This window comes from Streptosporangium fragile, from assembly GCF_039534445.1.
GTDB classification, from domain to species: domain Bacteria; phylum Actinomycetota; class Actinomycetes; order Streptosporangiales; family Streptosporangiaceae; genus Streptosporangium; species Streptosporangium fragile.
In genome coordinates this window covers 1-46,370 of sequence record NZ_BAAAVI010000068.1, presented here as the reverse complement: position 1 = coordinate 46,370, position 46,370 = coordinate 1, and the positions used below count along the sequence as shown (strand labels likewise).

General features: G+C 73.8%; 40 protein-coding genes and 2 pseudogenes. 11 read left to right on the top strand and 31 right to left on the bottom strand.

Annotated features, from left to right (window positions below; genetic code table 11):
• The 8 genes and pseudogenes from ABD841_RS32590 to ABD841_RS32555 form a co-directional block, all read right to left on the bottom strand.
• Positions 1-528, bottom strand: a pseudogene (locus ABD841_RS32590) (hypothetical protein); the annotation flags it as partial.
• The gene (locus tag ABD841_RS32585) at positions 525-1,205 is read right to left on the bottom strand and encodes an SDR family oxidoreductase (RefSeq protein ID WP_344979806.1); all 681 of its coding nucleotides are present in this window, start codon (positions 1,203-1,205) and stop codon (positions 525-527) included. The pseudogene ABD841_RS32590 and the gene ABD841_RS32585, both read right to left, overlap by 4 nt.
• A gap of 17 nt (positions 1,206-1,222) precedes the next feature.
• Positions 1,223-2,584 (bottom strand): D-glycero-beta-D-manno-heptose 1-phosphate adenylyltransferase, encoded by a 1,362-nt coding sequence (rfaE2, locus tag ABD841_RS32580; RefSeq protein ID WP_344979804.1) that lies wholly within the window; start codon positions 2,582-2,584, stop codon positions 1,223-1,225.
• Positions 2,581-3,132, bottom strand: a complete 552-nt coding sequence (locus tag ABD841_RS32575; protein ID WP_344979802.1) for a D-sedoheptulose-7-phosphate isomerase — start codon at positions 3,130-3,132, stop codon at positions 2,581-2,583. The genes rfaE2 and ABD841_RS32575 overlap by 4 nt, the downstream gene beginning before the upstream one ends.
• Before the next feature lie 2 nt (positions 3,133-3,134).
• Positions 3,135-4,328, bottom strand: coding sequence for a glycosyltransferase (locus ABD841_RS32570; RefSeq protein ID WP_344979800.1), 1,194 nt, complete (start codon positions 4,326-4,328; stop codon positions 3,135-3,137).
• Positions 4,325-5,623 (bottom strand): glycosyltransferase family 9 protein, encoded by a 1,299-nt coding sequence (locus tag ABD841_RS32565; RefSeq protein ID WP_344979798.1) that lies wholly within the window; start codon positions 5,621-5,623, stop codon positions 4,325-4,327. The genes ABD841_RS32570 and ABD841_RS32565 overlap by 4 nt, the downstream gene beginning before the upstream one ends.
• A complete protein-coding gene (locus ABD841_RS32560) occupies positions 5,620-6,573 on the bottom strand; it encodes a glycosyltransferase family 2 protein (RefSeq protein ID WP_344979796.1) in 954 nt (317 codons plus the stop codon). Before ABD841_RS32560 ends, ABD841_RS32565 begins: the two co-directional genes overlap by 4 nt.
• A complete protein-coding gene (locus ABD841_RS32555) occupies positions 6,570-8,210 on the bottom strand; it encodes a carbamoyltransferase family protein (protein ID WP_344979794.1) in 1,641 nt (546 codons plus the stop codon). The genes ABD841_RS32560 and ABD841_RS32555 overlap by 4 nt, the downstream gene beginning before the upstream one ends.
• A 205-nt stretch (positions 8,211-8,415) precedes the next feature.
• On the opposite strand from ABD841_RS32555, the gene ABD841_RS32550 reads away from it, so the two are divergent.
• The 5 genes from ABD841_RS32550 to ABD841_RS32530 all read left to right on the top strand — a co-directional run bounded on the left by ABD841_RS32550 (position 8,416) and on the right by ABD841_RS32530 (position 11,739).
• The gene (locus ABD841_RS32550) at positions 8,416-9,042 is read left to right on the top strand and encodes a D-glycero-alpha-D-manno-heptose-1,7-bisphosphate 7-phosphatase (RefSeq protein ID WP_344979792.1); all 627 of its coding nucleotides are present in this window, start codon (positions 8,416-8,418) and stop codon (positions 9,040-9,042) included.
• Positions 9,039-10,037, top strand: a complete 999-nt coding sequence (locus ABD841_RS32545; protein ID WP_344979790.1) for a glycosyltransferase — start codon at positions 9,039-9,041, stop codon at positions 10,035-10,037. Before ABD841_RS32550 ends, ABD841_RS32545 begins: the two co-directional genes overlap by 4 nt.
• 24 nt (positions 10,038-10,061) lie before the next feature.
• Positions 10,062-10,457 carry a hypothetical protein gene (locus tag ABD841_RS32540; protein ID WP_344979788.1) on the top strand — a complete coding sequence of 132 codons (396 nt, stop codon included), beginning with the start codon at positions 10,062-10,064 and terminating at the stop codon, positions 10,455-10,457.
• A gap of 94 nt (positions 10,458-10,551) precedes the next feature.
• On the top strand, positions 10,552-11,226 hold the full coding sequence (locus ABD841_RS32535; protein ID WP_344979787.1) for a DUF6766 family protein: 675 nt from the start codon (positions 10,552-10,554) through the stop codon (positions 11,224-11,226).
• A gap of 96 nt (positions 11,227-11,322) precedes the next feature.
• Positions 11,323-11,739 (top strand): CBS domain-containing protein, encoded by a 417-nt coding sequence (locus ABD841_RS32530; protein ID WP_344979785.1) that lies wholly within the window; start codon positions 11,323-11,325, stop codon positions 11,737-11,739.
• An 83-nt stretch (positions 11,740-11,822) separates the two neighbouring features.
• On the opposite strand, the gene ABD841_RS32525 is transcribed toward ABD841_RS32530, so the two are convergent.
• From ABD841_RS32525 to ABD841_RS32510, 4 genes are all read right to left on the bottom strand, one after another.
• Positions 11,823-11,984 (bottom strand): hypothetical protein, encoded by a 162-nt coding sequence (locus ABD841_RS32525; RefSeq protein WP_344979783.1) that lies wholly within the window; start codon positions 11,982-11,984, stop codon positions 11,823-11,825.
• Between the two features lie 249 nt (positions 11,985-12,233).
• On the bottom strand, positions 12,234-13,319 hold the full coding sequence (locus ABD841_RS32520) for an RNA ligase (RefSeq protein WP_344979781.1): 1,086 nt from the start codon (positions 13,317-13,319) through the stop codon (positions 12,234-12,236).
• Positions 13,320-13,431: 112 nt separating this feature from the next.
• Positions 13,432-13,875 (bottom strand): cytidine/deoxycytidylate deaminase family protein, encoded by a 444-nt coding sequence (locus ABD841_RS32515; protein WP_344979779.1) that lies wholly within the window; start codon positions 13,873-13,875, stop codon positions 13,432-13,434.
• Positions 13,876-13,884: 9 nt separating this feature from the next.
• Entirely contained in the window at positions 13,885-14,559 is a 675-nt protein-coding gene (locus ABD841_RS32510; protein WP_344979777.1) for a RibD family protein, read from the bottom strand.
• Positions 14,560-14,758: 199 nt separating this feature from the next.
• On the opposite strand from ABD841_RS32510, the gene ABD841_RS32505 reads away from it, so the two are divergent.
• The 3 genes from ABD841_RS32505 to ABD841_RS32495 all read left to right on the top strand — a co-directional run bounded on the left by ABD841_RS32505 (position 14,759) and on the right by ABD841_RS32495 (position 18,250).
• Entirely contained in the window at positions 14,759-16,630 is a 1,872-nt protein-coding gene (locus ABD841_RS32505) for a glycoside hydrolase family 43 protein (RefSeq protein ID WP_344979775.1), read from the top strand.
• 130 nt (positions 16,631-16,760) lie between these two features.
• On the top strand, positions 16,761-17,429 hold the full coding sequence (locus tag ABD841_RS32500) for an AIM24 family protein (protein WP_344979810.1): 669 nt from the start codon (positions 16,761-16,763) through the stop codon (positions 17,427-17,429).
• Positions 17,430-17,620: 191 nt separating this feature from the next.
• The gene (locus tag ABD841_RS32495) at positions 17,621-18,250 is read left to right on the top strand and encodes a helix-turn-helix domain-containing protein (RefSeq protein WP_344979773.1); all 630 of its coding nucleotides are present in this window, start codon (positions 17,621-17,623) and stop codon (positions 18,248-18,250) included.
• A 101-nt stretch (positions 18,251-18,351) separates the two neighbouring features.
• On the opposite strand, the gene ABD841_RS32490 is transcribed toward ABD841_RS32495, so the two are convergent.
• The 15 genes from ABD841_RS32490 to ABD841_RS32420 form a co-directional block, all read right to left on the bottom strand.
• Positions 18,352-19,647, bottom strand: coding sequence for an FAD-dependent oxidoreductase (locus ABD841_RS32490; RefSeq protein WP_344979808.1), 1,296 nt, complete (start codon positions 19,645-19,647; stop codon positions 18,352-18,354).
• Complete coding sequence (kynU, locus tag ABD841_RS32485) at positions 19,602-21,008, bottom strand: kynureninase (protein WP_344979771.1); 1,407 nt, start codon at positions 21,006-21,008, stop codon at positions 19,602-19,604. Before kynU ends, ABD841_RS32490 begins: the two co-directional genes overlap by 46 nt.
• Before the next feature lie 152 nt (positions 21,009-21,160).
• Positions 21,161-22,186 carry an LLM class flavin-dependent oxidoreductase gene (locus ABD841_RS32480; protein ID WP_344979769.1) on the bottom strand — a complete coding sequence of 342 codons (1,026 nt, stop codon included), beginning with the start codon at positions 22,184-22,186 and terminating at the stop codon, positions 21,161-21,163.
• 11 nt (positions 22,187-22,197) lie between these two features.
• Positions 22,198-22,557 carry a TIGR04076 family protein gene (locus ABD841_RS32475; RefSeq protein WP_344979767.1) on the bottom strand — a complete coding sequence of 120 codons (360 nt, stop codon included), beginning with the start codon at positions 22,555-22,557 and terminating at the stop codon, positions 22,198-22,200.
• A 38-nt stretch (positions 22,558-22,595) separates the two neighbouring features.
• Positions 22,596-23,024, bottom strand: coding sequence for a nuclear transport factor 2 family protein (locus ABD841_RS32470; RefSeq protein WP_344979765.1), 429 nt, complete (start codon positions 23,022-23,024; stop codon positions 22,596-22,598).
• Positions 23,021-24,253, bottom strand: a complete 1,233-nt coding sequence (locus ABD841_RS32465) for an amidohydrolase family protein (RefSeq protein WP_344979763.1) — start codon at positions 24,251-24,253, stop codon at positions 23,021-23,023. Before ABD841_RS32465 ends, ABD841_RS32470 begins: the two co-directional genes overlap by 4 nt.
• On the bottom strand, positions 24,250-26,127 hold the full coding sequence (locus tag ABD841_RS32460; RefSeq protein ID WP_344979761.1) for a hydantoinase B/oxoprolinase family protein: 1,878 nt from the start codon (positions 26,125-26,127) through the stop codon (positions 24,250-24,252). Before ABD841_RS32460 ends, ABD841_RS32465 begins: the two co-directional genes overlap by 4 nt.
• A complete protein-coding gene (locus tag ABD841_RS32455; protein WP_344979760.1) occupies positions 26,120-27,919 on the bottom strand; it encodes a hydantoinase B/oxoprolinase family protein in 1,800 nt (599 codons plus the stop codon). The genes ABD841_RS32460 and ABD841_RS32455 overlap by 8 nt, the downstream gene beginning before the upstream one ends.
• Entirely contained in the window at positions 27,916-29,973 is a 2,058-nt protein-coding gene (locus ABD841_RS32450) for a hydantoinase/oxoprolinase family protein (RefSeq protein WP_344979758.1), read from the bottom strand. Before ABD841_RS32450 ends, ABD841_RS32455 begins: the two co-directional genes overlap by 4 nt.
• A gap of 8 nt (positions 29,974-29,981) precedes the next feature.
• Positions 29,982-32,375, bottom strand: coding sequence for a dipeptide ABC transporter ATP-binding protein (locus ABD841_RS32445; protein ID WP_344979756.1), 2,394 nt, complete (start codon positions 32,373-32,375; stop codon positions 29,982-29,984).
• Positions 32,376-32,381: 6 nt separating this feature from the next.
• On the bottom strand, positions 32,382-33,236 hold the full coding sequence (locus ABD841_RS32440) for an ABC transporter permease (RefSeq protein WP_344979754.1): 855 nt from the start codon (positions 33,234-33,236) through the stop codon (positions 32,382-32,384).
• 143 nt (positions 33,237-33,379) lie between these two features.
• The gene (locus tag ABD841_RS32435) at positions 33,380-34,393 is read right to left on the bottom strand and encodes an ABC transporter permease (protein ID WP_344979752.1); all 1,014 of its coding nucleotides are present in this window, start codon (positions 34,391-34,393) and stop codon (positions 33,380-33,382) included.
• A gap of 3 nt (positions 34,394-34,396) precedes the next feature.
• Positions 34,397-36,070, bottom strand: a complete 1,674-nt coding sequence (locus ABD841_RS32430; protein ID WP_344979750.1) for an ABC transporter substrate-binding protein — start codon at positions 36,068-36,070, stop codon at positions 34,397-34,399.
• 240 nt (positions 36,071-36,310) lie between these two features.
• Positions 36,311-37,738 carry an FAD-dependent oxidoreductase gene (locus ABD841_RS32425; RefSeq protein ID WP_344979749.1) on the bottom strand — a complete coding sequence of 476 codons (1,428 nt, stop codon included), beginning with the start codon at positions 37,736-37,738 and terminating at the stop codon, positions 36,311-36,313.
• On the bottom strand, positions 37,735-38,064 hold the full coding sequence (locus ABD841_RS32420; protein ID WP_344979748.1) for a (2Fe-2S)-binding protein: 330 nt from the start codon (positions 38,062-38,064) through the stop codon (positions 37,735-37,737). The genes ABD841_RS32425 and ABD841_RS32420 overlap by 4 nt, the downstream gene beginning before the upstream one ends.
• Before the next feature lie 511 nt (positions 38,065-38,575).
• Between ABD841_RS32420 and ABD841_RS32415 the strand changes: the two genes are divergently transcribed.
• Together ABD841_RS32415 and ABD841_RS32410 are read left to right on the top strand one after the other, a co-directional pair.
• Positions 38,576-39,586 (top strand): LacI family DNA-binding transcriptional regulator, encoded by a 1,011-nt coding sequence (locus tag ABD841_RS32415; protein ID WP_344979747.1) that lies wholly within the window; start codon positions 38,576-38,578, stop codon positions 39,584-39,586.
• Positions 39,587-39,733: 147 nt separating this feature from the next.
• On the top strand, positions 39,734-40,864 hold the full coding sequence (locus ABD841_RS32410; RefSeq protein WP_344979746.1) for a transposase domain-containing protein: 1,131 nt from the start codon (positions 39,734-39,736) through the stop codon (positions 40,862-40,864).
• On the opposite strand, the gene ABD841_RS32405 is transcribed toward ABD841_RS32410, so the two are convergent.
• From ABD841_RS32405 to ABD841_RS32390, 4 genes are all read right to left on the bottom strand, one after another.
• Positions 40,854-41,534 (bottom strand): hypothetical protein, encoded by a 681-nt coding sequence (locus ABD841_RS32405; protein WP_344979745.1) that lies wholly within the window; start codon positions 41,532-41,534, stop codon positions 40,854-40,856. The two genes, ABD841_RS32410 and ABD841_RS32405, sit on opposite strands and share 11 nt — an antisense overlap.
• Positions 41,535-42,274: 740 nt before the next feature.
• Positions 42,275-43,045, bottom strand: coding sequence for a cupin domain-containing protein (locus ABD841_RS32400; protein ID WP_344979743.1), 771 nt, complete (start codon positions 43,043-43,045; stop codon positions 42,275-42,277).
• Positions 43,042-43,983, bottom strand: a complete 942-nt coding sequence (locus ABD841_RS32395) for a DUF6807 domain-containing protein (protein WP_344979741.1) — start codon at positions 43,981-43,983, stop codon at positions 43,042-43,044. The genes ABD841_RS32400 and ABD841_RS32395 overlap by 4 nt, the downstream gene beginning before the upstream one ends.
• A complete protein-coding gene (locus ABD841_RS32390; protein WP_344979739.1) occupies positions 43,980-45,080 on the bottom strand; it encodes a Gfo/Idh/MocA family protein in 1,101 nt (366 codons plus the stop codon). The genes ABD841_RS32395 and ABD841_RS32390 overlap by 4 nt, the downstream gene beginning before the upstream one ends.
• 793 nt (positions 45,081-45,873) lie before the next feature.
• On the opposite strand from ABD841_RS32390, the pseudogene ABD841_RS40965 reads away from it, so the two are divergent.
• A pseudogene (locus ABD841_RS40965) lies at positions 45,874-46,370 on the top strand (beta-galactosidase); the annotation flags it as partial.

Below are 46,370 nucleotides of genomic sequence, written 5' to 3'. Positions count from 1 at the left end.
GGCGGGTCCGGCGGGCGGCGGGGCGGGCGGCGCGGGCGGCAGGTCCGCGGGGTCGGCGGGGCCGCCGTACCAGGCGAGCAGGTCGCACCATCGGCGGACCTCGTGCGTATCGCGCCGCCAGGCCGGGCCGCGCACGTCCGGGACGTCGGGGTGGGCGTGGGTGAGCAACCGTCCCGGGCGGGTGCCGAGGAGCGCGGCGACGCTCTGCGGCCCGCTGCCGTGCAGGTTGACCGCGACGTCGGGGGACGGGCCCGGCGGGAGGGGCCCCGGCCCCGACACGTCGCGCAGCTCGTCCACCGCGCCGATCAGCGGGAGCAGGGGCGCCAGCGGCGCCGGGGCGGCCAGCACGATCCGGTGCCCCGGGTGGGCCCGCCGCAGCCCGCGCAGCGCGGGGACCGCGGTGAGCAGGTCGCCCAGGCCGAGTCCGCGCAGCACCAGCACGACCGGCGCGTCCGGTCCCGGCCGCTCCGGACCCGGCGTCCCCGCGGCCGGGACGTCTCCGGGCGGGCCGGGCACGGGCGCGCTCACGGCCACGACGTCTCCGTGGCCGGGCAGACGACGAGTTCCCTGATCTCGCAGCCCTCCGGCTGGCCCAGGGCGAAGACGACGGTCGCGGCGACGTCCTCGGGCTGGTTGAGGCGGGCGTCGGGGCCGGGCTTGTACTGCTCGGCGCGGTCGTCGAAGAAGTGGGTGCGCATGCCGCCCGGGACGAGCAGCGTCACCCCGACCTGCCCGGCGAGCTCGGCGGCCAGGGCGCGGGTGAAGCCGACCACCCCGAACTTGGACGCGCAGTAGGCCGTCGCGTCGCTCACGGCGCGCACGCCGAGCGTGGAGGCGCAGGTGACGATCCTGCCCCGGGAGGCGGTCAGATACGGCAGGGCTGCCCGGACGACCGAGGCGGTGCCGAGCAGGTTGACCTGGACCACCCGTTCCCACGTGTCGGCGGGGACGTCCTCGAGCCGCCCGCAGGCGTCGATGCCCGCCGCGGTCACGACGCCGTCGAGGCCGCCCGCCCGCTCGGCCAGCTCGACCACCGCCCGCTCGGCGTCCGCCCGGTCGGCGAGGTCGGCGATCACGTGGTCGATCCCGTCGTCGGGCGGGTTGACGTCGACGACCAGCGGACGGCCTCCCTCCTTGGCGACCGCGAGGGCGCAGGCGCGGCCGAGACCCGACGCGCCACCGGTGATCAGGATGTTTCCGAGCATGAATGCCTCTCCTCGCGTCAGCTGGCCGCCCGCACGGCGGCGATCAGGTTGGTCGTGGACCGTCCGGACACCTGGGGCAGGATCACGACCTCTCCCCCGCCCCGCCGGACGGTCTCGGCCTCCGGCAGGGCGCGGGCGTCGTAGTCGCCGCCCTTGACCCAGACGGCGGGCCGGAGCCGTTCGATCAGCGCTTCGGGGGTGTCCTCGCCGAAGACCGCCACCGCGTCCACGCACTCCAGCGCGCGCAGCACCTCGGCCCGGTCCTGCTCGCCCACCACGGGGCGGCCGGGCCCCTTCAGCCGCCGGACCGACTCGTCGGAGTTGACGCAGACGATCAGCGCGTCGCCCAGCGCCCTGGCGCGGCGCAGCAGGCTGACGTGCCCGGCGTGCAGCAGGTCGAAGCAGCCGCCGGTGGCGATCAGCCTGCCCCCGGTGGCGCGGACGAGGTCGGCGACCTCCAGGGCCGTGCGGGGACGGTCGCCGGGGGTGGCGGGGGGCGGTACGCGCACGGACGCGGCCCCGCCCCCGGCCACGAAGCAGGCGGCCTCCCGGACACCCGCCGCGACGGCGTCCTCGGCGGTCGCGCCCGCGCCCAGCGCCAGCGCGGCGGCGCCCGCGAACCGGTCGCCCGCGCCGCAGGGGTCGGAGCCGGGCGGGCACTCCGGGGCCGGTATCCGCGTGAACCGGCCGTCCGGCCCGGACACCACGGCCCCCCGCTCGCCCAGGGTGACCGCCACCGCGTGAGCGTGCAGCAGGCGGGCGAGGTGACGCGCGGTCTGGCCCGGCGAGGCGTACGGCCGGGCGCTGAGCAGCCTCGCCTCGGACTCGCTCGGCGTGACCAGCGCGCACCCCGGCACCGGTGCCGGACCGCGCGGATGCGGGTCCCAGACCAACGGGGCGGGCAGGTCACGCAGGGAGGGCGCGAGCACCTCGGCGACGCCGAGGCCGTAGTCGGACACGAGCACCGCGCTCGCGTCCCGCAGGAGCCGGGCGATCCGGCGGGCCGAGGCGGCGTCCGGGGCACCGTCCGCCCGCCCGTCGCCGGTGTCGATCCGCAGCAGGGTCTGGCCGCGGGCGCGCACCCTCGTCTTGGTGACCGTGGTGCCGCGCAGCGGCAGCCGCACCACCTCCACCCGCTCGGAGAGCATGCCGCGCAGGCTCCGCCCGGCGGGGTCGTCGCCGGCCGCGGTGATCAGCGTCACCTCGGCCCCGCCCGCGGCCGCGAGCATCGCCGCGAGGCCGGCCCCGCCGGGGCGGCGGAACTCCTGGCCGGCCGCCACGACCGGGACGGGGGCGTCGGGGCACAGGCGGTCGGCGTCCCCCTCGACGTCCGCGTCCAGCAGCGTGTCGCCGATGACGACGATCGGACCGGCGCTCATTCCAGAACCTCCTCGACCGACTCGCAGAGCATGTGGATCACGGCGAGATGCACCTCCTGGACGGTGCAGGTGTCCTCGGCGGGGACCGCCAGGACGTCGTCGCACATCCCGGCGAGCGGGTTGGGCGCCGGGCCGGTCAGCGCCCAGGTCGTCACGCCGCACTCGCGGGCGGCGAGCGCGGCGGCCAGGACGTTCGGGCTGGACCCGCTGGTGGACAGGCACAGCAGGACGTCGCCGGGGCGCCCGTGGGCCCGTACCTGGCGGGCGTAGACCTCCTCCGCGCCGTAGTCGTTGGCGATCGCGGTGACGGAGGAGGTGTCGCCGTGCAGCGGGATGGCCGCGTACGGGCGCCGGTCGTCGCGGTAGCGGCCGACCAGCTCGGCGGTCAGGTGCTGGGCCTCGGCGGCGGACCCGCCGTTGCCGCAGACGAGCAGCCGGCCGCCGCCGCTCAGCACGGCGGCGAGCTTGCGTCCCCAGATGGAGATCGTCGGAGTGCTGGCGTCCACGGCGGAGAGCGCGCTGGTCAGGCGGGAGAGATGAGGATGCATGGTCAGCCTCCCGCCACGGCGATCGTCATGCGGCGACCGGCGAGCACGTCGAGGTAGACGGCCTCCGTGCGTTCGGCCACCCGGGGCCAGCCGTACCGGGACCGGGCGCGCCGCAGCCCCGCCGCCGCGAGGGAGGCCCGCAGCCCGGAACGGCCCAGCACGTCGCGCAGGGCCCGGGTCAGGGCGCGCGGCCGGCGCGGCGGCACCAGGATCCCGCACCCGGCGACCGTGTCGAGGTGGCCGCCGACGGCGGAGGCGATCACGGGCACCCCGCAGGCCATGGCCTCCAGCGGGACCATGCCGAACGGCTCGTACCAGGGCACGGTCACCACGACGTCGGCCGAGCGCATCAGCGCCGGAACCTCGTCCCGTGCCACGCTGCCGACCAGGTGGACCCGGTCCGACAGGCCGTACGCGGCGGCCGTCGCGGCCAGCCGCGCCGCCTCCTCGTCCCCGGGCTCGCCGCCCGCGACGATCAGCTCGGCGTCCGGCAGGTGGCGCATGGCCTGCACGACGGTGTCCACGCCCTTGCGGGGGACCATCCGGCCGATGCTGAGGACGCGCCGGAGCGCCCCGCGGGGGGCGGCGGGCCCGTCCGGGTGGAAGAGCCCGAGGTCCACCCCGCACGGCACCACGGCGACCCGGTCGCCGGGCACGCCCATCCGCAGCAGTTCCTTCACCTCGTCGGTGCAGGTGGCGATGACCGCGTGGACCCTGCGCCCGATGTCGGCCTCGGCGGCGATCCGCCCGGCCGGGCTGGTGTCCGCGGCGCCCTGCCAGCGCCGCTTGACCGTGCCCAGCGCGTGGAAGGTCTGCAGGACCGGCACCCCCACCTCCCCGGCGGCGGCCAGCGCGGCCAGGCCGCTCATCCAGAAGTGGGCGTGGACCACGTCGGGCGGGTTCGCGGCCCACCGCCGCGCGAGGTACTCGGCGAAGTCCGGCATGTACGGCAGCAACTCGTCCTTGGGAAGGGCGACGGCGGGGCCCGCCGGGACGTGCTCCACGGTCACGTCCGGGCCGAGGGACACCCGGTCCGGCTCGTCCCCGGCCGTGCGCCGGGTGTAGACGGTGACCTCGTGCCCTCGCCCGGCGAGCGCCGTGGCCAGCGCGGCGACGTGGACGTTCTGTCCTCCCGCGTCGACACCGCCGATGGTCGCGAGGGGGTTGGCGTGCTCCGATAACAGGGCGATCCTCATGTGACGGTCTCCTTCACGCACGTCAGGCGGTTCACCGCCTCGACGACCTGAGCGCTTGGCACGGACGAGAGGCAGGGGTGGTCGGGAACCGGGCACACCCTGGCCCTGGTCCCGCGGCAGGGAGCCTGCTGGTCGCCGAGCAGCACGACCGGCACGCCGTACGGCGCCCAGCGCCCGGCGGGCACCACGGGGGCGAAGAGGCTGACCACGGGGGTGCCGACGGCCGCCGCCAGATGGGCCGGGCCGGTGTTGGCCACGACCACCGCGGCGGCCCCGGCGAGCACCGCGGCCAGCTCGGCGAAGTTCGTCCGCCCGCCCAGGTCGACGACGGACCTCCCGGCGGGTCCTGCCGCGCCGTCGAGCACACCGGCCAGTTTCCGCGCGGGCGCTTCCGGCCCCACGGGTACCGCGGCCGGCGCCCCCGCGGGCGCTTCCGGCCCCGGGGGGGCCGCGACCGGCGCCTCGGCGGCCCCTCCCGCGCCCCCGAGCGCCTCGATCGGCGCCCAGCAGCGCAGGTGGGCCGGGCCACCGGCCATCCAGCCGCCCGCGAAGGCGGGGCCGGGGGAGAGCCCGTGCAGCCCGGCGCCGCCGGCGACCCGGGCGGTGAGGGCCCGCTCGCCGGGGCCGCCGGTGACCACGACGCGGCGACCCGCGCGGACGAGGTCGTGAACCGCGCGGGCCCAGCTCTCCCCGGGCCAGGACCTGGCGGGGGCCGAGACACCGGGGTGCACGACCACGTAGCCGGGCGGGCCGGTGAGGTGGCCCACCTCGGGCAGTGGGTGCCGTACGGCGAGCCTCCCGGCGTCCCCGGGCGGCAGGTCGAACCCGGCCGCCCTGGCCAGGCCGAGCATGCGCTCGGCCTCCGGCACGTCCAGGCCCTCGTCGACGACGTGCCGCACGTCCAGCAGCGAGCCGGGATAGTCGGCGGAGATCGCGGCGATCCGCGGCGTGCCCGCCAGGCGCAGCAGCAGGGCCAGCGGCAACGGTGACTGGTGGAACGAGGTGAGGATCAGTGCCTGCTCCGGGGCCACCTCCCGGACGATCCGGAGCAGCCGCAGGGCGTGCGGGCCGGTCATCGGCGGCGCGGCGGGGTCGATCCACGGGGTCCGCCACTCCACCACCCTCGACACGCCCGGCAGCAGCTCGCCCGCGGCCCGGCCGTGCGGCCCCGCGAGCAGCACGACCTCGCGCGCGCCCGCGGCCACCGCCCGGATCGCGGGCCCGGCGAGCAGGACGTCGCCCGCGTTGTCCAGGCGGGCGACGAGGACGGTGCCCGCCTCGGCGGTGCCGGTCATCGCCTGACCCTCAGCTCGCCGCGGAGGCGGTGCGCGCACGCCACCGGGGGGATGACCGCCGACGTGACCGCCATCCGCCCGATCTCCCGTCCGGTACGGGGACCGGGGGCGATCCGGGCCCAGGCGAACTCGGCGGTGAGCAGCGCCCAGACCGCCCCCGCCAGGACGGCCACCCGGCCCGACCGCAGCGCCGCGGCCCCGAGCGCGACCGCGCCGAGCCCGGTGACGAGAGCGTGCCGGCGCAGCCGCCCCGGCGCGCCGATGGCGGCCCGCCAGTCCCGGCCGTGGAGGCGGCGCATCAGCGCGTCGTCGGCGTTGCCGCGCTGGAGGCGGACGCTGTGCCACAGGCCGCCGTCGCGCACCGGGTGAACCGTCACGCGCTCGCCCCTGACCAGCCGGTACCCGGCCTCGATCATCCGCAGCGCCAGGTCGGCGTCCTCCCGGTAGGCGCGCGGGAAGCGCTCGTCGAAGCCGCCGGTGCGCTCCAGCGCGGACCGCCGGTAGGCCATGTCCGCGGTGATCCAGTCGGCGGTGGCGAGACCGGCCGTGTTGCGCTCGGCGTCGGTGGGGCGCCGGTCGTGCGGGAGCGGAACCTCGATCCGCCCCTGACTGCCGGCGACCTCGTCCGGCAGCCCGGCGAGGTCTGCGCGGAGCGCGTCCGCCCAGCCGGGCCGGGGCACCACGTCGTCGTCCAGGAAGACGATCCAGGGGGTGCGCGCCGCCCGCCACCCGACGTTGCGGGCCGCGGCCGGTCCCCCGCCCCCGGAGCGCAGCACCCGGACCCGGCCCGCGGCGGGGGCGGGACGTTCCAGGAGGCCGACACCCGGCTCGCCGGTCGCGGACGGCGGCGGCCGGTCGTCGACCACGATGACGTCGAGGTCCGGGTCCAGGGCCGCGAGCGTCGCGGCGAGGCTGGGCCGGCCGATCGTGGGAACCACCACGGTGATCATGAGGCGAATGTCTCCCCCCTGCGGATCAGGAAGGGGCCGAGCACCAGCAGGTCCACCGGCGAGGAGCCGAAGCACTCCAGCGCGTCCCGGGGATCGTCGACCATGGGCCGCCCCGCCGTGTTGAGGCTGGTGTTGACCACCACGGGCAGGCCGGTGCGCAGCTCGAACTCCTCCAGCGTCCGGGCGAGCAGCGGGTCGTCGGCCCGGTCCACGGTCTGGATCCTGGCGGTGCCGTCGACGTGCACGACCGCCGGGATCCGGTCCCGCCACTCGGGGCGCACGTCGTGCACGAAGAGCATGTAGGGGCTGGGCAGCGGGCCCCGCTCGAAGATCTCGCGGGCGCGCTCGGCCAGCACCATCGGGGCGACCGGGCGGAACTGCTCGCGGCCCTTGACGTCGTTCAGCCGCTCGGTGTTGGCGGCGTACCCGGGGTGGGCCAGGAGCGAGCGGCGGCCCAGCGCCCGGGGGCCGTACTCGCTGCGTCCCTGGAACCAGGCGACGATCCCGTTGGCGGCGAGCTCCGCCGCGACCGCGGCGGGCAGGTCGGCGGGGCGCTCGTACGGCACCCGGGCCACCCGCAGCCAGGCGGCCAGCTCCTCCTCGGTCCATCCGCGGCCGAGGTCGGCGCCCGGCATCGGCGCGGCCGGCTCGCCGAAGACGCGGGCCAGGTGCAGCGCCCCGCCCAGCGCGGTGCCGGCGTCCCCGGCGGCCGGCTGCACCCACAGGTGCTCGAAGGGCCCTTCGGCCAGCAGCCGGGTGTTGGCCACGCAGTTGAGCGCCACGCCCCCGGCCATGGTCAGGCACCGGTCGCCGGTCCTGCCATGCAGCCACCGCGCGAGGTCGAGCAGCACCTCCTCCAGGCGCCGCTGCACGCTCGCCGCGAGATCGGCGTGCTCCTCGGTCCAGGGCTCGCCCTTGCTCAGCGCCTTGGCGTACCCGCCCCAGTCGATGGGTTCGACCCGGAACCCGCCCTCGCCGTCGGAGCGGATCAGCTCGCGCAGCTCCCCCAGGTGGCGTGGTTCGCCGTAGGAGGCCATGGCCATGACCTTGTACTCGTCGCTGGAGCGCAGGAAGCCGAGATGCTCGGTGACCTCCTCGTACATCAGGCCCAGCGAGTGCGGGAGCTCCTGGGTGGCCAGGATCGTCAGTTCCCCGTCGCGGTAGTGCCCGGCCAGGTGCGAGACCGCCTCGCCGCGTCCGTCGCAGACCAGCACCGCCGAGTCCCGGTACGGCGCCGCGAGGCCGGCCGAGGCCGCGTGCGCGACGTGGTGGGGCACGTAGCGGACCTGGGCGGCGTCCAGGCCCGGCAGGGCGGTGGCCAGGAAGGCCGGCGCGCGCCGCGCGTAGGTGGTGCGCAGGTCCTCCCAGCGCTCGTCGAGGCCCGGCCCGCCCGGCCGCACGAGACCGGGGTCATAGGAGTAGGCGACGGCGTCCAGGTCCTCCGGCCGCAGGCCCGCCTGCTTCAGGCACCAGGCGGCGGCCTGTTCCGGTAGTTCCCAGGCCGAGAAAGGGACAGGGCGTTTGCCGTGTTTGCGGCGGCTGAAACGCTCCTCCTCGGCCGCGGCGACCACCTCTCCGTCGACGACGAGAGCGGCCGCTGGATCGTGGAAGATCGCGTTGATCCCGAGAAATCTCATGAATTGACCTCTCCTCCGATACCTAGTGACTACCGAGAGAAGCGCTTCTCAAACAAAGAAATCGGATATAACCCCAGCTAGAGGCCATTTAAGCTGGACTTTGTCACTCTCAGTAGTTATTTCTGGGTTTGTTGGCCCACTTCGCCGGGTATCGCGGACGCCTGTCAGAGGTCAGGGATGGAGAGCAGGCAGGAGGTACTCGCCGATGCGCTGTGAACGACCGGCCGCCGTCCTTTTCGACCGCGACGGAACCCTCATTGCGGACGTCCCGTACAACGGCGACCCGGCCCGGGTGGAGCCGGTCCCCGGCGCGCTGCCCGCGCTGGAGCGGCTGCGCCGGGCGGGCGTGCCGACCGGCGTGGTCACCAACCAGTCGGGGGTAGCCAGGGGACTCATCAGCGCCGAGGACGTGGACGCGGTCAACGCCAGGGTGGAGGAGCTTCTGGGGCCGTTCGGCGTCTGGGCGGTGTGCCCGCACGGCGAGGACGACGGGTGCGGGTGCCGCAAGCCCGCCCCCGGGCTGGTGCTCGCGGCGGCGGAGAAGCTGGGGGTGGACGTCCGCGACTGCGTGGTGATCGGGGACATCGGCCGTGACGTCGAGGCCGCACGCGCCGCCGGGGCCCGCGGCATCCTCGTCCCCACCCCGGTGACCCTCGCCTGCGAGGTCGCGGCCGCCGCCGAGGTGGCCCGCGACCTGGAGGCCGCCGTCGACCTGGTCCTGGCCGGTCCGGTCCGCGGCCCCGCCGGCGCCCCCGCCGGCGGGCGCGCCGACGGCCCGACCGCCGGACGGGATCCGGCCCTGGACGGCACCGTCACCGGGAGAACGGCATGAGGATTCTGCTCTGGCACGTGCACGGATCGTGGACGACGGCGTTCGTCCGGGGCGGCCACGACTACCTGGTGCCGCTGGTGCCGGACCGGGGGCCCGACGGGCGGGGCCGCGCCCTGACCTACCCGTGGCCCGGCACCGTGCGCGAGGTGCCGTGGGACCGGCTCGCGGACGAGGACGTCGACGTGGTCGTCCTGCAACGCCCGCACGAGGTGGAGCTGGCCCGCGCGTGGCTGGGACGCGCCCCGGGACGGGACGTGCCCGCCGTCTACGTCGAGCACAACACCCCGGCCGGGGAGGTCCCCCGTACCCGGCACCCGCTGGCCGACCGCGCCGACATCCCGCTGGTGCACGTCACCCACTTCAACGCGCTGTTCTGGGACTCGGGCAGGGCGCCCGCCCACGTCATCGAGCACGGCGTCGTCGACCCCGGGCACCGCTACACCGGCGAGCTGCCCCGGGCGGGCGTCGTCGTCAACGAGCCCGTCCGGCGCGAGCGCGTCGCCGGGACGGACCTGCTGCCCGCCTTCGCCGCCGAGGTCCCGCTCGACGTCTTCGGCATGAAGGTCACCGGCCTGCCGGAACACCTCGGGGTCCCCGTCGGGACCTTCGAGGACCTGCCGCAGGCGGCGATGCACGCCGAGCTCGCCCGCCGCCGCGTCTACCTGCACCCCTACCGCTGGACCTCGCTCGGCCTGTCGCTGATCGAGGCCATGCTGCTCGGCATGCCGGTCGTCGCGCTGGCCACCACCGAGGCCGTGGAGGCGGTGCCGCCGGAGGCCGGGGTGGTCTCGACCCGCGTCGGCACCCTCGCCGCCGCGCTGGAGGCCTTCGTCACCGACCCCGCCGCGGCCCGGCAGGCGGGCAAGGCCGCCCGGGTCGCCGCGCTCGAACGCTACGGGCTGGAACGCTTCCTGTCCGACTGGGACCGCCTGCTCGGTCGCGTCACGGGCACGACCCCCGGCCCACGCCGCGCATCCGGCCCCGCCGGGACGTGAGATCGGCACCGGGAGGGGTAGGGGATGTCAATGAAGATCAAGAGCATGCTGGTGGCCGCTGCGGCGCTGACGGCGTGCCTGACCGGTTGCGCCTCCGCGGAGGACGCCCCCGCGGAGGACGCCGCCCGGCAGTTCTACGCGGCGGTGCAAGGACGCGACGGGGAGCGCGCCTGCGCGCTGCTCGCGCCGGAGGCGGCCGAGAGCCTGCGGACCGGGAGCGAGACCTGCGCCGCCGCGGTCGTCGGGCTCGACCTGCCCGGCGGCGACATCCTGGGCGTCCAGGTCTGGGGGGACGAGGCCCAGGTGCGGATGACCCGCGACACCGTCTTCCTGCACCGGTTCCCCAAGGGCTGGCTGGTGCGCGGCGCGGGTTGCGAACCTCGCGGTGACCTGCCGTACGACTGCGAGGTGAAAACCTGAGATGCGCGTCATGTTCGTCACGACCGTCACGATCATCACGGTCGGCCTGGTCTACTTCTTCGCCATCGGCCTGCTGCACCGCTAGGAGGGCACGATGAGACGTTTCGTCAAGGACAACGCGCTCAGCCTGTTCTTTCTGACCGCGTTCGTGCTCTCCCTGGTCGGCCAGTCCTTCGCGGGGCACGCCGCGGCCAACGAGCGGCAGATCGCCGAGGGCGGGACGGCGGTCTCGTGGGTGGAGTACGTCACCTCCGCCGAGTTCACCGTCGACGTCGCGGAGAACTGGCAGTCGGAGTACCTGCAGTTCCTGCTGTTCATCCTGGCCACGGTCTATCTGGTGCAGCGCGGCTCCCCGGAGTCGAAGGAACCCGGCAAGGAGGGCGGGGAGAGCGACGCCGACCAGCAGGTCGGCCGGCACGCCGAGCCGGACAGCCCGCCCTGGGCCCGGAACGGAGGACTGCGGCAGGGCCTGTACGGCAACTCGCTGGGCCTGGCCATGGGCGGGATCTTCCTGCTCTCCTGGCTGGCCCAGTCGGTGACGGGCACGGCGAGCTACAACGCCGACCAGCTCGCGCAGCTGCAGGACCCGGTGAGCTGGGGCGAGTACGTCGTCTCCGCCGACTTCTGGAACCGCACCCTGCAGAACTGGCAGTCGGAGTTCCTCGCCGTGCTGTCGATGGTCGCCCTCTCCATCTACCTGCGCCAGCGCGGGTCACCCGAGTCCAAGCCCGTCGGCGCCCCGCACCACGCGACCGGTGTCGAGGGCTGAGCCGGCGACGGACGCGCGAACCGGTTTCGGCTCCCCGCACGGGGGCAGCGGAACGGCTTCGCGTCCCTCGATCCACACCCGTCGAAAGGAGCGAGCATGACAACCGCGCGCGAGATCATGACCCCGAATCCCGAGTGCGTGAGGGCGAACGAGACGGTGCTCGACGCCGCCGAGAAGATGGCCCGCCTGGACGTCGGCGCCCTGCCCATCTGCGGCGAGGACGACCGGCTCAAGGGCGTGCTCACCGACCGGGACATCGTGGTGAAGGTGCTGGCCAAGGGCCAGGACCCCAAGGCGGCCCACGCCGGGGACCTCGCCCAGGGTGAGGCCGTCACCATCGGCGCCGACGACGACGCCAGGGAGATCCTGCGGACGATGTCCTCGCACAAGGTACGCCGCCTCCCGGTGATCGACGGCCACCGCCTGGTCGGGATGGTGGCCCTGGCCGACGTGGCCAAGGCCCTTCCGGACGCCCCGGTCGGTGACCTGCTGGAGGCCGTGACCTCCGACTGACCCACCACACCGGAGGGCCGGGGCCGCCGCACGGCGGCCCCGGCCCTCACGTTTCCCGCGCGCCCGGACCGGAATCCGGCGGATCACTGGTTCCCGGAGCCGGGAGCGCTCTTGCGGTCGTCGGGAACCTGCGCCGGAGGGCCCTCGAGGTCCGTCCCGCTCGGTGTGGTGTCGCCCCCGGCGTTCTCCCTGTCGTCCGGCACCTGGGCCGGCGGGTTGTCCATCTCCGGATTGGTCTCGGTCATCATGCTCTCCCATCCCTCGGCGGATCTTCTCGTCCCGGACCGTCGCGCTTCCCGGGCCTCCCGGCCGGAGCCTCCGGAAAGCGGACAGGGGTCCGTCTATCCGGTGAGCGCCCTCTTATCGGGCCCGGACGTAAAAACTCTCCGCCGGTCCGGTACCGGAGCCGGAACCCCGGGACCGGTACCGGGGGTCGCGGGCGTCCGCCCGGCCCCGCCAGGCCGGGCGGACGCCCGGCCGGGGACCGCGCGGATCTACCCGGCGTCCCCGCCGAGGTGGACGGGACGGTCGTCACCCGAAGGGCGCAGGGAGCGCCAGACGGCCGGGCGCGGGTCCTTGCCGTCCAGGAGCATGAACAGCCACGGCCGGAACTCGGAGCGGGCCGCCAGGGCGGCGTAGTCGCCGCGGCCCCAGCCGCCCGGCAGTCCGGCCAGGATCCGCCGGTGTGCCTCCTCCGCCCCCCTGACGATCTCGTCGGTCTCGCGGACGAGCCGCTCGGCGAGATCGGCGACCCACCCGTGGAACTCGTCCGGCAGGTCCTCGCAGACGTCCGCCGCGGTCCGGCCCGCGTCGAGCGCCTCCCAGACCACGCGGGCGTTGAGACCGGCGAGGACCCGGTGCAGGGCCAGGTAGTCGGCCTGCTTGATCTTGACCATCCGGCCGGTCCCGACCAGCCGCACGACCACTCCCTCCGCGCCCGGCCGGGGCGGCATGGCGAGCGCCTCCGCCAGCGACGGGACGGCGAAGACCCGCGCCGACGGGCCGGGCCAGCCGGGGACCTCGAAAGGCGCCAGCACCTTGCCGGTGGCCGTCTCGACCGCGCCGATGAGGAACAGGTCGTCGACGTCGCCGTAGTCGCAGACGAGCCGGTTGCCCGGGTAGACGATCTCGAACAGGACCGTCAGGCCCTCCGGCGGGAGGAAACCGCCGTAGCGGGCGCGGAGCACGTCCGTGGCGTGGACCGCCTGGTCGCTGGTGAAGGACCCCCTGGTCGCGACGGCCGGCCCCGCCGAGGTCGGATGGAGGATGCCGAGCGAGCCGTCGAGTTTGTCGACCACCACGACCTCGGCGGACAGGTCCAGCTCTCCCGCCAGCGGGTCGCCGTGGTTGAAGAACTTGCGGAACGGCCGCGCCACCACCCGGCCGCGGTCGTCGAGGATCAGCCCCCGGCAGGCCAGCGTGACCGCGTGCCAGGCCCGGTCGACCTGGGCCTTCTCGGTGTAGTTGAGGATCTGCAGCGGCTCGGACGGATGGAGCTGCCTGCGAACGTGCCCGGAGGCGATCGCGGCGTCCAGGTCCCGCGGGTCGAACAGGTCGGTGACGTGGGGGAGGTCGCTCATCGGGGGTGTCGTCCTGTCCTTCTACGTGGTCGTCCTGCCTCGTCGGCGCCGGGGGGCGCATCCTGTCAGATGGCGGCGGGGACCCGATGGTTCGCGTCCGGCGGAGGAAGGCTCAGCGGGCGAGGAGGTGGGCGTTGGGCTCGCGGGCCAGGCCGGCCAGTTCGGGGAGCTCCACCACGGTCACCCCGGCCGCCGCGAGTTCCTCGGCCCCGTGGCAGTCGACGAAGACCGGGGGCTCGCGCCAGGCCAGGACCACACGGCGGACGCCGCTGTCGATGATCAGCCGGGTGCAGGTGCGCGGGCGGGAACTGCGCCTGCTGCACGGTTCGAGGCTGCTGTAGACGGTGGCGCCGGGCAGCCGGGGGTCTCCCGGAGAGATCTTGCCGAGCGCCGACTCCTCGGCGTGGACGTGCGGGTCGCCCTCGCGTGAGTGTCCGCGGGAGATCTCCCGCCCGTCGGCGTCGACCACCACGGCCCCCACGGAGAAGGCGGTCTCCGAGGGCGGGCAGCACCGTGCCAGGTCGCATGCCAGGCGGAGCCAGTCGTGGTCGTTCATACGGGCCTCTCAGGTGAGCAGGTAGCGCAGCAGGACGACGCCGCCCATCGGACGGACCTCCGCCAGGCGCATGGGTCGCCGCCGGTCACGGGGGAAGCCGCCGCCGGCGACGAAGCGGGGGGCGGCGGGGTCGCCCACGAAGAACGGGGCGACGACCAGGTGGAGTTCGTCCACCAGGTCCTCCCGGAGGAAGCGGGTGTGCACCGAGGTGCCGCCCTCGACCATGAGGCGGCGCACCCCGCGCCCGGACAGGTCGTCCAGGACACGGCCGAGGTCGACCGGGTCACCCGCGTCGACCACCGCGGCGGTCCTGCCGAGCCGGGCGCGGAGCGCGGCGGCGACCCCCGAGGCCGCGTAGACGATCCTGTCCGCGTCTCCGGCGGCGAAGAAGGCGGCGGCCGGGTCGAGGTCACCGGACGCGGTCAGGGTCGCCTTCGCCGGGGACGGCGGCAGGCCCCGCGCCACCCGCTCCCGGCTGCGCTCGGGCGACCGGACCAGCAGCCGGGGGTCGTCACGGCGGATCGTGCCCGCCCCGACCAGGATCGCGTCGCAGCTCGCGCGGACCTCGTCGACCCGGTCGAAGTCCTCGTCGTTGGAGAGCAGCAGCCGCTCAGGCGTGTCGTCGTCGATGTATCCGTCGACGGACATCGCGCAACTCAGCAGCACGTAAGGGCGTCCGCTCACGCTCCGCCTCCCGGTTGGGGCACCGGCCGATCGTAACAACCGGCCGGGAACGGCCGTCCCCGGCCACCCGCGGAGCGCGGCGGCGGCTATTTACAACGTTGAATTCAACGTTGTACAAACGGCGGGTAACGAGATCACCGGGGTGGCGCTCCCGATGTGAGCCCCGGCGAGACGCGAGCCCCCAGCGAGAGGGATCCGAATGCGCGACAGAATCGTCCAGCGCCTGATCGCGCTGTGCGCGGGGTTGACCTGCCTTCTCACGGCCGTCCCGGCCGCGGCCGCGCCGCGGGAACCCGTCGCGGACGCCGGCCCGGCCGCACCACGAGGGCCCGTCGCGGACGCCGGCCCGGCCGTACCACGAGGGCCCGTCACGGACGTCACCGCGGCGGCGCTCGGGAGCGGAGGCGGCCCGGGCACCTACACCAACCCGGTCAGCCGCGGCTTCGCCGACACCTTCGCCGACCCGGCGGTCATCCGGGGTGAGGACGGCTGGTGGTACGCCTTCGGCACCACCGACCCGCTGCGCGAGGGCGAGAGGACCCCCCACTACCTGCCCATCTCCCGCTCACGCGACCTGGTCACGTGGAGCCACGTCGGGGACGCCTTCACCCCCGCGACGCTGCCCGGCTGGGCCGACACGGCGGCGGGCGCGAGCCTGTGGGCACCCGACATCCGCTACGTGGACGGCCGCTACCGGCTGTACTACGTCGTCACCCAGACCACCGTCACCCCGGAGCGCAACGACAACGCGATCGGGATGGCCACCGCCCCCACTCCCGCCGGTCCCTGGACCGACTCGGGCGCTCCGGTCGTCGGCCCGCGCCGGGGCGGCAGCGGCAACCCGGACGACTTCCAGTGGACGTACGACCCGGCCCACGCCGTCGACACCGACGGGACCGAGTATCTCGTCTACGGGTCCTACTACGGGGGGATCCACATCACCCGGCTCGACGCCACGGGCGGACGGGCGGTGGGCGAGCCCACCATGATCGCCATCGACAACCGCTTCGAGGGCGGGTACCTCCTGCGCCGGAACGGCCACTGGTACCTGTTCGCCTCCTCCGCCGACTGCTGCGCGGGCCCGACCACCGGTTACAGCGTCTACGTCGGCCGCTCCCGCGCCATCACCGGCCCCTACCTCGACCGCGAGGGCGTGCCGCTCAACACCTCCCGGGCCGGCGGCACGATCGTCATCGCGCCCAACGGCAACCGCTGGGTGGGGACCGGGCACAACGCCGTGGTGACCGACGGGGCGGGGCGGGACTGGCTGGTCTACCACGCCATCGACCGCGACGATCCGTACCTCGACGAGCCGTTCGGCGTCAACGAGCGGCCCATGCTCATCGACCGGCTCGACTGGATCGGCGGGTGGCCGACCGTCCGGGGCGGGGCGTGGGCGTCGGACGGCCCCCGGCGGGCACCCGGCGGGAACGCGCGGTCCCGGCCCGTGCCCCACCCGCGCCCGGGGCCGCTGGACCGGGCCCGCAGCGACGAGTTCGACGGTGACGCCCTGCGATCCGGGTGGAGCTGGGTCCGGACGCCGCAGGGATGGCTCGCCGGCGGGACGCTCCGCTGGCCGACGCAGGCGGCCGAGCTGAACCGGGCGGACAACACCGCCTCGGTGCTCCTGCGTGAGGCGCCCGAGGGCGACTGGACCGCCGAGACGAAGCTCCGCATCGACCTGGGCACCGACACCGTCCGCAACTACCAGCAGGCCGGCCTGATCGCGTACGGCGGGGACGACCTCTACACCAAGCTCGTACACGTCGCCATCTGGAACACCCGTCAGACCGAGTTCGGCAAGGAAATGCCCTACGCGGGCCGGATCGCCTACGGCGGCACGATCGTCGGGCCACCCGCCGACACGACGTGGCTGCGCCTCGTCCACCGCGTCGACCCGGACAACGGGGAGCACGAACTGCGCGCGGCCACCAGCCGGGACGGAAAATCATGGGTCTTCGGCGGCGTGTGGACGCTGCCCGCGGAGACCGATCTGCGTGTGGGCCTCATCTCCCTGGGCGGCGCCGGGGCCACGGCCGATTTCGACTACTTCCGCCTCTACCGCCGCTGACGGACGAGTCATCGCCGCCGACGGACGGACCCCGCCTCCCCGGACCGGGGAGGCGGTGCGGCGGGAACTACCCTGCCATGTGGTTCGTCGTGAACCGTACGACCACCTCGACACCGGGAGGCACACCAGCGTGCGCAGTTCCTTCTTCGGCAACCTCGACCAGGGCGCGACCCCCGGTCACTTCGCCCTGCAGAACTCCAAGATGCTGCGGGTGCAGCTGAACGGGGAGGTGCTCGCGCGGCAGGGCTCGATGGTCGCCTTCCAGGGCCAGATGGACTTCGACTACGAGGGCGCGGGCGGGGTCGGGCGGCTCCTGAAGAAGATGGTCACCGGCGAGGGCGCGCCGCTGATGCGGGTTCGCGGGCAGGGCCTGCTGTTCCTGGCCGACAAGGCCCAGGACGTCCACCTGTTCTACCTGGAGAACGAGGCGCTCACCGTCAACGGCGCGAACCTGCTGGCCTTCGACCCCCAGCTGACCTGGGACATCCAGCGGGTTCAGGGCGCCGGCGTCGCCGCCGGCGGCCTGTTCAACACCACGATCCGCGGGACCGGCTGGGTCGCGGTCACCGCGCACGGCTCGCCGGTGTTGCTCGACACCTCCCGCATGCCGACCTACGTCGACGGCCAGTCCGCGGTGTGCTGGAGCGCGAACCTCCACGTGGGCGTCAACCGGACCATGAAGGTCGGGGCGCTCATCGGGCGCGGCAGCGGGGAGGCCGCCCAGCTGGCCTTCCAGGGGCAGGGGTTCGTCCTGGTCCAGGCGAGCGAGGGCCCGGTCCTCCCCCCGTCGTCCGGCTGACCTTCTCCCCAGCCCCGACTGCCACCCGTGGGCGCCCGGCCGGCTCTCCGGCCGGGCGCCCACGGGCCGTCCGGGGCGCCGCGCACCTCACCGCCTCGGTTCCCGCTTTTGACGCGCGACGGCTCTTGCTGTGAAATATGTTTAGCGAGAGCGAACATGCGGCCACGCCGCTCGGCGGAGGAGGGGTACGGGTGGGCACATCGGAGCGTCACGGCGGCGAGGAGCCGGACCGCCGCGACGCCGTCGGAGCCCGGATGCGGCAGTTCCGCAAGGAGCGCGGCCTGACACTGCGCGGCCTCGCCACCCACTCCGGGCTGTCGATCGGGTTCCTGTCCCAGGTGGAGCGCGGCATCTCCTCCATCGGCCTGACCGCGCTCAACAGCGTGGCCGCGGCGCTCGACCGGAGCGTCGCCGACTTCTTCAGCGACGAGCCCGAGGCGGAGGAGCACCACGAGCGGCAGTCGCCGGCCTCCCCCGTACCGGGTCACTTCACGCTCACCCGCTCCGCGACGGCCACCACCGAGTACATCTCGGGCCGGCAGACCTACCGCATGCTCTCGGACCGGGGCCCGAACCTGGTGCTCGAACCGATGCTGGTGCACATCGCGCCGGGCGGCAGACGGGAGAACTCCTACGGCCACGCCGGGGAGGAGTTCGCCTTCGTGCTGGAAGGGGAACTCCTCTACGAGGTCGACGGCGTCGAGCACCGGCTGTATCCGGGCGACAGCGTGCACCTGCGATCCACCGCCCCGCACCGCATGTTCAACGACACCGACCGGGTCACCACGGTCGTGTCGGTGGTGACCCCCCGGCTGTTCTGACGTCCCGCCCGGCCGCTCCCGGGTCAGCGGCGGCGCAGGGCGCGGGCGGTCACGGCCGCCGCGGCCACCGCGCCGAGCGCCCCGGCGACCGCCGCCCAGCGCTAGCGGGCGATGCGCCGCTGCACGTCGGCGTACGGCACGGTGCTGAACGACACCAGCTCGTAGCGGGAGACGTAACGGCCCGGCAGCAGCCGCTCCAGCCCGTGCTCGACGCGCTTCTGCAGCAGGAACGACCGGGAGGCGACCTTGTCGCGCATCTCGACGAAGTTCGCCAGCGCCAGCTCGGCGATGGTGTCGGCGTGCTCCTTGCGGCGGGCGCCGTAGCGGGCCAGCGCCTCGGGGAAGTCGTCTCCGGTCTCCGCCAGGCAGCGGTCGAGCTCCACGCAGTCCTCGAACCCGCAGTTGGCGCCCTGACCGTAGAAGGGCACGATGGCGTGGGCCGCGTCGCCGAGCAGGCCGACCGCCGCGCGGGCCCCGCGCACCTGCCACGGGTCGGTCCGCATGGTGACCAGGTGCCCGATCGGGTTGTGGGCGTAGTCGTCGGCCAGGTCCGGCATGAGCGCGTGGGCGTCGGCGTAGTGGGCGGCGAAGAACTCCGCGAACCGCTCCGCGGTGTCCAGCTCCGCGAAACTGCCCGGCCCCGACTTGGGCCAGAACAGCGTGCAGGTGAAGGACCGGTCCGGGTTCGGCAGGGCGATCATCATGGCCTGACCGCGCGGCCAGATGTGCAGCGCGCCCGGGTCGAGGGCGAACTCGCCGTCGCGCGCCGGGATCGTCAGCTCCTTGTAGCCGTAGTCGAGGTAGTCCTGGCTGAAGTCGAATCCGGGGAGGGACTGCAGCCGGGCGCGGACCGCGCTGTAGGCGCCGTCGGCGCCGAGCACCACCGGGGCGGTCCGGCTGACGGCCCCGCCCGGGGTGGCGAAGTCCATCCGGCCGGAGTCGACGTCGAGCCCCGTCAGCCGGTGCTCGAAGAACGCCCGGACGCCGGGCATGCCGAGGGCCGCCTCCAGCAGGGTGCGGTTGAGCTCGGCGCGGCTGATGGAGTTGATCGCCCGCCGCCCGTCGGCGCTGTACGGCTGGAAGCTGAGCGTGCCGTCGGGGGCGTGCATCATCCGGCCGGGCATCGGCAGCGCGGCCTTCAGGACGGCCTCGTCCAGCCCCACCCGGCGCAGCGCGTCGATGCCCCGTTCGGAGATCGCCAGGTTGATCGAACGCCCCCGCTCCGCCGCGGCGTGCCGGGGGTCGGGCCTGCGCTCGTACAGGGTGACCTCGTACCCGCGGCGGGCCAGGTAGCAGGCCGCCAGGCAGCCGACCAGGCCGGCGCCGACCACCGCGACCTCACGGGGGGATCTCATGCCGGGCTCACCTCCCTGGCGAGGGCGTCGGCCGCCCGCCAGCAGTCGTGGAACGTGGAGTACATGGGGACCGGGGCCAGGCGGATGACGTCGGGCCGCCGCACGTCGGCGAGGACGCCGTGCGCCTCGTGCAGCCGGGTGGCGAGGTCCGCGGCGGTTCCGCGGGTCACCCGGAGGGAGAGCTGGGCCCCGCGCCGGGCGGGGTCGGCGGGGGTGACGATCTCCAGCGGGCGGTCGCGGACGACCTCGCCGAGCAGCCGCTCCAGGTAGCCGGTGAGCGCCATGCTCCGCTCCCGCAGGGCCGCCATCCCGGTCTCGGCGAACATCCGCAGCGAGATCCGGACCGGGGCCATGGCGAGGATCGGCGGGTTGGAGATCTGCCAGGCGTCGGCCGTGGGGACGGGGACGAGCTCGGGCCGCATCTCGAAGCGGGTGGCCTGCTCGGTGCTCCACCAGCCGGCCAGACGGGGCAGCGCGGGGTCGGTCACGTGGCGCCGGTGGACGAAGCAGCCGGCGACGGCTCCGGGACCGCCGTTGAGGTACTTGTACGAGCACCAGGCCGCGAAGTCGACGTCCCAGTCGTGCAGCGCGAGCGGCACGTTCCCCGCGGCGTGCGCGAGGTCCCAGCCGACGACGCACCCGGCCGCGCGGCCCGCGGCGGTGATGGCCGGGATGTCGAGGAACTCACCGGTCAGGTAGTTGACCCCGCCGAGGAGCACGAGTGCCGTCCGGTGCCCCTCGCGGGCCAGGTGGTCGACGACGTCCTCGGTGCGCAGGCAGTCCTCGCCGGGACGGGGGCGCAGACGCACCACCGTCTCGTCCGGGTCGAGTCCGTGGTGGACGGCCTGGCTGCGCACCGCGTAGCTGTCGGAGGAGAAGGCGTGGTCCTCGATGACGATGCGGGTGCGCTCGCCCGCCGGGCGGTAGAAGCTCGCCATCATCAGGTGCAGGTTGACCGTGAGGGAGTTCATCACCACGGTCTCCTCGGGGAGCGCGCCGACGAGGGCGGCGGCGTCCTCGCGCAGCTCGGCGTGGTAGGGCAGCCAGGGGTGGGCGGCCCGGTGGTGCCCCTCGACGGCGTGTACGGCCCAGTCGTCCAGCACGGCGGAGATCGCGTCGCGGGTGGCGCGGGGCTGGAGGCCGAGCGAGTTGCCCGCGAAGTAGGCGGTCTCGGGGTGGCGCGCGCCGGCGGGGGCGGGCGGCACGAGGAACTCCGCACGGCGGCAGGTCCGGTCCCCGGCGTCGGCGGCCAGCGCGGCCCGCTCGCCGTCCGCCCCGAGCCCGGCGAGCCCGGAAAGCTCGGGAATTCCAGGAAGCCCGGCGAGCCCGGGAAGTCCGGGGAGCCCGGGAAACCCGCCGGGCGCGTGGGACATCGCCGGGTCCCCGGCACGTGTGCTCGTCACGTCATCTCCTTCGTCCACCCATATGTTCACTCATACTGAACTGAGGTGAAATCAGGAGCGTGAGACGATTCAGCCGATGAACTTTCCGGACGGAAGGTTCTCGGCCGGTCCGGTTTCAGGATGACGGAACGTGACCACGGAGGCCCGGTCCGTCACCCGGCCGGCCTCCCGCGCGGCGAGCGGTCCAGCAGCGGCAGCACCGCGGTGCCCAGCAGGTCCACGCCCCGGTCGTCGGTGAGGCCGTGCGGCGTGCCGAACTCCACCCGGTGCGCGCCCGCGTCGATGAGAGCCTGCGCCTGGGCGGCGACCTGCTCGGGGGTGCCGGAGAAGGCGAACAGGTCGAGCAGGTCGTCGGGGATCAGCCGCCCGGCGGCCACGTCCTGCCCGGCGTCGACCAGCACCTTGACCCGGTCCAGCAGATCGCCGGGAACCTCCGCGGTCGGGTCGAGGTCGGCGACCACCGCGAGGTACATGGCGACCTCGCTGCGCGCCCTGGCACGGGCCGCGGCCCCGTCGGTGTCCACGACGGTCACGGCGCCGAGGACGATGCCGATCTCACCGGGTTCACGCCCGGCCTGGGCCGCCCCGGCCGCGACCCGCTCGCGGATCACCCCGACCATCGCGGGGTTCGCGCTGCCACCCACCTTGATCTCGTCGGCGATCCGCCCGGCCAGCGCGGCCCCCCGCGGACCCCACGCCCCGAGCAGCAGCGGCGGGCGCGGCCGGTGCACCGGATAGCGCAACCGGGCGCCCCGCGCGAGGCGGAACATCTTCCCCTGGAAGCCCTCGGTGTCGCCGGCGAGCAGGCGGTAGACCACCTCGACGGTCTCCTCCAGCGCGGTCAGCGGCCGGGGCTGGGCGATGCCCACGGCCCCGAGCCACGTGCCGCGCGCCAGGCCCAGGTAGGCGCGGCCGCGCGAGGCCAGGTCGAGGGAGGCGAGCTGCCCGGCGATCTCGTACGGCGCCAGCGAGTAGGGGTTGAGGCAGGCCGCGCCGAGCCGCACCTGCTCGGTCGCGGCGGCCATCTCCAGCAGCGGGAAGATCGGCGGCTGGTACATCAGGTCGCCGAAGACGCTCAGCACGTCGAAGCCGTGCTCCTCGGCGCGGCGGGCGAGCCGCGCGTAGTCACCGGCCCGCTTGTCGCTCTGCAGGCCGAGCCCGATCTCGGCAACGGTCATGGCGGATCCCCTCAGGTCAGGTCGGCGGAGTTCATCCGGCGGCGGCGGGTCCGCTCGACCCGCATCACCAGCCGTTCCTCCGGGTCGGGGCAGGCGAACAGGGAGTCCTGGGCCAACCAGTCGCCCGCGGTGAGGTCGCGCTGCTTGGCCGCGAGGAACGGCAGGACGGAGGCGAGCGCGTAGACGCAGAAGTGCTTGCCGTCGGGGAGCCGCAGGTGCGCGCTCCGCTCCAGCTCGAAGCAGTCGCCCACCTCCATCCCGCAGACGGACCTGCCCTCGATGCGGTCGACCACGACCCGCAGGTCGTAGAGCTCCATGTCGCCGCCGGCTGCGTCTTCCACGGCGCTGTCTTCCACGGCGCTGTCTTCCACGGGGTCTCCTTTCCCGGCCCGGCCGGACGTCCCGCCGGTCACTGGGCGAGCAGTTCGGAGTGGTGGTGGACGATGAGCCAGTCGCCGCCGACCCGGCGCAGCACGTCGGTGACCCGGCTGTGCTGGGCGGGCCCGCCGGGCGGTTCGGCGACGAGCACGTAGCGGGCGACCCCGACGTCGTCCCACACGTCGATCCGCTTGTCCTCGGCCGCCAGCCGGGCGAGGACGGGACGGGCGCCCGAGCCGTCCCGGGCGTCGCGGTAGGCGTCGAGCTCCGACCGGGTCCGCAGGGGCCCCGGCAGATGCGTCTCCCACGTGGTCACCTCGGCGTGCAGGTGCCGGTCGAACCGGGCACGGTCGGCCGCGAGGAAGGCGTCGTACATGTCGTCGATCCCGGCCGCGATCGCCGCGGCGTCCGCCCCGGACGCCGCGGGATCGATCGCGACGCCACCGGCCTGGTCGGTCACTGCCCCTCCCATCCGGCCCGGTCGTCGCGGACGACCCGGCCTCCCTTCATCACCCAGCGGATCCCCCGGAAGGCCGAGGTGGCGGCGAGCGGGTCGGCGTCCATCGCGACGAGGTCGGCGTACTTGCCGGCCTCGACGGTGCCGAGGTCGGCTTCGGCGCCGAGCCAGCGGATCGGGCCGAGGGTGCCCGCGTACAGGGCCCGTTCGGGACCCAGGCCACCCTCCGACATGTACTCCAGCTCGCGCACCGAGGCGCTGGTGCCCTCGAAGGCCCAGAACGGCGGCATGTCGCTGCCCAGCAGGACCTCGACCCCGGCCTCGACGGCCAGGGCGTAACTCTCCAGGTGCCGGGGCCCGGCGCCGAGGGAGCGGCACTGCATCCACTCGGGCACGCCGAGTTCGTCGAAGAACTCCTTGCACCGGGTGACGAGCAGCGTCGGCACCAGGGCCGTACCGCGCTCGGCCATCCTCCGGACGACCTCGGGGGTCAGCTGGTAGCCGTGCTCGACGCAGTCGAGACCGAGCTCGACGGCCTCGGCGATCACCGCGGCGGGCCCCGCGTGCGCGGTCACCTTGCGGCCCCACGCGTGCGCGGTGGCCAGCACCGCCGCCATCTCGTCGGCGAACAGCTGCGGGGTGTCGATCCGCTCGTGCTCCCCCGCGATCCCGCCGGAGATCATGACCTTGACGAGGTCGGCGCCCGCCTTGACCTGGCTGCGCACCCCGCGCCGGAACCCGTCGGGGCCGTCGCACTCCAGGGTGTCGGTGCCCTCGTGCCCGTGGCCACCGGTGCAGACGAGGGCGCGGCCCGCGGTGAAGATGCGCGGCCCGCTCGCCCGGCCCGCCTCGATGGCGCGGCGCAGCGCGAAGTCGGCGTGGTCCTTCTCGGCCACGCACCGCACCGTGGTGACGCCGCAGTGCAGGGTACGGCGGGCGCCGTCGGCCATGTAGAGCGCGAGCTCGTGCGGCGTCATGTTCTTGACGTCGTCGCCTCCCCGCCCGGGAAGTGACAGGGACAGGTGGGTGTGCATGTTGACCAGGCCGGGGGTGACGTACGCCCCGCCGAGGTCGACCACCCGCGCACCGCCGGCCTGGCCCAGGACCTCCGGGCGGGGGCCGGCGGCCGCGATCCGGTCACCCCGGACCCACACCGCCGCGTCGGCGATCCGGCCGCCGCCTCCCGGGCGGGCGTCGGTCACGGTGCAGTTGACGATGACGACCTCGCTCATCGGACGCTCCCGGTTCCCCGGACGCGGCCGGCGTCGCCGGTCACCGGGAGGTCCCGGGCGTCACCGGCCGCCGGGAGGTCGTCGAGGTCGTCGAGCCCGTAGATCTCGCGGGCGGCGGCGCGGGAGACGTACCCCTCGGCGACGTCGCGGCGGACCAGCTCGGGATCGCGCTCACGCGGGTCCCCGTGCCCGCCTCCCCCGGCGGTCAGCAGCGTGATCCGGTCGCCGATCTCCACCTTCGTCCGTTTCGTACTGACACGCTGCTCGCGCTCGGTGCCCGGGAAGACGACCACCTGGTTCGGCTCCGGCTCCAGCCCGCCCTGCAGCGCCCACGGGCGCGAACGAGTCTTCTTGATCACTGAAAGGAACTCTCCCGAGGTGACGAAGCGGATGTCCCTGCGCAGGCCCACGCCGCCGCGGAACCTGCCGGCCCCGCCGGAGTCCTCGCGCATCTCGACGCGTTCGAAGAACATCCCGGTCCTGGCCTCCAGCACCTCCACGGGGGTGGTGCGCGCCTGGGTCTGGCAGAGATGGTTGGCGGCGTTCATGCCGTCGTGGGATGGTGTGGCGCCCCAGCCGACCGGGTCGTTGTTGCTGACCGCGAACATCTGCCCGGTGTCGGGGTGGACGCCGACCATCATGAAGCCCGGCACGTCCCCCCCGGAGGAGGCGGGCAGCCGATCCGGCATGCCCTGCGCCAGCGCCTTGTAGATCAGTTCCAGGGCGACCGTCCCGGTCCACTGGGTGAAGGTCGCCGCCGGGTAGACCGCGTGGAAGAGCGTGCCGGGCTCGGCCCGCACCTCCAGCGGGACGAAGTGGCCGGCGTTCGTCTGCTCCCCCGGCGTGGTGACCGCCTTGAACGCGACCCGGCAGGTGGCGATGGTCGCGCCCAGCGGGAGGTTGACCGGTCCGGCGACCGCACCGGCCGAACCGGCGAAGTCCACGACGAACCTCCCGTCCCCGACGGTCACGGTGACCTGCATGCGGATCGGGTCGCCGGTGACGCCGTCGTCGTCGAGCCAGTCGACGGCCGTCCACGACCCCTGCGGCAGCCGGGCGACGGCCTCCGCGGCCGACCGGGCTGCGGCGCCGATCACGGTGTCGACGACGGCCCCGACGACGGCCCCGCCGTAGCGGGCGTACAGCTCGCCGACGCGCCGCTCGCCGGTGCGCAACGCGGCGACCTGGGCGTTCAGATCACCGATCACCAGATCCGGCATCCGCGAGTTGAACCGGATCAGCTCGATGATCTCCCGGTTGGGCTCCCCCCGCGAGAACACCTTCGTCCCCGGGAAGATGATCCCCTCCTGGTGCATGTCCGTGGAGTCCAGCACATACCCCGGATCCTTGGCCCCCAGATCCATCCAGTGCGCCCGCACACACAGGAACCCCACGAGGTCCCCTCCGTGGAAGACCGGGGAGAACAAGGTCGCGTCGTAGGCGTGGGCCGCGTTCCAGTACGGGTAGTTCAGCAGCACCACATCCCCCGGGTGCAGGTTCTCCCGGCCCACGTACTCCACGCCCTTGCGGATGGAGTAGTCGTTGGCGCCGAGGAACCGGCTCAGCCCGGTCGACTCGGCGACCAGCCGCAGGTCCGCGTCGTACACGGAGATGCCGAAGTCGCGAACCTCGTAGATCACCGGGTTGAACGCGGTGCGGACGAGCGTGGCCCGCATCTCCTCCGCGGCGGAGGTGAGGTGGCTGCGCACCACCTCGACCGTGGCACCGTCGATCGGGACGCCGCCGGCCGGGACGCGACCGCGGGCCGGGACACCGTTGCCGGCCGGGACGCCCCCGCCGGTCCGGACGTCGCCGGCGGCGGGACGTCCGGGCGGCGGGGAGCCGGGAGCCGGCCCGGGGAAGGGCTCAGACATCGTCGAGCCCGTAGACGTCGCGGGCGGCGGCGCGGGAGACGTACCCCTCGGCGACGTCGCGGCGGACCAGCTCGGGATCGCGCTCGCGCGGGTCCCCGTGCCCGCCTCCCCCGGCGGTCAGCAGCGTGATCCGGTCGCCGATCTCCACCTTTGTCCGTTTCGTACTGACACGCTGCTCGCGCTCGGTGCCCGGGAAGACGACCACCTGGTTCGGCTCCGGCTCCAGCCCGCCCTGCAGCGCCCACGGGCGCGAACGAGTCTTCTTGATCACTGAAAGGAACTCTCCCGGGGTGACGAAGCGGATGTCGCGCCGGAGCCCGACCCCGCCCCGGTGCCGCCCGGCCCCGCCGGAGTCCTCGCGCATCTCCATCCGCTCGAAGAACATCCCGGTCCTGGCCTCCAGCACCTCGATCGGGGTGATCCGCCCGGTGCTGCCCGAGACATGGGTGGCGGCGTTCATGCCGTCGTGGGACGGTGTGGCGCCCCAGCCGACCGGGTCGTTGTTGCTGACCGCGAACATCTGCCCGGTGTCGGGGTGGACGCCGACCATCATGAAGCCCGGCACGTCCCCCCCGGAGGAGGCGGGCAGCCGGTCCGGCATGCCCTGCGCCAGCGCCTTCAGGATGAGTTCGACGGCGACGATGCCGGTCCAGAGGGTGAACGTGGGCTGCGGGTAGACCGCGTGGAAGAGCGTGCCGGGCTCGGCCCGCACCTCCAGCGGAACGGTCGTGCCGAAGTTGGACGGCTCGTCGGGCGAGGTGAGGGACTTGAGAATGACCTTGCAGATCGCCTCGGTGGCGCCGAAGGGCATGTTGATCGGACCGGGCGTGGCGGGCGACGATCCGGCGAAGTCGACGGTGAACGTGCCGTCCGTGATGGTGACCGTGACCTGCATGCGGACCGGGTCGTCGGTGATGCCGTCGTCGTCGAGCCAGTCGACGGCCGTCCACGACCCCTGCGGCAGTTCGGCGAGGGCGGCCCGGGTACGGGCCTCGCCGTCCTCGATCATCCGCTGGACGGCGGCCTCCACGGTCGGGCGGCCGAACTTGGCGAGGATCTCCAGGAGCCGCCGCTCGCCGGTGCGCAACGCGGCGACCTGGGCGTTCAGATCACCGATCACCAGATCCGGCATCCGCGAGTTGAACCGGATCAGCTCGATGATCTCCCGGTTGGGCTCCCCCCGCGAGAACACCTTCGTCCCCGGGAAGATGATCCCCTCCTGGTGCATGTCCGTGGAGTCCAGCACATACCCCGGATCCTTGGCCCCCAGATCCATCCAGTGCGCCCGCACACACAGGAACCCCACGAGGTCCCCTCCGTGGAAGACCGGGGAGAACAAGGTCGCGTCGTAGGCGTGGGCCGCGTTCCAGTACGGGTAGTTCAGCAGCACCACATCCCCCGGGTGCAGGTTCTCCCGGCCCACGTACTCCACGCCCTTGCGCAGAGAGAAGTCGTTCGCGCCCAGGAAGAAGGTGAGGCCGGTGGCCTCGGCGACGAGCCGCAGGTCCGCGTCGTACATGGACATGCCGAAGTCGTGGACCTCGTAGATCACCGGGTTGAAGGAGGTGCGGATCAGGGTGGCCCGCATCTCCTCGGCCGCCGCGAGCAGGTAGCTGCGCACCACCTCGGCGGTGGCGCCGTCCAGCCGCCCGCCGTCGCGCGTCGCGCCGCGCGTCCGCCCGCCGTCGCGCGCCCCGGCGTCCGATCGGCCGTCGCCGTACGCCCCGGTGTCCGGCCCGCCGTCGCCGTACGCCCCGGTGTCCGGCCCGCCGTTGTCGTACCGCCCGCTCACGATGCCGCCTCCACAAGCTTGACCAGCAGGTAACCGTGCCCGTCCACCTCGGCCCGCTGCCCGGACGGGATGACCGTGGTCGAGGTGCCCTCGTCCACCAGGGCGGGCCCGTCGAACACGTCGCCGGGCTCCAGCAGGGCCCGGTCGTAGACGGCGAACGACGCCGTGGCGCGGGTGCCGAAGTCGTAGGCGTCCCTGCGGGCGAGCAGCGCCCGGCCCGGGTCGCCGTCGCCGCGGGGGCGGGTCACCAGCTCGGGCCGGTCGGTGCGGCCGATGCCGCGTACCCGCAGGTTGAGAATCTGCAGCCGGTTGTCCATGGCGTGGCCGTACCGCGCCACGTGGGTCTCCTCGAACGCCCGCCTGATCGCGTCCCGGTCGAGGTCGCGTCCGGCGGTGACGGTGAGCGAGTGCTCCTGGCCCAGGTAGCGCAGCTCGAACTGGCGCTCCAGGACCATCCGCCCGGCCGGCACCTGCTGCGCCTCCAGCGAGGCGACCGCCTCGGCCTCGACGTCCTTGAACACCGCCTCCAGCTCGTCGAGGTCGGCGTCGTCGAGCGTGGCCATCACCGTCCGGGAGAAGTCGTCGACGATGTCGGCGCTGAGCATGCCCCACGCGGAGAAGCCGGACGGCGCGAACGGCACGATGACCTCGCCGATGCCCATCTCCGCCGCGAGCAGCGGGGCGAGCAGCGGTCCGGCGCCGCCGAAGGCGAGCAGCGAGAAGCCCCGGGGGTCGTGCCCCCGCTCGACCGTGATCTGCCGGACCGCGCCGACGGTCTTGGCGAGCAGCACGTCGAAGACGCCCGCCGCCGCGGCCTCCGGGCTCAGCCCGAGGGGCCGGGCCACCTGCTCGTCGAGGGCGGCGCGGGCGGCGTCGGCCCGCAGGTCCATGGTCCCGGCCAGGAACCGGCCGGGGTCCATGTAGCCGAGGACGACGGCCGCGTCGGTGACGGTGGGGCGGGTGCCGCCCCGGCCGTAACACACCGGGCCGGGGTCGGCGCCCGCGCTCTGCGGGCCCACCTTGAGCAGTCCCCGCTCCAGCCACGCGATCGAGCCCCCTCCGGCCCCTATCGTGCGGATGTCGTAGGTGGGGATCAGCAGCGGGAAGTGCTCCAGCTGCGCCTCGTAGGCGGCGACCGGGGAGCCGTGCTCGATCACGCACGCGTCCAGCGAGGTGCCGCCGATGTCGAAGGTGAGCAGGTCCCGGCGGCCCAGGGCGGCGGCGATGTGCGCCGCGCCGACGATGCCGCCCGCCGGGCCCGACAGCACGGTGTGCGTCGGGGAGGTCTTGGCCACGGCCGACGTCATGGACCCGCCGCCGGAACGCATGATCAGGAACCGGCCGTCGAAGCCGCGCTCGGCCAGCCCCCGCTCCAGCCGGTCGACGTACCGTTCGAAGATCGGCCGGATGTAGGCGTCGAGGACGGTCGTGCTGGTCCGCTCGTACTCGCGGTACTCACGGACGATGTCGGTGGAGACCGAGACCGTCACGTCCGGGTACGCCTCGCGGATGATCCGGGCGGCCTCGCGCTCGTGGGAGGGGTCGAGGAAGGAGTGCAGGAAGCAGACGGCGATCGACACCACGCCCTGCTCCTCCACGAGGACGCGGGCGGCCTCCCTGACCCCGTCGGCGTCGAGCTCCTCGACGACGCGGCCCCGGTAGTCGAGCCGGCCGCGGACCCCGGCGGTGTGACGGCGCCGGACGAGGCTCTCCGGGCGCTCGTACTGGAAGTCGTACATGTGGTCCGCGGGCACGTTGCCCCGGCCGATGAGGAAGACGTCGCGGAAGCCGTCGTTGGTGATGATCCCCGTCGGCTCGCCGCGCCGCTCCAGGACCGCGTTGAGGCCGAGGGTGGTGCCGTGGATGAACAGCTCCACCCGCGACAGGTCGGTGCCGAGCGCGGTGACCGCGTCGAGCACACCCTCCCAGGGGCGGGCGGGGGTGGTCGAGGCCTTCCGGAAGCGCACCCGGTGGGTGCGCGTGTCCAGCTCCATCGCGTCGACGAAGGTGCCGCCGATGTCGACGGCCAGCCGGAGGTGCTTGGGGTCGGGCATTGCTGGTGTCACCTTTCGATCAGCGCGGGGATCTCGGCGGCGCGCCGGCAGGCGACACGGCTCGCGTCGTACGGGCGGAGCTCCTGCTCCCGCTCCCGGCATTCGTCGGTCGCGAAGGGGCAACGCGGCGCGAGGGCGCAGCCCACCGCGGCGTCCGCCTCCTCCAGGTCTCTGGTCAGCTCGACCCGGGGGCCGGTGAAACCGGCGCCCAGGCTGGGGGCGCTGGACAGCAGCGCCCGGGTGTAGGGGTGGCGGGGGTTGCCGAAGACCTCCTCGACCGGTCCCTCCTCGACGATCCGCCCCAGGTAGAGGACCACGACGCGGTCACAGAACCCGCGCACGGTGGCCAGGTCGTGGGAGATGAAGACCGAACCGCGCGAGCGGTCGCCGCTCACCTCGGCGATGACCTTGAGGATCTGTGCCTGCACGGTGACGTCGAGCGCCGAGGTCGGCTCGTCGAAGACGACGAGATCGGGCTCGCCCACCAGCGCGCGGGCGATGCCGACGCGCTGCGCCTGCCCGCCGGACAGCTCGTGCGGGCGGCGGCGCAGGATCGACGGGTCGAGTTCCATGCGCTCCAGCACGCGCGCCACGCGCGCCTCCCGCTCGGCCGCGGGCACCCCGGCGGCGCGCAACGGCTCGCCGATCGCGTCCGCCACCGTCCGCCGGGGGCTGAGCGACCCGACCGGGTCCTGGAAGACCAGCTGGGCACGGGTGCGCAGGCGGCGCAGCCGCCTGCCCCTGACCTCGGAGAACGGGTGCCCGGCCACCTCGACCCGGCCCCGCGAGGGCGGTACCAGGCCGAGCATCAGCCGGGCCAGGGTGCTCTTGCCGCAGCCGCTCTCCCCGACGACGCCCAGTGTCTCGCCCGCGGCGACGCTGAGGCTGACGCCGCGCAGGGCGTGGTGACCGCCGCCGCCGAAACGGGCCCCGTAGACGACGTGCGCGTCCTCGATCCGCAGGACCTCTCCGCCACCGGGGATCTCCCCGGCACCGGCGGGCCTCCCGGAGCCCGGGGTCCTCCCGGGACCTGGCCCCTTCCCTGCACCGGCGGGTTTCCGGGCACCGCCGGGCTTCCCGAGATCAGCGACATTCCCGGAACCGGCGACCTTCCCGGATTCGGCGGACTCCCCGGAGTCGGCGGGCGCCGGTCGCGCCGGGAGGGCGTGGGCGGCGGGCGGATCCGCCGTGGTGGCACCGGAAGGGCCCGTCTCCCCCGGCCTCTCCGGGGACGGCAGGCCCGCTCCCCCGGCCGCTCCCCCGGGCGCGGGCGGGGCCGCGGATCCGGTGGGCGGGGTCGTGCGGCCGGGGGGCGGGGGCTCGGCAGACCCGGCAGACCCGGCGGAGTCGGCGGGATCTGCGGGATCGGTGGACCGGGTGGACTCGGTGAACTCGGTGGACTCGGCAGGCCCGGCGGGGTCGGTGGACTCGGCCGGCTCGGTGAGGGGACCGGAACGGGGGTGGAAGCAGGCGACGCTCCAGCCGCCATCCACGGGCCCGGCGGCGGGCAGGTCCCGGGTGCACACCTCGGTGGCGTGCGCGCAGCGCGGCGCGAACGCGCACGAGGCCGGCGCCCGCGCCAGCAGCGGCATCGAGCCCGGGGTGGCGGTCACCGGCCGCCCGTCGATGTCGGGCACCGAGCGCAGCAGGGCCCGTGTGTAGGGGTGGGCGGGCTCCCGCAGCACCCGCTCGGCCGGTCCGGCCTCCACGACCGTCCCGGCGTACAGGACCACGACGCGGTCGCAGACCTCGGCGATCGAGGCGAGGTCGTGGGAGATCAGCAGGACGGCGCGCCGCTCGGTCTCGGCGGCCAGCCGGAAGCGGTGGAGGATCTCCCTGGTCAGCGTGACGTCCAGCCCGGTGGTGGGCTCGTCGGCGATCAGCAGGCCGGGCGCGCAGCCCGTGGCGAGCGAGATCATGACGCGCTGGGCCATGCCGCCGGAGAGCTCGTGCGGGTAGGCGTTCAGGCGCCGCCGCGGGCTGCGGATGCCGACCGACTCGAACAACTCGGCGGCGACCGTCCTGGCCGGTGCCGGGGCCAGCCCCCGGTGGGTGACGAGCCGGTCGACGAGCTGACGCCCGACGGTCCTGGTCGGGCTGAGCGCACCGCGCGGGTTCTGGAAGCAGATCGCGGCGCCGCGCCCGCGGAACGCTTCCAGCTCGGCGGCGCCCATCGCCAGTACGTCGGCGCCGTCGAACAGGACCCGTCCCGTCACCCGGGAGCCGCCGGGCAGCAGGCCCATGACGGAGCGGGCCACCATGCTCTTGCCGCCGCCGCTCTCGCCGACCAGGCCGACCACCTCACCGGGGTCGACGTGCAGGTTCACCCCGCTGAGCGCGGCCACCCGGCGCCCCGGCCGGTCGATCACGACGGAGAGGTCCTCGATCGAGAGCAGTGTCACCGCCCGTCACCTCCTCGTGGAGTCGGCGCGTTCCTGCAGGCCCTCGCCGAGGAGGCTGAAGCCCAGGACGCAGATCAGAAGGAAGAGGCCGGGCGGGACCGAGGTCCACCATCGCCCCGCGACGACGTCACCGGTGCCGACGCTGATCATCGCGCCCCACTCGGCGGTGGGCACCGGCACCCCGAGCCCCAGGAAGGAGAGCCCGGCCAGGGTGAGCATCGCCCAGCCGCAGTTCAGCGGCGCGATGACGCGCACGGGCGTGAGGCTGTTGGGCAGCACATGCCGCCAGAGCACGCCCCAGGAGGACGCCCCCGAGGTGCGGGACGCCTCCACGAACGGCAGTTCCCTGATGGAGCGCACCTCGGCGCGGACCAGCCGGGCGTAGGCGGGCGCGTTCACCAGGGCGACGACCGCGATCAGGTTGGCGGTCCCGCTGCCGAGGAGCGCGGCCACCGCCAGGGCCAGGATGAAGGTGGGGAAGGCCTGGAAGACGTCCAGCACCCGCATCAGCACGTCGTCGAGCCAGCCGCCGCGGTAGCCGGCGACCAGGCCGACCAGGCTGCCCGCGACCACGGCCAGGGCGACGGCCGCGACCGCGATGCCGACGTCGAGCCGGGCGGCGTGCAGGACCCGGCTCCAGACGTCCATGCCGTTGAGGTCGGTGCCGAGCAGGTGGGCGCCGCCCGGCGGGGCGAGGGACGCGGCGGGGTCGATCTCCTCGGGACCCCAGGGGGTCAGCAGCGGGGCGAACACCACCGCCACCGCGACCAGGGCCAGGATGGCGGAGCCCACCGCGATCAGGGACGACGCGAAACGGCGATCCCCGCCGGTCTCGCGGACGCGTGCCGTCGCCCCGGCCATCAGGCCCTCGCTCCCGGTCCCGGGATCATCGGATCCGCGCCTTCCGGGCCGGGGCTCGTCAGACCCCCGCGCCTCGGGCCGGGGCGCACCGGGTTCCTGCTTCTCGGGCCGAGGTTCACCAGGCCCCCCTCTCACGTCGAGGCTCACGAGATCCGCACTCTCGGGTCGAGGATCGCCTGGACCACGTCGGCGACGAGGAACACCACCACGTAGAACAGCGCGATCACGAGCACCGACGCCTGCACCACCGGGTAGTCCCGGTACAGCAGGCCCCGCAGCGCCCACTGGCCGAAGCCCTGCCAGGAGAAGACGTACTCCACGAGCACGGTCGAGCCGATCGAGAAGCCGAACACCAGGGCCGCCAGGGCCGGCAGCCGCACCAGCGCGGCCCGCACCAGGTAGCCGCGGAGCAGCAGCCGTCCCTTCAGTCCGTGCGCGGTGGCGGCGGTGTACGCCTCCGAGGCGAGCACCTCCAGCGCGGAGGCCCGGACGCTGCGCAGCAGCGGCGCGACGATGACGATCACCAGCGTGGCGACCGGCAGCACCAGGTGCTCCAGCGCGGAGACGAACGCCGGCCCGTTGGCCGTCAGCGCCGCGTCCAGCAGGTCGGCCCCGGTGATCAGGGTCAGGTCGGTGTCGGGGTCGACCCGGCCGCTGGGGGCCGGGGCCCAGCCGAGGACGCTGTAGCCGACCAGGACGAGCACCAGGCCCAGCCAGAACTCCGGCACGGAGTTGCCGACCAGCGCGGCGACGCGGACGGTGTGGTCACCGAAGCGGCCCGCGTGCCGCGCCGACCAGATGCCGAGCACGGTGGCCAGGACGAGCGCGACGGCGAGCGCGATGACGACCAGCTCCATGGTCGGCCCGATGCGCAGGGCCATCTCGGCTCCGACGGCGGTGCCGCTCTGGATCGAGGTGCCGAAGTCTCCGGTGGCCAGTCCCCCGAGGTAGTCGAGGAACTGCCGCCACAGCGGCTGGTCCAGCCCGAACCTGGCCCGTGCCGCGGCGGCGTCGGCCTCGGTGGCGTTGGGGCCGAGGATCGTCCGGATCGGGTCACCCGGCAGGACCCTGACGAGCAGGAAGGTGAGGACGACCACGCCGAGGAGCACCGGGACGAGCTGGAGCAGCCGCCGCAGGAGGAACCGGAGGACGCGCATGGGTCACTTGGCGACGGTGAGGTAGCGCAGCCGGGCGAGGCCGTCCATCGGCTGGACCCACCCGGCCACCTCCTCACGGACCGGGAGGTTGAAGTTGGGCTGGCAGATGACGACCCACGGCACGTCCTCGGCCAGGATCTCCTGCGCGCGCGCCCACAGCTTGGCCCGCTCGGCCTCCTCCACCACGGTGTGGGACTCCTCGAAGATCTTCTCGATCTCGGGGTTGGTGTAGTTGGCGTAGTTGAGGTTGGCGCCCTCGGTGAAGCTGGTGCCGAGCATGTACTCCACGTCGTTCACCCAGAGCTGCCCCACCGTGATCTGCAGCGGGATGTTCTTCTTCTCGCGGCGCTCGGCGAGCGTGGCGGGGTCGAGCGGGGTGAGCTTCAGCTCGATGCCCGCCTTCCTGGCCTCGCTCTGCACCAGCACGGCGATCTGCTGCTGCGTCTCGTTGTCGGTCTCGAAGACCAGCTCGGAGCCGATCGAGGTCTTGCCCGCGCCGGCCAGCGCCTCCTTGGCCTTGGCCAGGTCGTAGGTGTAGGGGTAGCCGGTCTCCGCGTACCCCGGCATGTCCAGCGGCACGACGCTCCTGGTCGGCCGGGCGTCCCCGCCGTAGACGTTGGCGATGATCTGCTCGTACGGCACGGCGTGGGCGAGCGCCTTGCGCACCGCGGGGTCGTCGAACGGGGCGGTGGTCACCGACATCTGGATGGCGACCTGGCTGTTGCTCGGCGCGGAGATGACCTTGATGCCCTCGGCGCTCTTCAGGTCCTTGATGTCGCGCTGGCCGAGGCCGAGGGCGATGTCGATGTCGCCGTTCTGCAGTTGGAGGCGCTGGTTCGCGGCGGCGGGCACCACGGTGAGCCGGATCGTGGAGCTCCTGGCGCCGTCGGGGCCGGGGTAGCCGGCGTTGGCGGCCAGCACGATCTCCTGGCCCTGGACGGCCTTCTCCACATTGAAGTAGCCGCCGGTCGGGGGGTTCTTGGCGAACCACTCCTTGGCCCAGGGGTCGGCGTCGGTGGCGTGCTTCTTCGCCTCCTCGGAGTCGAAGACGTACAGGGAGATCGCCTGGATCTGCCGGGTCAGCGCGCTGGGGAACGCCTGGGTGAAGCGCACGGTGTAGTCGTCGACGACCTCGACCTGGTCGGCCTTGGTGAGCCCGATCAGCCGGTAGACGCCGGCGACGTTGGCCTTGGCGGCGAAGGCGCGGTCCTTGGACCACTTGACGTCCTTGGCGGTCATCTCGTTGCCGCTGGCGAATTTGACGCCCTTGCGCAGTTTGAGGGTCCAGACCTTGTTGTCGGCGTCGGGCTCGAAGGACTCGGCGAAGGTCGGGGCGATGGCCGAGGTGTCGAGGATCTGGCCGCCGTCGACCGTGGTGACGCCGTAGTCGATCATGTAGGGGAAGACGTTCTTGTAGAGCATCAGGGCGGTCAGGTCGAAACCGACGAAGTCCTGGTCCCAGCTGCTCAGGTAGCTGCTCACCGCGATCCGCAGCGTCGAGGCGGCGGCGCCCCCGCCGGAGGACGCGCTCGCGGCGGGGGCACCGGAGCCGCCGGCCTTGGTCCCGGCGGCGCACCCCGCCGCGAGCAGGAGGGCGACCCCGCCGCCGAGCTGGAGCACGGAACGGCGCGACAGGGCGGGCGGTCCCGAGTGCCGAGGGTGAGAGAAGCCGGGCATGGCAGTCCTCCAGGGGGCAGCGAAGAGGTAGGCCACGGGGTGATCCGGCCTTCTGTTCACGGCCCACCCGGCCTGCATCTGGCGAATGTTCTATCAGACATGAGTTTGGTGAACAAGAGACGGCAACTTGTTCACAGGAAAAAGCCATGCTCAGCGGGGATGGGCCACACAGAAAGGGAGCGAATCAAGAACTTTGTTCACTGAATTTCACAAGAACGTCGCATATCTGTGATCGGCGTTTCACACCTGTTCCGGGCCGGCCGGATCCGCCGGGCCGGAACGGTCCATGTCGGCGACGACACCCGTCGGCACCGGCCTGACCGGCATCCGCGCCGGCAGCGGAGCCGTCGAGCCGCTCGCGCCGGCCAGCCGCCACAGCGCCGTGCCGCACTCGCGCGCCTGGCAGAGCCCCATGCCCGCCCTGCTCCCGCCCTTCACCGCGTGGACGTCGTTCAGGCCGGTCCGCGCGATCGCCCGCACCCGGCCCGCCGGGACCGCCTCGCAGCGGCAGACGTGCACCTCGTCGGGGAGGGTGTCGACCATCTCCACGGGCGGCGGGTAGAGCCGCCCGGTCAACGACGCGAACGCGACCAGCCGCCGCAGCCTGCGGCGCAGCCGCTCACGTTCCCGGCCGTCCGCCCGGGTCTCGCCGGCCGCGGCGGCGGTGATCGACATCGCCGCCAGCCGGCCGCGCAACCGGGCCGCGTGCACCCCGGCGACCCCCGCGAGCTCGCCGACGGCGTACAGCCCCGGCACGCTGGTCGCGCCGTCGTCGCCGGCCGCGATCACCACGTCGCCGGTGCGGGGGTCGACGACCGTACGGGCGCCGAGCAACCGTACGAGCTCGGTGGCGGGACGGAAGCCGTAGCCCACCGCGAGGGCGTCCACCTCGAACTCGCGGTCGCCTCCCCCGCAGGTCCGCACGGTCCGCACCCGGGCGACCCGGGCGCCGCCGACGGCCTCGGCCACGACGCGGTCCTGCAGCACCGGCACCCGGTGCCTGGCCAGCCGGGCGAGGTAGCCGCCCAGCTCGGCCAGGCGCGCGGGGTGGCGCAGCGCCTCCACGCCGCCGCGCACGCCCGGCCCGCCGGGCCGGTACGGCCTGCCCGCCTCCACCACGGCGACCACCCGGGCGCCGACCTCCAGCAGGGCGCAGGCGACCGGCAGCAGGAACGGCCCGGAGCCGGCCAGCAGGACGCGGCTGCCCACCGCGACGCGGTCCATGGTGGCCAGGTGCATGGCGAGTCCGGGGGTGACCACGCCGGGCAGCTCCCACCCGGGGAAGGGCAGCACCCGCTCGTACGCGCCGGTCGCCACCACGACGTGACCGGCCTCCACCCGCAGCGCGCGGTCCCCCTCCTCGTCATGCGCGAGCAGGGCCCGGCCGTCGACGCCCCAGACGACGTGCCGGGTCAGCACGCGGGCCCCCGATGCCCGGACGGCCTCCGCCAGCGCGGTGCCCTCCGGCCGGTGGTCGCCGTGGACCGCCCTGATCGCGGGGTGCCGCCGCCGGAAGTACTGGCCGCCGAGATCCTCGTGCTCGTCGAGCACGACGACCGCCAGCCCGGCCCGGGCACACCACAGGGCGGCCTCCATCCCGGCCGGTCCGCCGCCGACCACGGCCACATCCGCCCGCAGCACCGCGGTCCCACCCGCCGGGCCGGTCATCCCGCCGGCTCCACCCCGGACCCCGCGGATCCGCCCGTACCGGCGCCGTCCGGTTCCCGGCGCGGGCCGGTGCCGGTCTCCACGATTACCGGGCCGGTCACGGCGACCATGCAGGCGCGCCGGGCGTCGCGACCGTCGACGCGCACCTCGCACTCGAAGCACACGCCCATGCCGCAGAGCGGCCCGCGGGCCGCACCGGTGACGGGGTGCCTGCGGAAATGCCAGCGTCCCGCGGCGATCATCGCCGCCGCGAGCGACATGCCGGGACGCGCGCTGATCGGGACACCGTCGACCAGGATCTCGACGTGCCCGGCCCGCTCAGCCACGGAACCCGCCCGGACGGGCGGCCCCGGTGACCGGCCACGCCGTGGCCGCGCTCCGAGGTCCAGGCCGTGCGAGCTCGTATCGATCCACGTGGGCTCCCCTGTTTTCGATGTTCGCGGAAACAGTTCCGAAACATGACACCCATTCCCACCTGCTTGTTTTATCCAATCAAGTCTTGACATGGAAGAGGTTGATCGGAATCGTTTGCACGCCTGTGAGATCGCTCGATCTTGAGCTGATACGCGATGACGAGGGGCGGACAGGTGGCCGGCCGCAGCGGTCGCGCGGTCCTCGGTCCGGGGGCGAAGGCCGCGCCGGCCCACGCCGGCCGGTCGCCCGGGGACCCGCCCGCTCGCCCTCCGGGTCGGTGTACGGCCCGGCGTGATCGGCCCGGTGGCCGGACCCCGTCCGTCGGCACGCCGTGACCCCGGGGCCCCGGAGCCGTATCATCCGAGAAGATCATCTAGGAGAGACCCGGACCGCCGGACAGGGCCCTGAGGAGACGGGGAAGAGATGGCCGCCACGCTCCGTGACGTCGCCGCAGCAGCCGGAGTGTCGGTGAGCACGGCGAGCCGCGCGCTCTCCGGTTCCTCCGAGATCTCCGAGTCCACCCGCCGCCGGGTCTCCCGGCTCGCCCGGTCGATGGGCTACCGGCGCAACCTCGCCGCCGCGAGTCTGCGGACCCGGCGTTCCGGCCTGGTCGGGCTGGTGCTCGACAACCTGGTCAACAGCACCCTCCACACGGTCGTGGAGACCGTGCAGCGGCGCCTGGTCGCCTCGGGCTACCAGGCGCTGCTCTGCATCACCAACGCCGACGCGGCGATCGAGGCCGACTACCTGCGGCTGCTCCGCGACCACCAGGTCGACAGCGTGCTGATCGTGGGCACGGGGCAGAACGCGGAGGGGGTCAACGAGCTGCGGGCGTCCGGGATCACGGTGATAGACCTCATCCGGGAGATCGAGGGCTCCCGGGGGCCCGCCGTGCTCGCCGCCGACCGCGAGGGCGCCGTGGCCGCCACCCGCCACCTGCTCGCCCAGGGCCACCGGCGGATCGCCTTCATGGGCGGCCCGCCGGACACCACCTCGGGCCGCGACCGGTACGCCGGGTTCGTCCAGACGCTGGCCGAGGCGGGCGTGACCCCCGATCCGGCGCTGGTGTGGCGGGGCCCGTTCGAGGTGGCGTACGGGGCACGGGCCATGCGCGAGCTGCTGGCGGTGGAGCGGGCACCGACCGCGCTGCTGCTGGGCAACCACGAGGCGACCTACGGGGCGCTGCCGGTGCTGGCCGGGTCGGGCGTCGAGATGCCGGGCGCGCTGTCGGTCGTGGCGTTCGAGGACATGCCGCTGCTGGAGTGGTGGAGCCCGGCGATCACGGTCGTCGACACGGGCGCCCACGAGCTGGGGCGGCTCGCCGTCGACCTGCTGCTCCGGTCGATCGACGGCCAGGAGCCGGAGCCGCGCCGCTACACCGTCGGCGCCGAGCTCGTCGTCCGCTCCTCCACCGCGCCCCCGCGGGAGAGCTGACGACCGCCCCGTGGGGAACGGGCGACCGCTCCCGCGGCACTCATCTCACGCGCAGTTTTTGGGAGCTTTTCGATAGGTTTGTATAACAAATAAAGCGTTTGACCGTACCCGGCTTGACAACGGCCCGCACCGGGCACGACTACGCGGGTGAAGACCGAGCCGGGCGACGGGCGACTGGCGGATCACCTGTCGATCGGGATCCTCATCTCCGCCTTCCCCGCGCCGCTCCTCGACGAGGTCGTCCAGATCACCGGCTGCGCGGACCGGCGGCGCCGGGCGCTGCCGGTCCGCCTGACGATCTACTACGTGCTGGCGCTGTGCATGTTCCCCGACCGGAACTACGACGAGGTCATGCGCCTGCTGCTGAACGGCCTGGCGTGGCACTCGCGCTGGACCCGGTCGTGGGAGCCGCCCAGCACGTCGGCGATCAGCCGGGCCCGCGCGCGGCTCGGCGCGGAGCCGCTGCGGGTGCTCTTCCGCCGGACGGCCGGGCCGGGGCCGCAGGCGCGGGCCGCCGCCCCCGGCCCGGCCGGGCTGCGCCCCGTCACGATGGACGGCACGACGCTGACCGTCCCCGAGACCCGTGACAACGCGGCCTTCGGCTACCCGCGGGAGGGGCCCCGCCTGCCCTGCGTCCGGGTGGCGGCCGTGGCCGACGACGGGACGCACGCGCTGATCGACGCGACGATCGGCGGTTCGGGGACCGGCCGGTACGAGCTGGCGCCGCGGCTCCTGCGCGACCTGCGATCCGGCGTGCTGCTGCTCGCCCGCCCCGGCCCGCACGGCGACGCGCTGTGGCGCCAGGCGTCGCAGGCCGGCGTCCACCTGCTGTGGGGGGTCGGCCGGACCGCCCGGTTCCCGGTGGCGCGCCGGCTCGGGGACGGGTCGTACCTGTCGCGGCCGCCGGGCTGGGGAGGGGCGCCGCTACGGGTCATCCCGCTCCCCGGTGCGGAGTGGCTGATCACCACCCTGGTCGATCCGGCACGGGCACCCGCCGCCGAGCTCGCGGCGCGGTACGCCGAACGCTGGATCATGGACAGGGCGCTGGCCTGGCTGCGGTCGGATCGGGGCGGCCCGGCCGTGCTGCGCTCCAGGACCCCGGAGACGGTGGCGCAGGAGATCTGGGCCCTGCTCTGCGTCTACCAGGCGGTCCGCGCGCTCACCTGCCGGGGGACGCACCGGGCGGAGGCACCGTACACGCACGTGCGGCCCGCCTCCCGGGTGCGTGCCGGGGGGCGGGCCGAGGGTGTCGCCGGCGCGAGGCCGGTCAGGAGGTGAGGTACAGCGTCTGGTCGTAGGTGCCGGACCCGGCGACCTTCTCGCCCAGGAGCTTGAAGGTGGCGCTGAAGGTGGCCGAGCTGGGGCACAGGAGGCTGCCGCTGTCCTTGGTCAGGCTGGCGCCGTTGGCCCTCGCCTGGGCCTCGTTCACCGTCGTGACCGGGCGGGCGGGGTTGTCGGGGTTGTAGGCGGTGAGGGTGAGGCTGTTACCGGTGCCGGAGCCGCGGTAGACGCAGGTGAGGGTGCCGAACCAGCCGGTGGTCACTGAGGAGACCTTGAGGTTCCTGATGGTGACGGTCCCGCCGCCGGTGGCGAAGACGACGTCGCCGCCGAGCCAGGACAGCCCGACCGGGGTCACGGTCGAGGAGCCGCCGATGCTGTTCGGGCACGCCGGGCCGGGGGTGTTGCTGAAACTGAAGGCCGTGACGTTCAGCGCGGTGCCGTTGGACTGGACGTTCGCGTCGATGTTGCCGGTGTTGCAGGTGGCGGTGCCGAGCGTGGTCGTGACCGAGACCGGCTGGATCAGCGTCGCGCGGACGTTGCCGGAGTAGAGAGCGCCCACCGCGGTGTCCCGGTGGATGTTGGTGGTGGCCGCCGAGGCGGGGAGCGGGGCGACGACCAGCGCCATGACGGCGACTGCGACGGCGGCGAGGTTTCGGATGCGTTTCATCGGCCACTCCCTTTTAATGTGCTGGACATCGCGAGAGTAGATAGCGCCATTTTCACCGTCAATATTCACGCTTGAAACACCACGGCCGGGCGCGCACATCAACCCGCTAAGTCAATTGCACCTCCATTGAGATAAGCGCTTCACCGTCCGATGGAACGACCTGTGAAAAGGACGGGACCGCATCGGCCGGAAAGTCTCCCCGGGTGTCCGAAGGGCGCCGATCCCGCACCCGAACACCTCCCCGCCTTCCTTCAACATGCCTAATGAGCAGCACAGTTACGCCCCGATCGTGAGCCGGCGCGGCGAAGGGGAAACATCGCCCACGGCCGCCGGAACGCGGTCGCCCAAGCACTTCGGTCAACTGTTCCACCGGCCCCGCCGGTGACGCCGGACGAGCCGGGCACACCCGGGAAAACGCGTCCTCGGCATGGAATCGGACGGCCGGCGGGCCCCGGCCGGAACCGGAGCGGCCCGGCGGAACGGGCCGGCGGCCGCCCGGGAAAAACGCAGTCCCCCACAGAACCGCCACACGTTTTTATATTCGATTGACAATGCGCGGCGGGGGTCGCGGCCGTGGCGCCTCCCGCGCGGTGTCGCGGAGGGTCGCCGTCGGCGGGCACCCCATGGACGGGGCTTCGAGGCGCCGTCCCGCGAGCGTCGCCGACGCGTCATCCATGTCGCGCGTTCCGTCACCGGGCCATCGGGTCACGTTGGCGATCATCGGCCGGGGAGCGGAACGCCTACGGACCGGGGCGGCCCGCGTCCGGTCCGCCGGGAGAGGACAGCAGCACCGGGTGCGCGACGTCGTGCGTGCGCAGGCGTCCGCACATGCCCCACCGGGCGGTGGGGCCGGGCGGCGACTCCAGCAGCGCGGCGTCGCGCAGGTGTCCCCCGTCGCCGCGCTCCAGCGCGTCCAGCACCCCGGCGGTGTGCCGGGTCTCCCGGGCCACGGTGTCCTCCCAGGTCCGCCGCCACCCGGCGACCACGGGACGGACGAGCGCGACCGCGCTGTCGTAGAAGCGCTCCAGGGGGCCGGTGTCGCCGTCCGCCACGCCGCGGGCCAGCCGCAGGAACCCCTCCACGGCCAGGTCGCGCCGGCGCGCGGCGGCGGCCTCCAGCACCCCGTCGGGCGCGTCGGAGGGCAGGGCCGCCGCCTCCTGGTAGCGTGCCGCGTCGGCCACGATCTCCGGGGGGAAGGTCATGACGGCGTCGCCGGCCTCCGGCAGCCCGGCGTTCTGCATCACGACGACGACCTCCAGGCCGCCGCGGTTGATCGCCCGGTGGATCGTTCCGGGAGTGAACCACACGGTCGAGCCGGCGCCGAGTTCGGTCTCCCGGAAGCCGGACAGGTCGAGAGTCTGCAGCGCGCCGCTGCCGCCGATCACGACGTACGCCTCGGTGGAGGCGGTGTGCATGTGCGGCGTACCACCCGCCAGGCCGTCGAGGCACGTGCCGCCGTAGACCGACAGGCGGGTGACGGAGGTCCCGCCCGGGAAGGCCGGCGGCCTCACGCCGGCCCTCCGGCCGCGGTGCCGGCGAGGGCGGCGCGGCCCAGGTCGGCCAGGAGCCGGACGCCGTCCTCGCCCCGGTCCCCGGCGGCGATCACGACGGCGTACCGGAAGGAGATCGTCGCGCTGTCCTCCACGCGCACCTCCTCGCTGAAGAACGGCGCCGGGCACAGGCAGGCGAACTCCTCGCTGCGGACGAACCACTGCGGCGGGTGCTGCGGGTTGGCGGCGTCGTCCACCATGACGATCGACGACCAGTCTCCCGTCTCGTCGTGCCGGCCGCGGAAGCCGAACCACTCCGCCCGCTTCCCGCGCAGCTCGTCGGCCGTTCCCGGCCCGTCGGGGGAGTCGACGACGCCTCCGGTGAAGGCCCGGGGGCCGCGCCAGAACAGGCCGCCGTACCCGGCGTTCTCCCGCCCCTTGGTGGTCGGCGAGCCGATGTCGATCGGCGCCCCGGACACGTTGGTCATCGACGTCTCGAAGACCAGCGCCCAGGTCGCCTCGTCCGGCACGACGGCCGTCAGGGCGCGGTGCTCGTCGATGACCGGCCGCCCGGCCTGGGAGATCCAGTCGAGCCGGTGCGCGATCTCGGCCCGGTCGTCCGAGACCGACAGCGCGGTCATCTCCCGGTGGACGGCGCTGCCGTTGTTGTCCAGCTGCACGTAGGACCTGCCGTGCACGTAGGTCGGACCGCCCCAGAAGTTGTGCTCGCCCACGTGCGGCAGGGACCAGGCGATGCCCTTGTGCCAGACGTGGTCGTGCGGCCGGAACAGCGACACCACCTCACCGGCCAGCGTGCGGACGGGGTGCAGGTAGGGCTTGGGCGACTCCGGCGTGGGGGTGTCGGGCCGGTAGGTGTAGGTGAACAGCTCGACGTCCCCGGCCGTGACGGTGACCGACCGGCCGAGAACGTGGCATGCCTGAAGCGGAGGAGGGGTCACTGTGTGTTCACCTTGTCCCACGGGGCCGCGGTTCCGTTCATCCGCAGCCAGAACGGGCTGTCGGGGCCGATCTGACCGCTTCGCACCCGCTCGCCGGTGAAGGCGGAGGCGTAGAGCGCGGCGATGAACTCCATCGTCCGCCGGGCGTCCTCGACGGTCACCGGCGGCGGCTCGCCGTTGTCGAGCGCGTCGAGCACCGCGGCGAGCTGGTCGGCGTGCCCGCTGGGCGCGCCCCCGGACCCGGGCGTCCAGCGGGCGAGCACGTCCTCGTGCCCGGGCGCCGCGGTCAGGGTCCAGTCGTCGTCGGTGTAGCCGTACAGGTGCTCGACCTCGACCGTGGCGCGCTCGAAGTCGAACCGGAGCGCCGAGGTCTGCCGGGGCGACACCACCGAGTTGACCACCGTGGCCACCGCGCCGTTCTCGAAGGTCACCAGCGCCATCGACACGTCCTCGGTGTCGGTCGAGCGGGCCTGGCGCGCGGCCAGCGCGCTGACCTCCCGCCAGGGGCCGAGCACCGAGAACAGCAGGTCGAACTGGTGGATGCCGTGGCCCATCGTCGGCCCGCCGCCCTCCGTCGTCCAGTTCCCGCGCCAGGGCACCGCGAAGTAGGCGTCGTCGCGGTACCACTGGGTGGCGCAGGTCGCCAGCAGCGGGCGGCCCAGCTCGCCGTCCGCGACCATCCGGCGCAACCGGACGGCGGCCGGGCCGAAGCGGTGCTGGAAAACGGTCGCGACGTGTCCGGGCGAGCGCCGCTCCAGCGCGGCGAGCTCGTCCAGCTCGGCGAGGGAGAGCGTGGGCGGCTTCTCCACCAGCACGGTGACCCCGGCCCGCAGGCACTGCGCCGCCAGCGGGGCGTGCTGCCCGGGAGGGGTGCACAGGCAGATCAGGTCCACCTGCTCCTCCCGCAGCAGCTCGGTCAGGCTCGCGTAGGCGTGCGGCGCGTCCCACGCCGCGGCGAACGTACGGGCGCGGTCGATGTCCACGTCGGCCGCGGCGACCAGGTGCGCCCGGCCGGCGGAGGCGCGTATGGCCTCCGCGTGCGCGGCGGCGATCCCGCCGGTTCCGACGATGGCCATCCGGTGACTACGTGGGGACATGTGAACCTTCATCACTCCTTGTGTGGGGCCGCGGGGCGAGCGGGGAATCCCGCCGGGGGAATCCCGCCCGTCACGCGGCGTCGGTCTCTGCCTGCGGCTCACGCCGGCGGGATCAGACCGATGTGCTTGAGCAGGCCGTCATCGCACGGAAAGCACTTACCGCAACCTGCCGCGAAGGCGCGCCGCCACACGGCGTCTCGGGGACGGGAAGGCCCCCGGCCCCGACCGGGGTGCCGGCGGAGGCCTGCCGTTCGTTGATCTCGGTCATCGCAGACGACCCGATACCTGGCGGCCCGGAAGCCGATGGCGGCGAAGACGACAATGATCACCAGGAGCAGCCGGGCGAGCACCGAGGCGTCTCACATGCCAAAGTCGGGCGAATCCCCGCCAGAGGTACGGCATGGAGAAAAAGGTCGAGCCGGAGGGGACTCCGCCGCCCCTGAAGCTCGCCGAGAGCGGTCACGGGGCTCTTCCTGACACGACCATTCATGACCTCCTGACCCCGGCGAACGGAGGGTACGCAAGCCGGAAAGCGCATTCCGAAGTTTGCATGCCGGTAACAGCACCGTCAAGGGCGGGTCTCGGACACATGATCAGGCGGTTTCGGGAAAGGTCGCCGCCGGACACGGGAGGCGCGCGGCGGCCCGGGAGAGCGGCCCCGCACGACCGTTGACGCAAAAGTGAACGTTCACTATTGTTCCGTGTCGCCCGCCCACCCGCCCGTTCCGATCCACCACACGGGGAACGGGCCCGCAACGGGACGACACGACCGGACAGGGGTCCAGTGAGCACGATGCGCATCGACTTCGGCGGTGACTACAACCCCGAGCTGGTCGGCCGGATCGCCGAACGGTACGCGTCCCGTCCCGCGGTCATGCTGTGGCACGTGAACAACGAACACGTCTGCCACGTCCACGCCGACTACTCCGCCTCGGCCGGCATGCCTTCCGCGCCTGGCCGGAGTGCCGGTACGGCACGATCGACGCGCTCAACGGGGCGTGGGGTACCGCGTTCCGGTCACAGCCGTGCAGCGCGTTCGACCAGGTCACACCGCCGCGGTACGCCCCGTACAGCCTCAGCCCCGGGCAGGTCCTGGACTTCCGCCGTTTCACGGGCGACAGCCTGCTCGAATGCTCTCTGATGGAGACACGACGGGACACCCGGGATCTCACCGGGATGCCGACCGGCCGGACCTCACCGGCCCGCTGGACTCGCGCGGCACCAGTTCGCAGCGAAGGCCCTCCTCCGTGCGCGGCGCCGGTTCACCGCGGACGAGGGCGAGCAGGGACA

What these genes read in the sequence shown, in the direction of transcription:
- ABD841_RS32585 (WP_344979806.1), bottom strand. Translation starts at nt 1,205, where the DNA reads ATGCTCGGAAACATCCTGATCACCGGTGGCGCGTCGGGTCTCGGCCGC.
- rfaE2 (WP_344979804.1), bottom strand. Translation starts at nt 2,584, where the DNA reads ATGAGCGCCGGTCCGATCGTCGTCATCGGCGACACGCTGCTGGACGCG.
- ABD841_RS32575 (WP_344979802.1), bottom strand. Translation starts at nt 3,132, where the DNA reads ATGCATCCTCATCTCTCCCGCCTGACCAGCGCGCTCTCCGCCGTGGAC.
- ABD841_RS32570 (WP_344979800.1), bottom strand. Translation starts at nt 4,328, where the DNA reads ATGAGGATCGCCCTGTTATCGGAGCACGCCAACCCCCTCGCGACCATC.
- ABD841_RS32565 (WP_344979798.1), bottom strand. Translation starts at nt 5,623, where the DNA reads ATGACCGGCACCGCCGAGGCGGGCACCGTCCTCGTCGCCCGCCTGGAC.
- ABD841_RS32560 (WP_344979796.1), bottom strand. Translation starts at nt 6,573, where the DNA reads ATGATCACCGTGGTGGTTCCCACGATCGGCCGGCCCAGCCTCGCCGCG.
- ABD841_RS32555 (WP_344979794.1), bottom strand. Translation starts at nt 8,210, where the DNA reads ATGAGATTTCTCGGGATCAACGCGATCTTCCACGATCCAGCGGCCGCT.
- ABD841_RS32550 (WP_344979792.1), top strand. Translation starts at nt 8,416, where the DNA reads ATGCGCTGTGAACGACCGGCCGCCGTCCTTTTCGACCGCGACGGAACC.
- ABD841_RS32545 (WP_344979790.1), top strand. Translation starts at nt 9,039, where the DNA reads ATGAGGATTCTGCTCTGGCACGTGCACGGATCGTGGACGACGGCGTTC.
- ABD841_RS32540 (WP_344979788.1), top strand. Translation starts at nt 10,062, where the DNA reads ATGTCAATGAAGATCAAGAGCATGCTGGTGGCCGCTGCGGCGCTGACG.
- ABD841_RS32535 (WP_344979787.1), top strand. Translation starts at nt 10,552, where the DNA reads ATGAGACGTTTCGTCAAGGACAACGCGCTCAGCCTGTTCTTTCTGACC.
- ABD841_RS32530 (WP_344979785.1), top strand. Translation starts at nt 11,323, where the DNA reads ATGACAACCGCGCGCGAGATCATGACCCCGAATCCCGAGTGCGTGAGG.
- ABD841_RS32525 (WP_344979783.1), bottom strand. Translation starts at nt 11,984, where the DNA reads ATGACCGAGACCAATCCGGAGATGGACAACCCGCCGGCCCAGGTGCCG.
- ABD841_RS32520 (WP_344979781.1), bottom strand. Translation starts at nt 13,319, where the DNA reads ATGAGCGACCTCCCCCACGTCACCGACCTGTTCGACCCGCGGGACCTG.
- ABD841_RS32515 (WP_344979779.1), bottom strand. Translation starts at nt 13,875, where the DNA reads ATGAACGACCACGACTGGCTCCGCCTGGCATGCGACCTGGCACGGTGC.
- ABD841_RS32505 (WP_344979775.1), top strand. Translation starts at nt 14,759, where the DNA reads ATGCGCGACAGAATCGTCCAGCGCCTGATCGCGCTGTGCGCGGGGTTG.
- ABD841_RS32480 (WP_344979769.1), bottom strand. Translation starts at nt 22,186, where the DNA reads ATGACCGTTGCCGAGATCGGGCTCGGCCTGCAGAGCGACAAGCGGGCC.
- ABD841_RS32465 (WP_344979763.1), bottom strand. Translation starts at nt 24,253, where the DNA reads ATGAGCGAGGTCGTCATCGTCAACTGCACCGTGACCGACGCCCGCCCG.
- ABD841_RS32460 (WP_344979761.1), bottom strand. Translation starts at nt 26,127, where the DNA reads ATGTCTGAGCCCTTCCCCGGGCCGGCTCCCGGCTCCCCGCCGCCCGGA.
- ABD841_RS32450 (WP_344979758.1), bottom strand. Translation starts at nt 29,973, where the DNA reads ATGCCCGACCCCAAGCACCTCCGGCTGGCCGTCGACATCGGCGGCACC.
- ABD841_RS32440 (WP_344979754.1), bottom strand. Translation starts at nt 33,236, where the DNA reads ATGGCCGGGGCGACGGCACGCGTCCGCGAGACCGGCGGGGATCGCCGT.
- ABD841_RS32435 (WP_344979752.1), bottom strand. Translation starts at nt 34,393, where the DNA reads ATGCGCGTCCTCCGGTTCCTCCTGCGGCGGCTGCTCCAGCTCGTCCCG.
- ABD841_RS32430 (WP_344979750.1), bottom strand. Translation starts at nt 36,070, where the DNA reads ATGCCCGGCTTCTCTCACCCTCGGCACTCGGGACCGCCCGCCCTGTCG.
- ABD841_RS32425 (WP_344979749.1), bottom strand. Translation starts at nt 37,738, where the DNA reads ATGACCGGCCCGGCGGGTGGGACCGCGGTGCTGCGGGCGGATGTGGCC.
- ABD841_RS32415 (WP_344979747.1), top strand. Translation starts at nt 38,576, where the DNA reads ATGGCCGCCACGCTCCGTGACGTCGCCGCAGCAGCCGGAGTGTCGGTG.
- ABD841_RS32405 (WP_344979745.1), bottom strand. Translation starts at nt 41,534, where the DNA reads ATGAAACGCATCCGAAACCTCGCCGCCGTCGCAGTCGCCGTCATGGCG.
- ABD841_RS32390 (WP_344979739.1), bottom strand. Translation starts at nt 45,080, where the DNA reads ATGTCCCCACGTAGTCACCGGATGGCCATCGTCGGAACCGGCGGGATC.